Source organism: Rahnella sp. PD12R (genome assembly GCF_019200965.1).
GTDB lineage: Bacteria > Pseudomonadota > Gammaproteobacteria > Enterobacterales > Enterobacteriaceae > Rahnella > Rahnella laticis.
In genome coordinates, this window is sequence record NZ_JAHTMS010000002.1 from 114,628 (window position 1) to 172,298 (window position 57,671).

The 57,671-nt window shown below is 54.8% G+C and carries 42 protein-coding genes (1 of these 42 running past the window's edge); 5 read left to right on the plus strand and 37 right to left on the minus strand.

The annotated features are described in order from the left end of the window. Positions 1-331, plus strand: partial view of an iron-containing alcohol dehydrogenase family protein gene (locus KWG64_RS04540; protein ID WP_218521072.1) — the 3' portion only. 767 nt of this gene lie to the left of the window's left edge; only the last 331 of its 1,098 coding nucleotides appear in the window; the start codon falls outside the window, past its left edge; the stop codon is at positions 329-331. Between the two features lie 599 nt (positions 332-930). Here the strand turns inward: KWG64_RS04540 and KWG64_RS04545 are convergent. The 12 genes from KWG64_RS04545 to KWG64_RS04600 all read right to left on the minus strand — a co-directional run bounded on the left by KWG64_RS04545 (position 931) and on the right by KWG64_RS04600 (position 16,771). Further along, a complete protein-coding gene (locus KWG64_RS04545; RefSeq protein WP_218521073.1) occupies positions 931-1,836 on the minus strand; it encodes a LysR family transcriptional regulator in 906 nt (301 codons plus the stop codon). Then, complete coding sequence (locus tag KWG64_RS04550) at positions 1,837-2,658, minus strand: M55 family metallopeptidase (RefSeq protein WP_218521074.1); 822 nt, start codon at positions 2,656-2,658, stop codon at positions 1,837-1,839. Continuing rightward, positions 2,655-3,737, minus strand: coding sequence for a P1 family peptidase (locus tag KWG64_RS04555; protein WP_218521075.1), 1,083 nt, complete (start codon positions 3,735-3,737; stop codon positions 2,655-2,657). Before KWG64_RS04555 ends, KWG64_RS04550 begins: the two co-directional genes overlap by 4 nt. 36 nt (positions 3,738-3,773) lie before the next feature. Then, the gene (locus tag KWG64_RS04560) at positions 3,774-4,685 is read right to left on the minus strand and encodes an ABC transporter permease subunit (protein ID WP_218521076.1); all 912 of its coding nucleotides are present in this window, start codon (positions 4,683-4,685) and stop codon (positions 3,774-3,776) included. Positions 4,686-4,694: 9 nt separating this feature from the next. Further along, positions 4,695-5,615, minus strand: coding sequence for an ABC transporter permease subunit (locus KWG64_RS04565; protein ID WP_218521077.1), 921 nt, complete (start codon positions 5,613-5,615; stop codon positions 4,695-4,697). A gap of 68 nt (positions 5,616-5,683) precedes the next feature. Next, entirely contained in the window at positions 5,684-7,228 is a 1,545-nt protein-coding gene (locus KWG64_RS04570; protein WP_218521078.1) for a glutathione ABC transporter substrate-binding protein, read from the minus strand. Between the two features lie 40 nt (positions 7,229-7,268). Then, a complete protein-coding gene (locus KWG64_RS04575) occupies positions 7,269-9,146 on the minus strand; it encodes an ABC transporter ATP-binding protein (RefSeq protein ID WP_195815810.1) in 1,878 nt (625 codons plus the stop codon). Between the two features lie 30 nt (positions 9,147-9,176). After that, entirely contained in the window at positions 9,177-10,142 is a 966-nt protein-coding gene (gene dgcA / locus KWG64_RS04580) for an N-acetyl-D-Glu racemase DgcA (protein ID WP_218521079.1), read from the minus strand. After that, positions 10,142-11,152, minus strand: a complete 1,011-nt coding sequence (gene dgcN / locus KWG64_RS04585; RefSeq protein ID WP_218521080.1) for an N-acetyltransferase DgcN — start codon at positions 11,150-11,152, stop codon at positions 10,142-10,144. The genes dgcA and dgcN overlap by 1 nt, the downstream gene beginning before the upstream one ends. Positions 11,153-11,447: 295 nt before the next feature. Continuing rightward, on the minus strand, positions 11,448-12,530 hold the full coding sequence (locus KWG64_RS04590) for a porin (RefSeq protein ID WP_305080192.1): 1,083 nt from the start codon (positions 12,528-12,530) through the stop codon (positions 11,448-11,450). 703 nt (positions 12,531-13,233) lie between these two features. Further along, a complete protein-coding gene (locus tag KWG64_RS04595) occupies positions 13,234-14,898 on the minus strand; it encodes a methyl-accepting chemotaxis protein (protein WP_218521081.1) in 1,665 nt (554 codons plus the stop codon). A gap of 160 nt (positions 14,899-15,058) precedes the next feature. Next, positions 15,059-16,771: an ABC transporter ATP-binding protein gene (locus tag KWG64_RS04600; RefSeq protein WP_218521082.1), complete on the minus strand. Its 1,713-nt coding sequence runs from the start codon at positions 16,769-16,771 to the stop codon at positions 15,059-15,061. A 205-nt stretch (positions 16,772-16,976) separates the two neighbouring features. Between KWG64_RS04600 and KWG64_RS04605 the strand changes: the two genes are divergently transcribed. After that, positions 16,977-17,681, plus strand: coding sequence for a DUF2461 domain-containing protein (locus KWG64_RS04605; protein ID WP_218521083.1), 705 nt, complete (start codon positions 16,977-16,979; stop codon positions 17,679-17,681). Positions 17,682-18,394: 713 nt separating this feature from the next. On the opposite strand, the gene KWG64_RS04610 is transcribed toward KWG64_RS04605, so the two are convergent. From KWG64_RS04610 to KWG64_RS04635, 6 genes are all read right to left on the minus strand, one after another. Beyond that, on the minus strand, positions 18,395-19,255 hold the full coding sequence (locus KWG64_RS04610; RefSeq protein WP_218521084.1) for a D-amino-acid transaminase: 861 nt from the start codon (positions 19,253-19,255) through the stop codon (positions 18,395-18,397). A gap of 169 nt (positions 19,256-19,424) precedes the next feature. Continuing rightward, positions 19,425-19,664, minus strand: coding sequence for a hypothetical protein (locus KWG64_RS04615; protein ID WP_152327018.1), 240 nt, complete (start codon positions 19,662-19,664; stop codon positions 19,425-19,427). 95 nt (positions 19,665-19,759) lie between these two features. Next, on the minus strand, positions 19,760-20,440 hold the full coding sequence (gene narI, locus KWG64_RS04620; protein WP_101076684.1) for a respiratory nitrate reductase subunit gamma: 681 nt from the start codon (positions 20,438-20,440) through the stop codon (positions 19,760-19,762). Then, entirely contained in the window at positions 20,437-21,159 is a 723-nt protein-coding gene (gene narJ / locus KWG64_RS04625; protein ID WP_195815802.1) for a nitrate reductase molybdenum cofactor assembly chaperone, read from the minus strand. The genes narI and narJ overlap by 4 nt, the downstream gene beginning before the upstream one ends. Beyond that, a complete protein-coding gene (gene narH, locus KWG64_RS04630; RefSeq protein WP_101076686.1) occupies positions 21,159-22,694 on the minus strand; it encodes a nitrate reductase subunit beta in 1,536 nt (511 codons plus the stop codon). The genes narJ and narH overlap by 1 nt, the downstream gene beginning before the upstream one ends. Further along, complete coding sequence (locus tag KWG64_RS04635; RefSeq protein WP_218521085.1) at positions 22,691-26,467, minus strand: nitrate reductase subunit alpha; 3,777 nt, start codon at positions 26,465-26,467, stop codon at positions 22,691-22,693. The genes narH and KWG64_RS04635 overlap by 4 nt, the downstream gene beginning before the upstream one ends. 385 nt (positions 26,468-26,852) lie before the next feature. Here KWG64_RS04635 and KWG64_RS04640 point away from each other — a divergent pair, with 385 nt between their 5' ends. Then, the gene (locus KWG64_RS04640) at positions 26,853-27,872 is read left to right on the plus strand and encodes a transporter (protein ID WP_195815800.1); all 1,020 of its coding nucleotides are present in this window, start codon (positions 26,853-26,855) and stop codon (positions 27,870-27,872) included. Between the two features lie 12 nt (positions 27,873-27,884). On the opposite strand, the gene KWG64_RS04645 is transcribed toward KWG64_RS04640, so the two are convergent. The 10 genes from KWG64_RS04645 to KWG64_RS04690 all read right to left on the minus strand — a co-directional run bounded on the left by KWG64_RS04645 (position 27,885) and on the right by KWG64_RS04690 (position 41,090). Beyond that, positions 27,885-29,588: a chloride channel protein gene (locus KWG64_RS04645; RefSeq protein WP_218521086.1), complete on the minus strand. Its 1,704-nt coding sequence runs from the start codon at positions 29,586-29,588 to the stop codon at positions 27,885-27,887. 72 nt (positions 29,589-29,660) lie between these two features. Next, positions 29,661-30,308 (minus strand): DUF998 domain-containing protein, encoded by a 648-nt coding sequence (locus tag KWG64_RS04650; protein ID WP_218521087.1) that lies wholly within the window; start codon positions 30,306-30,308, stop codon positions 29,661-29,663. Between the two features lie 354 nt (positions 30,309-30,662). After that, a complete protein-coding gene (locus KWG64_RS04655) occupies positions 30,663-32,240 on the minus strand; it encodes an ABC transporter substrate-binding protein (protein ID WP_195815797.1) in 1,578 nt (525 codons plus the stop codon). Between the two features lie 353 nt (positions 32,241-32,593). Continuing rightward, complete coding sequence (locus KWG64_RS04660; protein WP_218521088.1) at positions 32,594-33,271, minus strand: ABC transporter ATP-binding protein; 678 nt, start codon at positions 33,269-33,271, stop codon at positions 32,594-32,596. Next, the gene (locus tag KWG64_RS04665) at positions 33,264-34,169 is read right to left on the minus strand and encodes an ABC transporter ATP-binding protein (RefSeq protein WP_255562084.1); all 906 of its coding nucleotides are present in this window, start codon (positions 34,167-34,169) and stop codon (positions 33,264-33,266) included. Before KWG64_RS04665 ends, KWG64_RS04660 begins: the two co-directional genes overlap by 8 nt. Beyond that, a complete protein-coding gene (locus KWG64_RS04670; RefSeq protein ID WP_370628608.1) occupies positions 34,159-35,022 on the minus strand; it encodes an ABC transporter permease in 864 nt (287 codons plus the stop codon). Before KWG64_RS04670 ends, KWG64_RS04665 begins: the two co-directional genes overlap by 11 nt. Positions 35,023-35,043: 21 nt before the next feature. Beyond that, positions 35,044-36,096, minus strand: a complete 1,053-nt coding sequence (locus KWG64_RS04675) for an ABC transporter permease (protein WP_195824642.1) — start codon at positions 36,094-36,096, stop codon at positions 35,044-35,046. After that, a complete protein-coding gene (locus KWG64_RS04680) occupies positions 36,096-37,664 on the minus strand; it encodes an ABC transporter substrate-binding protein (RefSeq protein WP_195815794.1) in 1,569 nt (522 codons plus the stop codon). The genes KWG64_RS04675 and KWG64_RS04680 overlap by 1 nt, the downstream gene beginning before the upstream one ends. 222 nt (positions 37,665-37,886) lie before the next feature. Next, the gene (locus KWG64_RS04685) at positions 37,887-40,133 is read right to left on the minus strand and encodes a TonB-dependent siderophore receptor (protein ID WP_218521090.1); all 2,247 of its coding nucleotides are present in this window, start codon (positions 40,131-40,133) and stop codon (positions 37,887-37,889) included. Positions 40,134-40,400: 267 nt separating this feature from the next. Further along, the gene (locus KWG64_RS04690; protein WP_152327004.1) at positions 40,401-41,090 is read right to left on the minus strand and encodes a gamma-glutamylcyclotransferase; all 690 of its coding nucleotides are present in this window, start codon (positions 41,088-41,090) and stop codon (positions 40,401-40,403) included. 771 nt (positions 41,091-41,861) lie between these two features. Here KWG64_RS04690 and chaA point away from each other — a divergent pair. Then, on the plus strand, positions 41,862-42,962 hold the full coding sequence (gene chaA / locus KWG64_RS04695; protein ID WP_152327002.1) for a sodium-potassium/proton antiporter ChaA: 1,101 nt from the start codon (positions 41,862-41,864) through the stop codon (positions 42,960-42,962). A 112-nt stretch (positions 42,963-43,074) separates the two neighbouring features. Here the strand turns inward: chaA and phoH are convergent, their stop codons facing one another. The 8 genes from phoH to putP form a co-directional block, all read right to left on the minus strand. Beyond that, on the minus strand, positions 43,075-43,863 hold the full coding sequence (phoH, locus tag KWG64_RS04700) for a phosphate starvation-inducible protein PhoH (protein WP_152327001.1): 789 nt from the start codon (positions 43,861-43,863) through the stop codon (positions 43,075-43,077). 63 nt (positions 43,864-43,926) lie between these two features. After that, on the minus strand, positions 43,927-44,373 hold the full coding sequence (locus KWG64_RS04705; RefSeq protein ID WP_218521091.1) for a hypothetical protein: 447 nt from the start codon (positions 44,371-44,373) through the stop codon (positions 43,927-43,929). A 192-nt stretch (positions 44,374-44,565) separates the two neighbouring features. Continuing rightward, entirely contained in the window at positions 44,566-45,828 is a 1,263-nt protein-coding gene (locus KWG64_RS04710; RefSeq protein ID WP_255562085.1) for a chloride channel protein, read from the minus strand. 73 nt (positions 45,829-45,901) lie between these two features. Next, positions 45,902-47,062 carry an N-acetylmuramoyl-L-alanine amidase gene (locus KWG64_RS04715; protein ID WP_218521092.1) on the minus strand — a complete coding sequence of 387 codons (1,161 nt, stop codon included), beginning with the start codon at positions 47,060-47,062 and terminating at the stop codon, positions 45,902-45,904. Positions 47,063-47,234: 172 nt separating this feature from the next. Beyond that, positions 47,235-48,542 (minus strand): iron uptake transporter deferrochelatase/peroxidase subunit, encoded by a 1,308-nt coding sequence (gene efeB / locus KWG64_RS04720; protein ID WP_218521093.1) that lies wholly within the window; start codon positions 48,540-48,542, stop codon positions 47,235-47,237. Positions 48,543-48,746: 204 nt separating this feature from the next. Then, positions 48,747-49,886: an iron uptake system protein EfeO gene (gene efeO / locus KWG64_RS04725; RefSeq protein ID WP_218521094.1), complete on the minus strand. Its 1,140-nt coding sequence runs from the start codon at positions 49,884-49,886 to the stop codon at positions 48,747-48,749. A gap of 60 nt (positions 49,887-49,946) precedes the next feature. Then, a complete protein-coding gene (gene efeU / locus KWG64_RS04730; RefSeq protein WP_152326996.1) occupies positions 49,947-50,792 on the minus strand; it encodes an iron uptake transporter permease EfeU in 846 nt (281 codons plus the stop codon). 214 nt (positions 50,793-51,006) lie between these two features. Next, positions 51,007-52,491, minus strand: a complete 1,485-nt coding sequence (gene putP / locus KWG64_RS04735) for a sodium/proline symporter PutP (RefSeq protein ID WP_195815787.1) — start codon at positions 52,489-52,491, stop codon at positions 51,007-51,009. 527 nt (positions 52,492-53,018) lie between these two features. Between putP and putA the strand changes: the two genes are divergently transcribed. After that, entirely contained in the window at positions 53,019-56,993 is a 3,975-nt protein-coding gene (gene putA, locus KWG64_RS04740; protein WP_218521095.1) for a trifunctional transcriptional regulator/proline dehydrogenase/L-glutamate gamma-semialdehyde dehydrogenase, read from the plus strand. 408 nt (positions 56,994-57,401) lie between these two features. On the opposite strand, the gene KWG64_RS04745 is transcribed toward putA, so the two are convergent. Then, the gene (locus KWG64_RS04745; protein ID WP_218521096.1) at positions 57,402-57,584 is read right to left on the minus strand and encodes a hypothetical protein; all 183 of its coding nucleotides are present in this window, start codon (positions 57,582-57,584) and stop codon (positions 57,402-57,404) included. Positions 57,585-57,671: the final 87 nt, after the last annotated feature.

The following is a 57,671-nucleotide window of genomic DNA, read 5'->3' on the forward strand; positions in this document are numbered from 1 at the left end:
GTTATACGAAGGCTTCACCGCCTGCGCCAAAACCCGCCACGTCGCCCACGGTTTGCTGGTCGGCTACGGGAATCTGTGCCTGCTGGCACTCGAAGGCCGCAGCGATGAAGAGCTGCACATAGCGTTAGCTCTTGCGCGTGCCAGCGCAATCCCGACGCAGCTTTCGCACATCGCTGAAGGCCTGACAGAGCAGGATCTGGCAGTGATTATCGACCGCAGCCTAAGTACGCCGGATATGGCCAACATGCCGGGGGATGTCTGTTTCGCAGATGTGAGAAGTGCAATTGAGAGAGTGGAAGGGCTCGCCGCCCAAACGGGACTTCGTTTTTGACGGGATCGAGTAAATTTTGGTTTCTCACTCGCCGTGAGGGCTGGATCGAGAATATTTCGGTTTTTCAATAACAGCTATCACTCAGCGGCTGGCGCCGAAACCGACCAGAGAGGGCCAGGACGGGCCCTCTCTGGACTCTCCGCGTCTTTTTACAACACGCGCTGTCGCTGGCTGGCTATGTTTCAGCAGCCGCAACTATTGCCGCGAAAACTTGCCGCTGCGCGGTACCTTCATTTCGGTCTTCGAGCCTTTCGGTCTCGAAACACTCATTCAGCAAGCTTTCTGAAAGCGGCCGGAGGATTATCTAAATTCAACTGCATTTTGGATAACAATAAGCAGTGAGGTTGTGAACTAGAAAGTCTGTGGCCGCTTTCAAAACGGCGTTGAGTGAGCGGTGAGAAACGGCGAGAGTCTTTTTTCGAGCAGGTTCGAACCCGAAGCGAAAGTACCGCGCAGCGGCGCCGTTTGCGGCACTAGCCGGAGTTGCTGAAACATAGCCAGCGAGCGGCAGCGCGCAGTTAAAGAGCCCGGGATTCTCAAGGGGCGCGGCGACAGGCGCTCCTTGAGGCCGGTTTGGGTGGCAACCCAAGGTTTTGAATTCAGGGATTCAAAAGCCCCCTTTTGTCCTCCCCCAACTCCCACAATTTCCGCCGAATCAGCTGTTTAAGCTTTAACGCCGCCTGCGAAGCAGGCTGATCCTTCCTGCTCAGCAGGATCACCTCAAACGGCAATGCCTCCATGACAGGCACAATCTTCAGCTGATCGACGTACCGCCGGGCGGTGAACGTATCAACAACACCAACACCGCCGCCTGCCAGCACCATGTCGGCAATCACAGAATAGGTTTTGATGAACAACGCGGAATGCGGCATCAGGCCATTCTCGCGCAGGACGCGGTTGAGCACCTGCCCGAGCGGATCCTGTTGCTGGAGCATCAGCAAATCGTTTTCACACAGCCACGCCAGAGACACCGGGCCTTCGACTTCGGCATTCTTCGGTAATAACGCCACCATGTTGGCCTGATAAATCGACTCGGCGACCAGTTCCTGCGTGGCCTGTTCGCCGAACGCCAGCGCGAAATCCATTTTGTATTGCAGCAGATCCTGACTCAGCGTGTTGAAATGCCCGGTCACCAGTTCGACGCTGCCGCCGGGCGTCTGGCGGCGAAAATCTACCAGCACCGGAGCCATGACGCTGTGCCCCAGCGCGTGCGCTGAACCGATACGCACGTGCTGGCCTTCGCCCTGACGCAACTGCTCAGCCAGTTCGCCAATCGCCTGAATATGGCTGAACAACGCCTCGACTTCCGGCATCAGGCGGCGACCTTCGGGCGTGACGATCAGCCCCTGCGGCGTGCGGTCAAACAGCGTGAAACCCAGTTGTTGCTCGGCGTGGTTCAGTACGCGGCTGACGTTGGGCTGCGAAACGTTGAGCAGACGTGCCGCGCCACTGACGCTGCCCGCCTGTAAGACCGCCTGAAAGACTTCAATGTGGCGTAAGCGCATTTATTTCTGCGTCGTCGCAAGATAAGAAAACGCGCTTAACAGGCTGATAATATTGGCGACGTTCGGGCTGTGATAGCCCACGGTGACGGCGTCGATGCGCTCAACCCCCGGGAGCAGGCTGAACAAGTCGGCCAGAACCGGTCTGGCGGCCATCAGCTCCAGATGGTACGGCCCGCTGAATCTTCCGGCGGTGAGTGGCGCGGGTTTGCTGACGGCAATCGTCGCCTGTTTGCGGATTTTGGCGCAGGCAATTGACGGACTGTCGGATTCGGCGGCATTGGCGGAAATCGCACGTTTTACGCAGACGTACTGTGATTCCGGGTAATGACGGCGGATCCAGGTTTCGAGATGATCGTCGCCGGTCACCAGCCAGAGCGGAACGTTCAGTTCGGCCCCGGCGGCGGCGTACAAATCACTTTCGCCAACCACGTTGCCGTTGAGTTTGACGCGGTAAAAGGCGCGGCCATTAATGGTGTGCGCCAGTACGCCGTTTTCTCCGGCGGCAGTGTGATAACCGACAAACATCAGGCCGTCGTACTGCTGCTGTTGCAGGCCTTCAACCATCGATAATCCGCGAGGTTTGCCCTGCACCAGACGGGCGCGAGGGTCGATTTTGTCTGCACGCAGGTTCTGCATCATCGCGTGGCTGTCAGCGACCGTGACTTCGGTTGCGCCACCGGCAAATGCACCGTCGATGGCCGCATTCACTTCGCCTTCCATCAGCGCCCGCGCGGCGTCGTAATCCGCATTGCCCGGGCTGCATTGCTCGGGGCGCATCACGCCCGCAATACCTTCGATGTCAGCAGAGATAAAGATTTTCATAATGGGTTCCCTTTTAAATTTGCGAGGTTGTCCAGAATTTCAGTCAGCCCCAGCCGGTAATGTCCGTCGAATCCACAGACGGTTTCTGCACTCAGTAAGGCATCAATAATAGCGTGTTCTGTAGCATCTGCTGCGAGCGCCAGCAGCGGTTCTGATTTTGCATCCGCTAACGTGACACCGTCACGCTGAGTGGAAAATGCCAGCGCGATATCACCGGAACCATGACCCCAGTAGCTGCCCAGGCGCCCTAACCCGGCGCCGGCGCGTTTGGCGATCCGTCCGAGCTGGCGGCTGTCGAGATAACGGTCGCAGGCCATGATGATAATGACAGAACCGGCGTCCACCTGCGGAGCAAGTTGTGGCTGGATTTGCGCGATGGCGTCCCCGACGCGCACGCCGTCGAGCGTCAGTTCAGACAACTTGCCGAAATTCGCCAGCACCAGCACGCCGAGCGTTGCATTCAGTTCTTCACACCAGCGCGACGCCGTGCCGACCCCACCTTTAAGGCCGAAACTGCTCATGCCACGCCCGGCTCCCACGCTGCCACGGGAGAACGTTGTGGTCGCGCCGTCGAGTGCGGTCAGCGCGTCGTCTTCACTGACCGCCATCGCCTGAATATCGTTAAGATAGAAGTCATTACATTCGAGGATCACCGGATTAATGGTCGCGTCCGGTCGGCCAATTTGCGGGAACTGTGCGCAACTGCGTTTCACCAGCGCGTTGAACAAGGTGCCGGTGGCGAAGGTGTTGCTGAGCAGAATGGGCGTTTGCAGTTCGCCCAGTTCCATTATCTGGGTAAGCCCCATCGGTTTAGCAAAACCATTCAGCACCGCCGCGCCGCACGGCAACGGGGTTTCATAAAGGTTATCGCCCGGCGGCACAATCGCGGTGACGCCGGTCTGGATATCCCCCGCCGCCAGCGTGCTGTGGCCGACAGTCACGCCTGCAACGTCGGTGATGGAATTGGCCGGCCCGCAGGGAAAACGCGGGTGAAAGATCTGACGCGTTTTGCGCCAGCGTTGCAGTAAGGCCGCCAGCGCCTGCTGCGTGAATTCGTCTTGATTATATTGCGGGTGCATCAGTCTTCCGTTTCATGTCATGAGTTCAGTCAGAACTTACTTCTTCAGTTTAGGATCGAGCGTGTCACGCAGCGCGTCGCCCAGCAAATTAAACGCCAGAACCGTGAGGAATATCGCCAGACCCGGGAAAACGCTGACGTTCCATTTACCCGCCATCATCATGTTACGGCTCATCGCCAGAATATTGCCCCACTCCGGCACGTCCGGTTCCGGGCCAAGGCCGATAAAACTCAGGCTGGCAGCGGTGAGAATGCTGGTGCCGATGCGCATGGTGAAATAGACAATCACGTTCGAAAGCGTGCCCGGCAGAATGTGGCGCAAAATCACCACGCGGTCAGGCGCACCGACGCAGCGCACCGCTTCTACGTAGGCACTTTGTTTGATGGATAACGTTGCCGCGCGCACGATGCGGGCGAAAACCGGTACGCTGAACACCGCCACGGCGATAATCACGTTATTCAGGCCGGGGCCGAGAATGGCGACAACGGCTATCGCCAGTAACATACCGGGAAACGCAAACAGAACGTCGGATCCGCGCATGATCAGCATGTCCGCCCAGCGGCCATAATAGCCCGCCAGTAACCCGAGCAAAACACCGGCAATCATGCCCAGCGTGACCGAGAAAATGCCGACGTAGAGCGAAATCCGCGCGCCATAAATAATGCGGCTGAGCACGTCGCGGCCTAAATCATCGGTGCCGAACCAGTGTTCCGGCGTCGGACCGACGCCCAGCGCCATCCAGTCCGGCGTCATCGGATCATAAGGCGCGAGCCACGGTGCAAAAATGGCCACCAGGATCAGCAACAGAATAAATCCGCCGGACACCAGCGCCATCGGATGACGGATAAACGTCTGGAAAAAGTCGTACCACGGCGAGCGGATATCATCGCTGTGCGGGGCAACCGCTGCCGGTGGATTTTCTCCGGTCACTGAGACAGGATCGGTCATATGCAGCTCCTAGCGCAGACGAATCGCCGGATTAACCACCGCATAAAGCAGGTCAACCAGCAGATTAATCAGAATAAATTCAAAGACGAACAGCATCACCAGCGCCTGAATCACCGGCTGATCCTGCGTTTTGATAGATTCGATCAGTAACCAGCCCAGCCCCGGCCAGCTGAAGACGCTTTCGACAATAATCGAACCGCCCAGCAGGAAACCAAACTGCAAGCCGAGCATGGTAAGTATCGGGATCAGCGCGTTGCGCATGATGTGTTTCCAGGTCACCAGCCGCGCACGTAAGCCTTTGGCGTTGGCCGTGCGTACGTAATCTTCCTGCGCGACATCGAGAAACGCCGAACGGGTGAAACGCGCCATCACCGCCGCCACCGAAGAACCGAGCGTAATTGCCGGTAAAATGATGTCGGTCGGCTGGTTAAATCCGCTGACAGCAAATAGCCCAAACGGCATGGCAACAAACTGAATCAGCAGCAACCCGAGCCAGAACGGTGGCATGGAAATCCCACCGACCGCCATACTCATCAGCGTCCAGTCCTGCCACTTGCCGCGTTTAAGCGCCGAGACCACGCCAATCACCAGCCCCAGAACCACCGACCAGGCGAAACCGGCCAGCGCCAGCAGCAACGTGGGCATAAATCCGCTTTCAATCACGCTTAACACCGGCTGACGCGTGCGGTATGTCGTGCCCAGATCGCCATGCACCATGCCGTTGAGCCAGTGCCAGTACTGCGCCGGAAGCGGATCGTTCATACCAAGCAGTTGCCGCGCTGACTCAACCGCCTCAATCGGCGCATCCTGACCGGCGTAAATACGCGCAGGGTCACCCGGCAGCAGCTTGATAAATCCAAATACCAGTAAGGACACCACCAGTAAAACCGGGATCATTTCCAGTATCCGGCGGAGAAAATAGGTCAGCATAAATGTGTTTCCCTGAATTCAGTAAACTCCCTCCCCGATAAAAAGGAGGGAGTAAAACAGCACCTCTGTTACTTAAACTGTGCCTGATTGAAAATCAGAGAACCGTCGGCCAGCATGTAGACGCCGGACAATGCTTTGCTCTTACCGACCAGATTATCCGGTACGCCCAGATACGCCATCGGCGCATCGGCCCACAGCAGTTTCTGCGCATCGGCATAGGCCGCTTTACGCTTTTCAACGTCGGCGGTTTGCAGCCCGGCGGTGATCGCCGCATCGACCTGTTTGTTGCTGTAGTACGACACGTTGTACGCCGACGGGATCCACGATTCGGTCGCGAACAGCGGACGCAGTGCCCAGTCAGCATCACCGGTCGAGGCAGACCATGCGCCGTAATACATTTCAACTTTCGCATCTGCCGGTTTCGGCGTGCTCCACAGACGCTGCGTCAGAGTTCCGGCGTCCATCGGCACCAGCTTCACGCGCACACCTATCAGCGAGAGTTGCTGTTTCAGGAATTGCGCGCTGCGAATGCGGTCGGTTTTATTCGAACTCCACATTTCCACGTCGAAGCCCTTTTCATATCCGGCTTCTTTCATCAGCTCTTTCGCTTTGGCGATGTTGTAGCTGTAATCCGGCGTGGTTTGTTTCTGATAGAACTGGACGTTTTTCGGCAGCGGCGACGTGGACGGCGAACCTAAACCGGCGAAGCCCACTTTCAGCCAGAGATTGCGGTCGATGGCGTAGTTAATCGCCTGACGGACGCGTACGTCGGAGAACTCTTTTTTCTGCGTGTTGAAGGCGATGTAGTACAGGTAGATACCCGGATCCTGCGCGATATCGAGTTTCGGATCGCTTTTCACGGTTTCCACCAGATCAGACGGCAGCGGATACACCGCATCCACGCCGCCGGATTTCAGTTTTGCCACCTGCGTGGAATCTTCCGGCGTCGGGTAAAGCGTTACGGAATCGACTTTCGGCCAGCCTTTCTGCCAGTAGTTGTCGTATTTCACCAGCTTCACGTCTTTGCCCTGCTGCCATTCGACAAATTTAAACGGACCGGTTCCGACCGGATGCACGCTCAGATCCTGCTCATTCGGATACTGTTTCAGCGACGCCGGGCTGTGCATCACCGCAGACGGGTGCGCCAGCGTGTTGATCATCGCGCCGAACGGTTTATTCAGCGTGATTTTGACCTGATATGGACTGACCACGTCTACCGATTTAATCATGCTGAACAGTGAGTTACGTTTAAGGTGATTCGCCGGATCCGCCAGGCGATCGAGGTTTGCTTTCACCGCATCGGCGTTAAACGGCGTGCCATCCTGGAAAGTTACGTCGTGACGCAGGTTAATAGTGAATTCTGTGGCGTCGCTGTTACTGGTGTAATCGGTCGCCAGCACCGGCACGACGGCCATTTTGTTATCGAACTGGAACAGACGTTCAAAAATGCCGCTCTGAATGGAATAACTCAGCGTATCCGTGGTGTCGTGCGGATCAAAACCGGTCACGTCGGCATACATGGAAATGCGCAGATCTTTCGCCTGTGCGGAGGCGGCAAAACACAGCGCCAGCCCTGCGGCCAGCAGGCTTTTACGTAGGAACGTTGAGTGCATGAACTTCTCCTGTGTATTCCAAAAAAGAAAAAAATTAACGTTATGCCTGTTGTTCAGCCACCCAGTGGTGCGGCGAAACCTGGCTGTACCTGAGTTTTTCTATCTGTACACCGGCCGGATGCACCGGCGATTTCACTTCCACATCATCAAAATTGCGCAATGCACGCTGCGTCGGATCCGCCACCGGCACAGAACTGAGCAGGCGACGGGTGTAAGAATGTTGAGGATTGCTAAACACAGAGTCTCGCGGGCCAATCTCCACAATCTGCCCGCTGTACATCACCGCAACCCGGTTGGCGATGCGTTCCACCACCGCCATATCGTGCGAGATAAACAGCCACGCCACGCCGGTGTCGCGCTGTAAATCCATCATCAGATTCACCACCTGCGCCTGAATAGAAACATCCAGCGCCGACACCGCTTCGTCGGCAATAATCACCTGCGGCTGCAACGCCATGGCGCGCGCGATGGCAATACGCTGCCGCTGGCCGCCGGAGAATTCATGTGGATAGCGGCGCGCAAAAGAGGGATCCAGCCCGACGCTTTTCAGCAGCTGATTCACCACCGGCGTGGCATCTGCCAGTGATTTTTTCAGGCCGTGCAGTAATAAAGGTTCAGCAATAGAAAAACCGACGGTCAGACGCGGGTTCAGCGACGCATACGGATCCTGAAACACCATCTGGATCTGACGGCGGACGGCCTGAAACGGCGTGTCGCGCATCAGCGTGATTTCTTTGCCTTCCAGATGAATGCTTTCAGATTCGCTGCCGACCAGACGCAAAATCGCGCGCCCGGTGGTGGATTTCCCGCAGCCACTTTCCCCGACCAGCGCCAGCGTTTCGCCCGGCCAAATTGAAAAATCAATCTGCTCAACGGCGTGAACTTCTTTGGTCACACGCGACAGCACGCCGGAACGGATCGGATAACAGACCCGCAGCCCGCGCACATCCAGCAGCGGCGGTGCGTCGTAATTCGCGGTTTTCTGATCGCCGTCCGCGGCTGAAATGTGAGCCTCATCACCTGCAATCGATTGCTTATTTGCGCCATTTTTAGCCGCGCCGAGCAGCGGAAAACGGCGAGGCCATTTGAGCCCGCGCATGTCGCCCAGTTTCGGCACGGCGGCCAGCAGCGCGCGGGTATAAGGATGCTGCGCATGAGCAAAAATTTCGGTCACGCTGCCCTGTTCCACCACGTTGCCCTGATACATCACCACCACGCGGTCGGCAATTTCAGCGACCACGCCCATGTCATGCGTAATAAAGAGAACAGACATGTCGGTGCCCTGTTGCAGGTCACGCAGGATTTGCAGAATTCGCGCCTGCACGGTGACATCCAGTGCCGTGGTGGGTTCGTCGGCAATCAGTAATGCCGGATCACAGGCCAGCGCCTGCGCAATCATCACGCGCTGACGCATACCGCCGGAAAGTTCGTGGGGATAACATTTGAGAATGCGTTCAACGTCGGGGATACGCACCTGTTTAAGCAGTTCGCGGGCTTTGTTCAGTGCATTGGCTTTTGTAGCCATCCCGTGGTCAATCAGCCCTTCCGTAAGCTGATCGCCGACCCGTAAGACCGGGTTCAGCGACGTCATAGGTTCCTGAAAAATCATCGACATTTCGCGGCCACGCAGTTTGCGCCGCGATTCTGCCGAAAGGGAATTGAGCGCGTGGCGTGTGCCGTCGCGCCCGAAAAAATTTACGCTGCCGCCGTTGATATGGGCGGAATCCGGCAGCAGGCCCATCACGCTGAGCGACGTGACGGATTTACCGGAGCCGCTTTCGCCGACCACGGCGACGACTTCACCTTTGTTAATAGAAAAGGAAACGCCCTTCAGCGCCTGAGTTTTGCCCTGACGGCCGGAAAACGTGACCGACAAATCGTTAATCTGCAAGATTGGCGATGGCTGTTCATTAATCAAAAAACGTCTCCTTTATATAGCAGTTAAAAATCAGAGCCAGACTTCGCCATTCTCGTAGCGCAATGCCGGTTCGGCGTCCTGCGCCAGCCAGATCGGGCCATCCAGATCGACACGTTCGGCCTGAACCGCCACCGGCAGCGCGGCCTCCATTGCAATGGAAGAACCGAGCATGCACCCGACCATAATCCGCAACCCCAGACGGCGGGCTTCTTCGGTCATCGCCAGCGCTTCGGTCAGCCCCCCGCACTTATCGAGTTTGATGTTGATCATCTCGTAACGGTCGCGCAGACCGGCGATATCCGAACGTTCGTGACAGCTTTCGTCGGCGCAGACAGGAATGGGATGCAAACAACGCACCAGATCTTTGTCATTGCCTGCCGGAAGCGGTTGTTCAATCATCGCCACGTTAAATTCGTGCAGCGCCTGAAACAGACTGCCGAGATCTAAACCCTGCCAGGCTTCGTTGGCATCCACGACCAGCGTCGCCAGCGGTGCCGCCGCGCGGATAGCCGCCACTTTCTCAATAATCTGCTCGCGATCGAGTTTGATTTTCAGCAACTGCGCGCCACCGGCCACGGCAATTCCGGCCGCTTTCGCCATGTTTTCCAGAGAGTCCAGGCTCAGCGTTTCAGCCGTAATCACCGAAACAGGTTTCGGCATATCAAGCAGTTGCCACAAGGTTTTGCCCTGTTTTGCCGCATCGAGACGCCACATTGCACAGTCGAGGGCATTGCGCGCCGAACCGATCGGCATCACTTCCTGCAACGCTTCACGGGTCAGCCCCTCTTCAACCAGCGGACGGATTAAATCCAGCTGTTCGCAGACGCTTTGCGGGGATTCCTGATAATGCGCAGTGGGCGTGCATTCGCCGGTTGCGGTAAATTCACCGTCCGTCAGGGTCACACGCACCACCGTCACCGCGGTGCGCGTCCCGCGTGAAATCGCAAAAGGCTTAGCCAGCGGCAACTCGGCTGACACGAAAGTCATCTGAGTCATCAGCCGTTATCCCTGATCCATTGCGCGATGTTTTTGATGCCGAAACGCACCGGATCGGTCGCCGGAACGCCGAATTCTTCACTGATTTCGGCCAGCGCGATTTTGGCTTCTTCTTCGCTCACGGCAGAGGTGTTCAGCGAGAAACCGGCAATTCTGACGTCCGGGCTGGTGAGGCTGGCCGCCGCCAGATTGGTGTCCAGGCACTGGCGCAGCGTCGGCATAAACTGATGCGGCAGATGGCGCATGTGCGGGCGGCCAAGTTCATGACACATCACCAGCAAATGCGCCTGCGCACCGTGGATCAGGCCCATGCTGACGCCTGCAAATGACGGATGATAAAGCGAACCCTGCCCTTCAATGATGTCCCAGTGATCGTCGTCATTGGCAGGTGCCAGCGCTTCAACCGCACCGGAAATAAAGTCAGCGATCACGGCATCAATCGCAATACCCGCACCGGCCACCAGCACGCCGGTCTGACCGGTTGCGCGGAAATCGGCGTTCAAATCCAGTTCACGCATGGCAGATTCCAGCGCCAGCGAGGTATACATTTTGCCGACGGAACAGTCCGTGCCGACGGTCAGAATACGTTTGCCGCTGCGCTTCTTACCGGTGCCGGTATCCAGCTCAGGCTGCATATGGCGAACATCGAACAGCTGCACGTTATGCTCAGCGGCCAGTTCCACCAGCTCAGGAATATCGTTCAGCCCCTGATGCAAACCGTTCGCCACGTTCAGCCCGGCGCGGATGGCCGTTTTAATGGAATCAAGCCAGTGTTTAGGTAATTTTCCGCCTGAATTCGCCGTACCCAGCACCATGGTTTTTGCGCCCTGCGCGACCGCTGTGCCAATATCCAGATCCGGCAGCCCGAGGGAGACAGAGTCCGTCGCCAGACGAATTTGCCCGACGCACGCTTCAGGGCGCCAGACGTGTATGCCGCGCGCCGTTTTCGCCGCCAGCGGATCCATCACATCGCCCAGGAATAACAGGTAAGGCTTGGGTATTTGCTGCATGTCAGTTTCTCCGGAAATGAATTTTAGAATGTGTTTTAAGTCAGGCCGGAGGTCACTATTCCACGGGCGACACAACCCGGCGAATACTTGTTTAGCGCTGGGGTATAACCTCAGGCTATAGGTTTCAGTTTATTGAATTTATGGGGTTATTTATGACGTACAGGGAGAGAGGAACAGTGAACCAAGAGCGGAAATTCACGGAAAAACAGCAATAAAAAAAGGCAGAGCCAATGAACTCTGCCTTTGCGATTACCTTTTTCAGACACAGAATGGGGTAATAATTTTGTTCACTAACTTAGAAGCGGTAAGTCAGTGCAACAGCAACGATGTCGTCAGAGCTTACGCCCAGTTTGTTGTTGTCATCGATCTGGTTGATCATGTAGTCAACATAGGTGTACATGTTTTTGTTGAAGTAGTAAGTCGCACCGATTTCGAAGTATTTGACCAGGTCAGCATCGCCCACGCCGCCTTCAACATCTTTCGCTTTAGACTGCACGTAACCGATTGACGGACGCAGACCGTTTTCGAACTGGTACTGTGCAACTAACTCATAACCCTGGGTTTTGTTTGCATAGCCAGCAGTGCCGTTAACAGTGATCGGCGCCTGGTTACGGGTTTCGTTATACATTGCTGCCAGGTAAACCTGGTTTGCATCGTATTTCAGGCCAGTCGCCCATGCAGAAGCTTTATCGCCGCCACCGATTTGAGAGTTGGTCTGGCCGTTGGTGCGGTCAGAAGAAGAACCTGCGATTACAGCACCGATGCCGGAACCTGCGATATCTTCATAATCGATAGATGCGCCGTAACCGTCGCCGTTGCCTTTGTTGTTAGCACGGCCATCGTTTTCGTTCTTCGCCTGATATTGCAGAGCCACGTTCAGGCCAGTCACCAGACCGAAGAAGTCCTGGTTACGGTAAGTAGCCAGGCTGTTAGCACGGCCAACCATGAAGTTGTCGGAGTTAGCGGTATCACCACCAAACTCTGGCAGCATATCGGTGAAGCCCAGTGCGTCATAAACCACACCGTAGTTACGGCCGAAGTCGATAGAACCGAAATCTTTAACTTTCAGACCTGCAAAGCCCAGACGGGTTTTAGTACCTGTCGTGCCCTGGCTTTCAGCGTGGTTAGCCTGAACGTTATATTCCCACTGGCCATAACCGGTCAGTGTGTCATTAATTTGTGTTTCGCCTTTAAAGCCCAGACGAACATAAGTCATGTCGCCATCAGAACCAGCGTCATCAGAGAAATAATGCTTAGCGGTTACGCGACCGTAAAGGTCCAGTTTATTACCATCTTTGTTATAGATTTCGGTTGCGTTTGCGGTAGTTCCCACTGCAATTAAAGAGACCGCTAAGGCCAGCACACTGCGCTTCATCATTATTTAAGTTTCCTTGATTTTTTTATAAAGGATTTCTCATGCCCGCTTTATTTAAATATCTGATTATCGGGCTGTGAGTATTTGTACATGTTTTTAAATGCGTCTGTCTGTAAAACGATTTGAACCTTAACACTGAGCACAAAAAGTTAAAATGGAAAAGTTCGCCACACTAAGTCTTTTTTGAGTAAAGAGATGTAACAAAATATTTCCATTATAAGTCTCTAACCCCCTGATTATATGCGGTTTTCGCATAACGTTTTGCACCATTATGGTGCCACGCATTATCTTGGTGCATTTGAAGTTTACTTTTGTAAAGCAGTTGCAAGCGGGATCACCTTTCTCAAAAGGTTTTTTACTGTTAACAATCGTTAATGAATTCACAATAGGAAAATGAGTAGTGCATTTAAATAGTGCATAGCAGGGTAATTATTTTACTGATAAGTTCATTAGCGAATAAATAGAAAATGCGACCATAAGATTTTTGTACTACGCAATTTCATCCGTATTCGGACTTTTAATAAAAGACCTGAGTGAAATAAAGCCAAATTGAATCTGAAAATAATTTCGCGGGTGATTGAATTGAACAAAGCGGGGAATTTATTGCTACCCGTTTTGAGTTTTTTTTATTCAAAACGGGCGTGTGATTAATTATCAGACAATTTTATTTTGCGGCGAAAGCACATTTATCATGCTTCTGTGCTGATCAAAAGGTCTCCCAGGTTTCCTCTGTTCCCGCAAAACTGTTTTTTTGCGGCAGGATTTTCTGCTCAGGACGTTTTCCACTCACCTTTTTGTCTTCATGCGTGACCGGCAGCGTCTGCGGGTTGATTTGAAACACGGAGACAGCCTGCGTCAGATGACTGGCCTGTTCTTCCAGCGCGATCGCTGCCGTAGCCGATTCCTGCACCAGCAAGGCATTCTGCTGCGTAACGCGGTCCATCTCTGTAACAGCGGTGCCCACCTGCTCAATCCCACGGCTTTGCTCATCTGATGCCGAGGCAATTTCAGCCATGATATCCGTTACCCGGGTGACAGCATTGACGATTTCACTCATGGTTTCACCGGCGCTTTCCACCAGCTCAGAACCTGTTCCAACCTTTTCAACAGAATCGTCAATCAGCATTTTGATCTGCTTTGCCGCTTCTGCACTGCGTTGCGCCAGATTACGAACTTCCCCGGCGACCACGGCAAACCCTCGCCCTTCTTCTCCGGCCCGCGCGGCTTCAACCGCCGCATTGAGTGCAAGAATGTTGGTCTGGAACGCAATGCTGTCGATGACATTGGTGATGTCGGCAATTTTCTGCGAACTGTCGGTAATTTCGACCATGGTATGCACAACGTTATCCACGACCTTGCCGCCCCGGCGGGCAATTTCTGACGCATTGAGTGCCAGGCTGCTTGCCTGAGAGGCATTTTCGGCATTCTGTTTCACTGTCGCTGTCAGCTCAACCATGCTGGCCGCCGTTTCTTCCAGTGCGACGGCCTGCTGCTCGGTGCGGGAAGAGAGATCTTTATTGCCTGTCGAAATCTCAACGGCGCCAGTGAGGATAACGTCAGCACTCAATCGCACTTTGCCGACGGTATTCGAAAGCTCATCCTGCATATGCCGCAATGTATCGGCAAGCTGGCCGATTTCATTGGTGCCCTGCACATCAATTTTGGTGTTCAGTTTCCCTGCTGCAATCTGGCGAATCGCTTCGATACTTTTATTAAGAGGCGTAATGAGGGAGATGCGGATGCCTTTCCAGACGATAACGAACATGATCAGTACGACCAGCAGCATACTCACCGTGATCCAGATTGCGGTACGGTAAGAACGGGCGCTGTCCTCCCTGGCCGTGTGGTAACGGTCGTCAATCTGCTTCAGATAGCGATCGTATTCAGCACTAAAACCATTCTGGTAACTTCCCGTCGGCTGGCTGTTAGCGGCAGCAATATTCCCCTCACGCATATAACCAATCAGCTCGACGAGTGCCCCGTGAAATATGTCGTACTGACGCTGAATTTCTGCTGAGTCATTTCCCACTTGTTTCGACTGCGACAAATAGGAATTCCAGTTTGTCTCTGCCTGCTTAAGCGACTGGCTGGCCTGATTGAGGACATCATTCACATCAATGTTCACATCCCCTTTCTCACCTTCAACCAGAAATTGGATCGCTGCCACACTGATGGTGGCGCGCGCTTCCAGAAGCGCTACCCAGGTGTTGTTAAGGGCCGATTGTTGCTGCCGGATTATCTGAAAAGTCATGATATTTTCGTTTTCATGCTTGAGAGATTTAAAGAACAACACGCCGGAGCTGAGTTGCAGAAATCCAAATAAGCACAGAATAATTACAAAACTAGTCACTACTTTTAATCTATTTAACATATTCTTTTACATACCTTTTTTCAGAAAACCATAAAGATATTTATCGGTGTTTCCTGAAAAAACTGTTGTAAAAAAGTACGTCTTTCTTCCGAGGAATGAACATTAAAGCAAGAATGCAGCCCCTTCCGGTTACTGAAAAGGGGCTAAGAAGGCGGGATAATTAACGAAACTGTGCGGCGTGAAGTTGTGCGTAACGTCCCTGAAGGGACAGCAGGGATTCGTGCGTTCCCTGCTCGACGATGCCTTCTTTGTCGACCACGATAATGCGGTCGGCATTCTGGATCGTCGCCAGGCGGTGCGCGATGACCAGCGTGGTTCGCCCTTCGGAAAGCTCAGCCAGCGATTGCTGAATGGCCTGTTCGGTTGCGGTATCCAGCGCGGAGGTCGCTTCATCGAGGATCAGGATCGGCGGATTCTTGAGGAAGATACGAGCAATGGAAAGCCGCTGCTTCTGGCCGCCGGACAGTTTAACGCCCCGCTCACCGATCACCGTGTCCATTCCCAGTGGCAGCGCGTCAATCACATCATCAAGACGCGCACGGCTGGCGGCAAGACGGATTTCTTCTTCGCTGGCATTCAGTTTGCCATAAGCAATGTTCTCGCGGATTGTGCCGCCAAACAGGAAGACGTCCTGCTGCACAATGCCGATGTTGCGGCGCAGCGACGTTTGCGTCATATCACGGATATCAATGCCATCGATGGTGATACTGCCGCTGTCGATTTCATAGAAACGGGGCAGCAGCGAGCACAGCGTGGTTTTCCCCGCACCGGACGGCCCGACAAACGCCAGCGTTTCACCGGCATTAATCGACAGCGTGATCCCGTTCAGAATTTTGCTGGCAGGCGTATAGCCAAACACCACATTCTCATAATGAATGTCGCCGCGCAGATGGCTGACGGCCTGCGCGTCCGGGCGATCAACGATATCCGGCGCCGTGTCGATCAGTTGTGTAAAGCGTTTAAAACCGGCAATGCCTTTCGGATAGCTTTCCAGAACCGAGCTGATTTTCGCCACCGGGCGGAAAAACACTTCCACCAGCAGCAGGAAACCGACGAAGCCGCCGTAAGTCAGCTGGTCATTAATCACATACCAGGTGCCCGCGACCATCACGATCAGCTGGACCAGACGCGTGCTCAGATAACTCAGCGTCAGGCTGGCGGTCATGATCTGATAGGCTTTCAGCTTCGTCGTCCGGTATTTATCGTTGTCATGCGCGAACAGTTTTTGCTCATGTTCTTCGTTGGCAAAGGCTTTCACCACGCGGATACCGCCGATGCTTTCTTCTATACGGGCGTTGAAATTCCCCACCTGCCCGAACAGCCGCCGCCAGGTTTCCGTCATTTGCGCGCCGTAACGGCTGACCATCCAGGTCATCGCGGGCACAATAATGATGGTCATCAGCGCCAGTTGCATATGCACGGTTGCCATCAGAATAAAGGCCCCAATGAAGGTCATCACCGCAATAAACACATCTTCCGGCCCGTGGTGCGCGACTTCCCCGACCTCTTCCAGATCTTTGGTCACATGCGTAATGATATGGCCGGTTTTGGTATTGTCGTAATAACGGAAAGAGAGTTTCTGTAAATGGCTGAAAGCCTGACGGCGCATGTCGGTTTCAATCCCGACGCCCAGCGCGTGACCCCAGTAGTTCACAATCGCCATCAGCGCGGTGTTAAACAGATAGATCAGCAGCAAGCCGACCGTTGCACCGATGATCAGCACCCAGTCGTGGGCAGGCAGAAGCTTATCAATGAACGTTTTGATCGCCATCGGAAAACCCAGTTCCAGCAATCCGGCGAGGATCGCGCATCCGAAGTCGAGGAAGAACAGTTTTTTATAAGGCGCGTAATAAGAGAAAAAACGGCGGAGCATCATGCATCCTCTAATTAAGAATACCAGCCTGTAAAGGCGAAGCGACCAGTCTAGATGAAAATTGTTATCAATCAGAGAATTTTATGTGCCTGCGTGTGAGACGCGTTCCAGGCAAACCGGCATTCTCTTTTGATCTGGTTAAAAAAATCGGAGATACTGTTTAAATACACAGTAAACAATCATAGCGAAAGAATAAGGGCACGTCATGGGAGAATTTACCGGTTTCACGCAGTCAGGCCTGAACTTCCTGCAGGCGCTGCGCCAGAACAACAATAAAGAGTGGTTCGACGAAAATCGTGATATTTATCAGGATCATCTTCTCACGCCGATGCGCAATCTGGTCGAAGATTTGAGTCAGGATATGGTCATCATTGATGATTTGTTCGAAACGCGTCCGGCGATTGGCAAAACCATTTCCAGAATGCATCGCGATACACGCTTCTCTCACGACAAATCTATTTATCGTTGCAATCTGTGGCTGACCTTCAAACGGTCACGTAAAAACTGGACCGATGCGCCGGTATACTTCTTTGAATTCGGTCAGGACTGGTGGCGTTACGGGCTGGGTTATTACAGCGCGTCAAAAACCACGATGGATCTTTTCCGGCAGCAGCTTCTGAAAAAGCCCGCAGAATTTCTGAAAATGGCGAAATGCATCGAGCCGAACTTCACCATCGAAGGCGACAGTTATAAACGCCCGCTGATTAAAGATCAGGATCCGGCGCTGGCGGCCTGGTACAACAAAAAATCCTTTGCGCTGATGAGTTCCCATATGGATATGGAGCCGGTTTTGAGCAGTGAACTGGTGGGGATTTTAAGGGCTAATTTTCTGCGCATAGCGCCGTTGTATCAGATGCTCATTGGGATCGAGGGAATGAAGAGGAACCAACTGCCGTTGGGGGAAGAGTGATGTTCATGGGCTCGCCGCCCAAACGGGCCCAACGTGCCGAGAACGTTTCAGTTTTTCACTCGCCGTGAGGGCCATGACCGAGAACGTTTCGGTTTCTCACTAACGGTGATCACATGGCTTTTCGCGCCGAAACCGACCAGAGAGGGCCAGGACGGGCCCTCTCTGGACTCTCCACGTCTTTTTTACTGCGCGCTGCCGCTCGTAGGCTATGTTTCAGCGGCTGTAGTTATTGCCGCAAACGCCGCCGCTTCGCGGTGCTCTCGTTTCGGATTCGAACCAGCTCAAAAAAGACTCTCGCCGTTTCTCATCACTCACTCAACGTCGTTTTGAAAGCGGCTAGTTGCTATGTGATTCGAAAGATTGATGCTAGCTGATTTACATAGCCATTGGCCGCTTTCAGAAAGCTTGCTGAATGAGTGTTTCGAGACCGAAAGGCTCGAAGACCGAAATGAAGGTACCGCGCAGCGGCAAGTTTTCGCGGCAATAGTTGCGGCTTCTGAAACATAGCCAGCGAGCGATAGCGCGGGTTGTAAAAAGCGGGGAGGAATCCAAAGGAGGGAAAGCACTTTCCTCCTTTGGTCGGTTTCGGCGTAACCCGTTAAGTGATCACCGCTCGTGAGAAACCGAAATATTCTCGGTCTTTGTTAAAACCGCCGGTGCAGCGGCTTCTGCACATGCATTTTTGGTTTCGCCCGGGCGGCGAGCCCAAAGGCTTAGCTTGTTGCCTCAACCGCCTTCGCCACATATATCTCCCGCAATTTCCCGGTAATCTCCCCCGGTTTCCCATCTCCGATCGCCTTCCCGTTCAGGCTCACCACCGGCCAGATAAAGGTTGTGGCGGAACTGATGAAAATTTCACGCGCAGACTGCGCCTCTTCCAGCGTGAACGGACGTTCTTCGAATCGCAAATCGTTTTGTTTCGCCAGTTCGAGCAACGCCTGACGCGTGATCCCGTGCAAAATGTGCGTGCTAAGCGGACGGGTGATGAGCGTGCCGTCGGCATCGACGATCCAGGCATTGCTGGAACTGGCTTCAGTGATCAGGCCGTTTTCGACCAGCAGCGCGTCGTCCGCATCATGTTTATGCGCGTACTCTTTGGCGAGGCACGGCGCTAACAGCCCGACGGTTTTGATATCGCGACGCTGCCAGCGGATATCATCCACGGAAACCATGCGGATGCCGGTTTTGGATTTCGGATGATCAATCAGCGGACGGGCCTGCGTGAACATCAGGAAAGTCGGGCTGACAGTTTCGCCGGGAAAATCAAAGTCACGGTCGCCGCTGTTTCCACGGCTGATTTGCAGATAAACCGCCCCTTCGCGCAAATTGTTTTCGGCGATGAGCCGGTTTTGCAGGATTTCGATTTCCCCCGGCGCGCAAGGTAACCGCAGATCCAGCGCCTGACACGAACGGACCAGCCGGGCCAGATGGGCGGCGTTATCCAGCAACCGGCCATTCAGGACGGCGCTCACTTCGTACACCGCATCCGCAAATAAGAAACCGCGGTCAAAGACAGACACCTTCGCATCCTGCTCGGCAACAAACTCCCCGTTGAGGTATACCGTTCTGGTCATGTTATTTTTCCTGGCCAAATTGAAATAGGATTTTTATTAGCTTACCTGAGTCACAGGAATAAACTGCGTGAAAACTGAACGGGCGATGTTGACGTAACGCAGGTTTCTGGTCTCCGGCGCATAAAAAAAGCGCTCCGTTGAGCGCTTTTCGGAAAGTCACCCGAAGGTGTCACATTTCGCCTTTCTTCTTTTTATTGCGGATCACCAGCCAGCTGATCAGCGCCATCACCACACCAATAAAGATGAACCAGATGCCGAGCATCAGCTGCGGCGCCATTTCACCCGGCGGGGTTTCAGGGCTGCCCACAATCAGGCCGTGAAGCGTGGCGACAACGCCGATTACCAGTAAAATCAGGCTGTTGCGTAATAAACGACGGGCGACAGTCATAGGTTGTCTTGGAGTGGCCATCAGTGCGTCCTTGAGCAAAAAAATAATGATAAGGGCGCATAATAGCGCCCCTGATTTTTATGTCAAAACAGACTGCTCACAACTTCAGCCGGTTTTCAGCGGCGGTTGCGCACCAGCTGGTAGCGACGGGTGAGATATTCCACCGGCGCACTCCAGATATGCACCAGACGGCAGAACGGGAACAGCAGGAATAACGTCATCCCGAGCACCAGATGCACGCGGAAAATAAACGCTACGCCGTCCAGATGCGCGGCCGCACCGCCGTGGAAAGTCACCACGGACTGCGCCCAGCCGACCAGTTTCATCATTTCGCTGCCGTCCATATGCTGGGCGGAGAACGGAATGGTGCCAAGGCCCAGCGCGCACTGGATCACCAGTAATGCGATGATCATGATGTCACCGAAGCTGGATGCTGCACGCACGCGCTCATTGCTCAGGCGACGCCAGAGCAGCATGCCGCCGCCGACTAAGGTCATCACGCCACACGCGCCACCGGCAAACATCGCCATTTGCTGTTTCACCGGCACCGGCAGGAAGGATTCGTACATCCAGTGCGGCGTCAGCATCCCGAAGGCGTGACCGGCGATAATGCCGAGAATGCCGACGTGGAAGAGCGGTGAAGCGATGCGTAAGGTTTTTTTCTCCAGCAACTGGCTGGAGCCCGCGCGCCAGCTGTACTGACCATAGTCATAGCGCAGCCAGCTGCCGACGAGAAAGACCGTGCCGCAAAGGTACGGGTAAATATTGAAGAAAAAGTTGTTGAGGAAGTCAGTCATTTGCGTGGTTCCCCCGCATTCGTGTCATCAAGGTTCAGATACTGCGGCGCAACCGCACCGGCGAAATGTTTCTGGCGCGCAGCTTCTTCACCGCCCGCACAGCTTTGCTCGCCGAGGAATTTGATTTGCTCTTCTTCCCAGACCGCGTCCAGCGCAGCCGGGGTGTCATCACGCGCTTCCTGTTTAATCCCTTCGCGCACGTTTTCCGTGGCGATGTCGCTGCCGGAAAGCGCCAGCAGCAGATCAAACAGCTCCGCATAATGGCTGTCGCGTTCCTGCAAACGGGCGCTCAGCAGCGCCAGAATCGGTGCGATATCACGCAGGCCGCCACGGGCTTCCTGTTCATCACGCGTGGTCAGATATTCCAGATAAAGCGGAAGGTAATCCGGCAGCTCGCGGCTGTCGATTTCCAGACCGGCTTCGCGGTACTGCCCCATCAGATCGACCATCGCCTGCCCGCGGTCACGGGATTCGCCGTGAACGTGTTCAAACAACAGCAGCGAGGTGGCGCGGCCACGGTCAAATAAACCGGTGTACGCCGACTGTGCGTCGAGTAAATCTTTCTGGCAGAAATCCGTGATGTACAGCGCCAGATCCAGGCGCTGTTCAGGGTTAAGTTCCGGCGACGTGGTCACGGCTTCAAGCAGTTCCATCTTGTGCGTCCAGAGATCTTCCGACGGATAATCCAGCAATAAACCAATCAGTCGTAAACTGTTCATTAGCCTTTCCTTTCGGTTTTCGCGCCAATGTCGATGGCATCGATGCGTTTGCTGTTAAACAGGTTGAATTTGGTATCGCTGCCGTGGCAACCGTCGCCAAAGCTGAAACCACAGCCTTTCGCTTCCGGGAACGCTTCGCGCGCCTGTTCGCGGTGGCTTGATGGCACAACGAAACGGTCTTCATAGTTAGCAATCGCCAGATAGCGGTACATTTCTTCCGCCTGGGCAGCCGTCAGCCCGACCTGCTCCAGCGCGCTGGTATCCACCACGCCTTCCACGCTTTCTGCACGTTTGAAATGGCGCATGGCCAGCATACGTTTCAGGGCGCGCAGCACCGGCGCGGTATCGCCTGCGGTCAGCAGATTCGCCAGATATTCCACCGGAATACGCAGGCTTTCGACGTCCGGCAACACACCGCTGTGCGGCAATGCGCCCGCGTCGGCGGCGGACTGAATCGGTGACAGTGGCGGCACATACCAGACCATCGGCAGTGTGCGGTATTCCGGGTGCAGTGGCAGCGCCAGCTTCCACTCAATCGCCATTTTGTAAACCGGTGACTGACGCGCGGCGTCCATCACGGAGAGCGGAATGCCGTCGATCTCAGCCTGCGCAATCACTTCCGGATCGTTCGGATCCAGGAAAATGCTCATCTGGCTTTCGTACAGGTCTTTTTCGTTTTCTACCGATGCGGCTTCTGCAATACGGTCGGCGTCATACAACACCACGCCGAGGTAGCGGATGCGGCCTACGCAGGTTTCGGAACAGACCGTTGGCTGGCCAGCTTCGATGCGCGGATAACAGAAAATACATTTTTCTGATTTGCCGCTTTTCCAGTTGAAGTAGATTTTTTTGTACGGGCAGCCGGTCAGGCACATACGCCAGCCGCGGCATTTGTCCTGATCAATCAGCACGATGCCGTCTTCGCCGCGTTTATAAATCGCACCGCTCGGACAGGTCGCCACACACGCCGGGTTCAGGCAGTGTTCGCACAAACGTGGCAGGTACGCCATGAAGGTGTTTTCGAACTCGCCGTACATTTCTTTCTGCATATTGGCAAAGTTCTGGTCGGCAGAGCGCTTGCTGAACTCGGTGCCTAAATCGTCTTCCCAGTTCGGGCCGCCGACGATTTTCTTCATGCGTTTGCCGGTCAGCAGGGAGCGTGGACGCGCCACCGGCTGATGTTTACCGTCTTTCGCGGTGTGCAGATGCTGATAATCGAAATCAAACGGTTCGTAATAATCGTCAATTTCCGGCATATGCGGGTTGGCGAAAATCTTATGCAGCAGGTTGGCTTTGTTGCCCATACGCGGCTGCAATTTGCCGTTGATTTTACGGATCCAGCCGCCCTTCCATTTTTCCTGATTTTCCCAGTCGTGCGGATAACCCAGGCCCGGTTTGGTTTCGACGTTATTGAACCACGCGTATTCCATCCCTTCGCGGCTGGTCCAGACGTTTTTACAGGTCACGGAACAGGTGTGGCAGCCAATGCATTTGTCGAGGTTCAGCACCATGCCGACTTGCGAACGAATTTTCATTTGGCTTTCTCCTGACCTTTTTTAGGGAGCACTGCGGCCTGCACGTAATCGTTGCCTTCATCGTCTAACCAGTCGATGCGGTTCATTTTGCGGACAATCACGAACTCATCGCGGTTAGAACCGACGGTGCCGTAATAGTTGAAACCGTAAGACAGCTGCGCGTAACCGCCGATCATGTGCGTCGGTTTCGGACAAACGCGGGTCACGGAGTTGTGAATACCGCCGCGCTGCTGGCTGATTTCGGAGCCCGGAATGTTCACGATACGTTCCTGCGCGTGATACATCATGGTCATCCCCGCCGGTACGCGCTGGCTGACCACCGCACGGGCGCTCAGTGAGCCGTTGGCGTTAAAAGCTTCAATCCAGTCGTTGTCTTCGATACCCAGTTTTGTCGCATCGTCTTCACTGAGCCAGACAATCGGGCCACCGCGACCTAAGGTCAGCATCAGCAGGTTGTCGCTGTAGGTGGAGTGAATGCCCCATTTCTGGTGCGGCGTCAGGAAGTTCAGCGCCATTTCCGGGTTACCGTTCGGTTTCGCATTCAGCAACGGCTGCGCCGCGCGGGTGTCGATTGGCGGACGGTAAACCAGCAGGCTTTCACCGAAAGCACGCATCCATTCGTGATCCTGATAAATCTGCTGACGGCCTGACAGCGTGCGCCATGGGATCAGCTCATGCACGTTGGTGTAACAGGCGTTGTAAGAAACGTGTTCGTCTTCCAGACCAGACCAGGTCGGGCTGGAGATGATTTTGCGCGGCTGAGCCTGAATATCGCGGAAGCGGATTTTCTCGTCTTCTTTATTGAGCGCCAGATGCGTGTGGTCGCGGCCGGTGTTGGCACTCAGCGCCGCCCAGGCTTTCACGGCAACCTGACCGTTGGTTTCCGGTGCCAGCGTCAGGATCACTTCGGCAGCGTCGATGGCCGTTTCGATGCACGGACGCCCTTTCGCTGCGCCATCGGCCTTGGTGTAGTTCAGCTTTTTCAGCAGCTCAACTTCACTGTCGGTGTTCCAGCTGATGCCTTTACCGCCATTACCGAGTTTTTCCAGCAAGGGTCCGACTGAGGTGAAACGTTCGTACGTATTCGGATAATCGCGTTCAACGGTCATCAGATGCGGCGCGGTGCGTCCAGGGATCAGGTCGCATTCGCCTTTTTTCCAGTCTTCCACGCCCAGCGGCTGCGCCAGTTCGGCGGCAGAATCGTGCTGGATTGGCAGCGTAACCACGTCGGTTTCCACGCCCAGATGCCCGACGCAAACCCGTGAGAACTCTTTGGCGATGCCTTTGTAGATTTCCCAGTCACTTTTGGAATCCCACGCCGGATCCACCGCTGCAGACAGCGGATGAATAAACGGATGCATATCCGAGGTATTCATGTCGTCTTTTTCATACCAGGTTGCGGTCGGCAGAACGATGTCGGAATACAGACAGGTGCTGGACATACGGAAATCGAGTGTCACCACCAGATCCAGTTTGCCTTCACCGCCCTGCGCCTGCCATTCGACTTCTTCCGGCATCACGCCGCCCTGAATGCCCAAATCTTCTCCCTGAATACCGTGTTCGGTGCCCAGCAGATATTTCAGCATGTACTCGTGGCCTTTACCGGAAGAACCCAGCAGGTTGGAGCGCCAGACGAACAGGTTACGCGGGAAGTTTTGCGGATTGTCCGGCTGTTCCGCGGCGAAACGCACGCTGCCATCTTTCAGGGCTGCGACGGTGAAATCTGCCGGAGACTGACCGGCGGCTTTCGCCTGTTCCGCGATGTGCAGCGGATTAACGTTGAGCTGAGGCGCAGACGGCAACCAGCCCATACGTTCGGCGCGCACGTTGAAATCAATCATGCTGCCGGTGAATTTGGATTTATCCGCCAGCGGGGACAACAGTTCCTGCGGCGCGACGGTTTCATAACGCCACTGGCTGGAGTGGTTATAGAAGAACGAGGTGCTGTTCATGTGGCGTGGCGGACGCTGCCAGTCAAGGCCAAACGCCAGCGGCTGCCAGCCGGTTTGCGGACGCAGTTTTTCCTGACCGACGTAGTGGGCCCAGCCGCCGCCGCTCTGACCGACACAACCGCAGAAAATCAGCATGTTGATCAGGCCACGGTAGTTCATGTCGAGGTGATACCAGTGGTTCATCCCGGCACCCACGATGATCATCGAACGACCGTGAGTTTTGTTGGCGTTATCGGCAAATTCGTTAGCGATACGCACGATGTTTTGCTGCGAAACGCCGGTGATTTTTTCTGCCCAGGCTGGCGTGTAGGCTTTGATTTCGTCAAAGCTTTGCGCGCAGTTTTCATCATTCAGGCCACGTTCGATGCCGTAGTTCGCCAGCGTCAGGTCATAAACGCTCGCCACCAGACCGGTGGTGCCGTCCGCCAGTTGCAGGCGTTTCACCGGCAATTTGTGCATCAGAATTTCATCCAGCGCCACGCTGTTGAAATGTTCGCTGACTTCGCCGCCGAAGTACGGATAACCGACGTTCACGACTTCATCATGATTATCCAGCAGGCTCAGTTGCAGGCTGACGTCTTTATGGTCTTTGCCTTCGCGTGATTCCAGATTCCACTGGCCTTTTTCGCCCCAGCGGTAACCGATGGAACCCAGCGGAGAAACCAGTTCACCGGTATTTTCATCAAAGGCGATGGTTTTCCACTGCGGGTTGTTTTCCTGCCCGAGGTTGTCCACCAGATCGGACGCACGCAGCATACGGCCTGCGGCATAAGAGCCGTCTTCGCGCGGTTCGAGCATCACCAGCATCGGCATGTCGGTGTAACGGCGCACATAGTCGGTGAAATACTGGCTTGGCGCGTCCACGTGGAAGGATTTGAGGATCACATGGCCCATTGCCAGCGCCAGCGCGCTGTCGGTGCCTTGTTTTGGTGCCAGCCACTGGTCGCACAGTTTGGCGATTTCAGCGTAGTCCGGGGTGATCGCCACCGTTTTGGTGCCTTTGTAGCGCACTTCGGTGAAGAAGTGGGCGTCCGGCGTACGGGTCTGCGGAACGTTGGAACCCCAGGCAATAATATAAGAAGAGTTGTACCAGTCAGCGGATTCCGGCACGTCGGTCTGCTCGCCCCAGGTCATCGGCGAAGCCGGTGGCAAATCGCAATACCAGTCGTAGAAGCTCAGACACACGCCGCCAATCAGCGACAGATAACGCGCGCCGGACGCGTAAGACACCATCGACATCGCCGGAATTGGCGAGAAACCGATAATGCGGTCAGGGCCGAAGGTTTTGGCGGTATAAACGTTGGACGCCGCAATCAGCTCATTCACTTCCTGCCAGCTCGAACGGACAAAACCGCCGCGTCCGCGCGCTGCTTTGTATTCTTTGGCTTTTTCAGGCTGATTAATGATCGAACCCCAGGCATCCACCGGATCGCTGTAGGTGAGTTTGGCTTCGCGCCACAGCTGGATCAGCTTTTTGCGCATCAGCGGATATTTCAGGCGGTTGGCGCTGTAGAGATACCAGGAATAGCTGGCACCGCGCGGGCAGCCACGGGGTTCGTGGTTAGGGAGGTCCGGACGGGTTCGCGGATAATCGGTCTGCTGGGTTTCCCAGGTGACCAAGCCGTTTTTGACGTAAATCTTCCAGCTGCATGAACCGGTGCAGTTAACACCGTGCGTGGAACGGACCACTTTGTCGTGCTGCCAGCGGCTGCGGTAGCCGTCTTCCCAGTCACGATTGGTATTCAGCGTCTGGCCGTGGCCGTCAGCGAAAGGTTCAGCTAACTGTTTGAAATAGCGAAACCGGTCAAGAAACTTGCTCATCCGGGACTCTCCTGTGCAAAGGCCTGAGGCGCTTTGTCATTATGTGAATGGCGGGGAATACAACTTCATTGCTCAAAGTAGCCTCAGGGTATTCACGCGCGGGAGTGCGCTACTTGATTGCGATCAACGCCCCGCCGTCATGTAAAAATTTATACAGCGAGAAATACCCCCAAAGAGGTATTCTTCGGTTTTTGTATAATTCATTGATTATTAATAAATAAAAGTAATAACTTTGGGAAATCAGTCAACTTTGAGGCCGGACTGGAAAATTGGGGGTAAGGCGCGGGGAATATGACAGAATTGTGAAATTAGCAGTCCGGTTATTGTATTTATCCGGATTGCTGGCGTAATGGGGACACCTGTTTTTAGCCACCAGAACCTCTTCATGCAGACAGAAAAACCCGCCGTACTTAATTTCAACGATGAAGTGACCGGTATGATTTACGGCTTCGTTTTTCGCCCCGACAGGCAACCCGAACGCGTTTCTTCCAAACAGGTGCAGGAGGCCTATCAGGAAATCTGTCACGACAAAGGATTTGTCTGGATCCACGTCAATCTCAACCACGCCATGTCAGAAAAATGGCTGAAAAAACACTTCGCCGTCGGCGAGGTTTTCTTTGAAGAAATCCGCGAAGGGTCGCGCAGTACGCGCATTGAGCGGCTTGATGACACCTTGCTGGCCGTACTCAACGACGTCATTTTTCACCCCAACGAAACCAGCGATGAATCCTCGACGCTGTGGCTCAGTTGCCATCAGCAACTGGTGGTGACGGCGCGGCACAAACCGGTCAGGCTCATCGAGCGTTTGTTTAAACGGCTGGAAACGCTGAACATCGGTTCGCCGACCGCGCTGCTGGTGCATCTGCTGGAAGAACAGGAAGATTTGCTGGAACAGATCGTCCGCCGCGCCAATCAGTACGTGGACACCATCGAAGAGCGCCTGCTGAGCCATCACGTCAAAAAGAACCGCGCCAATCTGGGGCGTTTACGGCGGATGCTTTTGCGTTTCCAGCGTTTACTCGCCCCGGAACCGACGGCGCTTTTCCGCCTGCTCAACCGCCCTCCGGCCTGGATTGCGCCTGGCGTGGTGCAGGATTTACGTCAGTTTGCCGAAGAGTTTTCCGTTGTACTCAATGACCTGATTGCGCTGACCGAACGTATCCGCCTGCTTCAGGAAGAGATCACTTCGCGCCAGATGGAACAAAGCAACCGGACGCTGTACGTGCTGACTGTCATTACCGTGCTGGCGTTGCCCATCAACATTGTGGCGGGCTTTTTCGGCATGAACGTGGGAGGAATTCCGCTCGCCGGCAATCACCACGGTTTTATCCTGCTGGTGGTGATTGTCGGGTTATTCACCCTGCTGGCGGGCTGGTACGCGTTTAAACGCCGCGACGACGGTTAGCGGATGGCGCGATTACAGGAAGTCTTTGGCTTTATTAAGCAATGCGGCTTTGGTGATCACGCCCAGCAAACGGCGTGATTCGGCGTTTTCCAGCACCGGCAGGCGTTCGAGCGGTGAATTGCTGAACATCGCCCAGGCCTGTTCGTAACTGGCGTGCTGAAAGAGCGTGGTAAATTCCTGTTCGATAAACGGATCAATCGCGCTGCCGGCTTTCAGGCTGCCGTCAATAATCCCGCTGGCGACCACGTTGGTCGGCACCACGCCGAGAAAACGCTCCTCTCTGTCCACCACGTACACATAGCGCGTGCGCTGTTTCAGCCCTTCACTCACCACTTCCGAAAGCGTGGCGTCAACGTACATTTTTGAGCACGGCGTAATCAGCGAGGCTACCGTGCTGTATTCAAACGCATTTTTGGCGGCAAAGCGCGCGTTGTGCCTCGCCAGTACCGGATAGGTTCCGCCCACTTTCAGCCGCGAGGCGACCACGTAAGAAATCGCCGTCGCCAGCATCAGCGGGAATAACAGCGAACTGTTGAGCGTCATTTCAAACGCCATCATGATCGACATCAGCGGCGCATGGCTGGTCGCCGCCAGCAGTGCGCTCATGCCGATGGCGGCATATAACCCGACCGGACCGGGATCAAACCCCAGCCATTGCAGAAAAGTACACACCAGCGCCCCGCCCGCCGCGCCAATCAGTAATGACGGCGTAAACAAACCGCCGACCGCACCGGAACCGATGGTGATCGCCGTCGCCACGATTTTCAGCACCAGCAACATCAGCAGCGACGTCTGTAAATCGCCGTTATTGAGGATCAAATCAATCACTTCAAAACCGTTTCCCAGCACCAGCGGCGAGATCATCGCCACCAGCCCGACGCCCAGACCACCCAGCCCGAGGCGCAGCGCCGGATGCGAAATGGGTTTCATCCAGTCTCGGACTTTATCGATGGATGAAATGAATAACGGCCCGAGAATGCCCGTCGCCACACCGATAAACAGCACCGTGAAAATCGCGCCAAACGACGGGCTGAACGACACGGAAGAATACAGATAAAGCGGCGCGTAATCGGTCAGGGAACGCACGGTCAGCACCGCCACCGACGCGGAAATGAACAGCGGGATCAGCCGCTGAACGGCGGTTACGCCAAATGCGATTTCGGCAACAAACAACGCACCGGCAAAAGGCGCGTGATACACCGCCGCCAGCCCGCCCGCGGCGGCCATGGCAATAATGTCAGACTGATGAACGCCCTGAAAACGCGAGAACCGCCCGAGCAGACTGCCGCTCAGCGCGGAAAGCTGCACCATCGCGCCTTCACGCCCGATAGAACCGCCGCTGGCAATACTCGCCAGCGACGAGAACCCGCGCAGCAGCGTGCTGACCACCGGGATCCCCGGCAAACGCCGGTCAATCACATCGAGATAATCCGGCATCTTGCCGTGCTTGCTCTCGTAACGCAGCGCCCACAGCAAAATGAATCCGGCAATCACGCCGCCCGCAGTGGTGATCACCGGCCAGACTATTCGCGGGTATTCGCTGAACGCTTTGGTGATATCGCTGCCGTCGGTAAACATCAGACCGTTGATGCCTGAAATCGCCCCACGAAACGCAATAGTGACCAGCGCGGCGACAATCCCGGCGGGAATGGCAATCAGCAAATTAATCAGGTCGCTCTTTTGCAGGGATTCAAGATTGAGGGCTTTCAGGCTCATAGGGTCTCAGTGGTCTGAACATTGGCGGGGTAAGAGTATCAATTTACAACGAAACGGTGAAATTTTTGGTTTTCACGCGCTTTGCTTTCTGAACGTCAGGATCCACAATCCGGTGAATATCTGCCAGAACGTGATGGGATAAACGGACATCCGCTCGATAAGCCCGGTGGGCAGAATGTCGAACGAGATTGTCACCATACTGACCAGCCCGGTACAGCCCAGCGCCAGGCTGAAAAGTGAAAATGCCCGCCATCCTGTACTGTGCAATTTCATCCAGCCCGCCGACAGCAAACACACATTGCCGCACGCAATCGCCATCACCGCGCCCGCCTGATGAACCGTCACGCCGCCCGTGCTGCCACCGCTGTGGAACAACGCAATCAGCACGCCGCCGATGGCATGCAGCAAGCCAGAGAGGAGAAATACGTTGCGACCCGGGGCGCTGAATAACGGGCGTAGCAGCCAGCAAGCTATAAAGAACAGAATGCCTTCTGCCGCGAAACCGGCGTTCATCACGTTATGCAGCGGTGAGCAAATGTCGCGCCCGTCGGGCGTCATGCCACACGAGGCAATACCCAAATCGCTGATGTAATTATGCAGATAAGAATAGGAAGGATCCCGCCAGCCCGTGGAACTGATTTTTTCCGCCAGTAAATACAGAATACCGCCGAGGGCGAAGCACACTGCACCGGTTTTTTGCCATTGAGATTGAGTCTGCATGGAGGTCTTAGTGATGGGATGTGTGGTAATAGTAGGACAAAACAACTTCAGGCTGAGCATTTTTAACGCTTAATGGCGCGCTCAAAATCCTGCTGAACGGAGCGGCCCCGAGACTTCAGGCTTGGGGACCGAGAGAAGGCAGCGCGGAGCGCCAGGATTTGCGCCACTCACAAATGCAAAGGAACATGTCCGTCGTGATGGTGGTAACGCGGAGTAAAAAAGCGTGGAGGAATCCAAAGGAGGAAAAGCACTTTCCTCCTTTGGTCGGTTTCGACCATTGTTGCCGAGTAATCACCGTTCGTGCGAAACCGAAATTTTCACAATACTCAGGAACACGGGATCATAAGGCCCCTCTTATTCCTTCGTCACTGTATCCAGATACAACTGGCTGCCCGCCACGTTCTGGCTTGCGCCTTTTACGTTATCGCGGATGGCCACCAGCAATTTGCTTTGCAGCGCCACCACAAACGGCGAGTTCTTTTGCAGTTCGCGTTGTAAACCGGCGTACAACGCTTTGCGTTTGGTCGGATCAGATTCCGCCGCTGCGGCACGCGTTTGTTTGCTGATTTCCGGGATCACCCACTGAATACGTTGCGCCAGCGTTTTCGGGCCGTTTGGCACGTTATAAGCGAAGGTGCTGGCGTTGGTGTTCGGGTCGAGGTAATCCGCGCCCCAGTAAGTGAAGATCGATTGGAATTTATGCGCACGCATGCGAGTCAGCACGTCGCTTTCCACCAGCGGATGCACCACTAAATTGACATCCGCTTTGGCAAAACTGGCCTGCAATGCCTGCGCAATATCAGAATACGGCGGCTGGTTGATCACGATTAAATCGATTTTGGTGCCCGGCGCAATCCCGCCTTTGCTCAGAATCGCTTTGGCCTTGGCGACATCGTATTTAAACGGCTGATCGTCAATCGCGCCCGCCAGACCGTCCGGCAGGAAAGTCTGATGAATACCGTACTGGCCTTTAAGCAGGTCGGTTGAAATCCCCTGATAATCGACCAGCCAGCGTGCCGCTTCCCACAGCGCAGGGTTTGCCAGCGCGGGTTGTGTGGTATCGCCAACGTTAAACGCCAGATAGAACACTTTGGCCGCCGGGAATTGCGCCACATGAACGCCCTTCTCTTTTTGCAGCGAGCTGAACTGGTCTGCGCCCAAATCGTAAGCCACGTCCGCATCGCCATTCAGTACCAGCAGACGACGCGTTGACGGATCACCCACATTTTTAAACAGCACATTCTCAATCTTCGCGAGCGGTTTGGCATTCGGGTTACGTTTGAAAATCAGCGCTTCGTGCGGCACATAGTTACGCACTTCAAACGCGCCGCTGCCCGCAGAGCGTGAACGCAGCCAGCTGTTGCCGAAATCATTCTGATCGACATGCTCCTTGAGCAGTTTGCTATCCACAATTCCGGCGACCGGCGCGGACAGAATGCTCAGCACCAGCCCGCTGCCGATATCGGCCGGCCAGCTAAGCTGCACTTTATCGTCCGCGATTTTTTTCAGATTGCCGTCCACGTTATCCGGCGTCCAGCCCAGTTCACCGAGAATAAACGACGGGCTTTTATTGAGTTTCACCACGCGGGTAAACGAGTAAATTACATCGTCAGCCGTCACCGGATTCCCGCTGGAAAATTTCTGGCCAGGCTTGAGGGTGAAGATCAGACTGTGCGCGTCCGGCCCCGGCTGCCAGCTGGCAGCGGCGTCTGGGTCGAGCTTATCGGGATGCTGCCGGTCGGACTGCACCAGTTGCTGATAAAGGTTAACCAGATTGCCGGAGCTGACGGTTTCAAAACTTTCCGCCGGATCGAGGCTGATAATGCCTTCAAGCGAACCCGCAACGACCAGCGTATCTTTTGGCGTCGCCGCATCCACGCGGGTCACGGCCATCATCAGCAGGAATAACAGGGAAGGAACACGTACTTTCATTGAGGTCGATCTCCACAGGTGAAAAGACAGTTTTTTCGAGTGTAGAGGGGCAACGTCAAGGCAAGAACCATGAAATAAAGCTATGTATTTTAATAAAATAGATTAAGAAGACTTAAACAGACTTGATGAGAAAAAACAGCAGGACGGATTTTGCTCCTTCCCCTCTCACGAGGGGAAGGCCAGGATGGGGTGTTGGTTTTAGCGGCTCATTTGCCTGCTAACCCCCCTCCCGACCTCCCCCTTCTCAGGGGGAGGAGCACGGCGGCTCAGTGTTGATCTGAATAATGACCTTATGCCGACGCCCACGGTTTTGAATCTGACCTTGAATTTAAACAAGCAAGGCGGCTCAAGCTTCAGCTCAACACATACCCCTTCGCCATATGCACCGCGCGATCACACATATGATCAATCACATCCGCATCGTGGCTCACCAGAATCATGGTCAGATCGCTGTTCGCTTTCAGGTCATTGAGAAGATTGAGGATTTCCGCCTGTACCGACATATCCAGCGCGGAGGTCGGTTCATCGAGCAGCAGCAGTTTGGGTTTGAGCAACAGCGCACGCACAATCGCCACGCGCTGACGCTGGCCGCCGGAAAGCTGGTGCGGATAGCGGTTCATCAGCGCCGGATCCAGCCCGACCTGACGGAAACCTTCGGCAATTTTCTGTTCGATATCCTGCTCTTTGAGGATTTTCAGCGGCTCCGCCAGCGTGCGCAGCAGCTTGTGTTTCGGGTGCAGCGAGGCATACGGATCCTGAAATACCATCTGCACATCGCGGCGCAGGCTGCCGGTAAAGGGTTTGCCCGGTTTCACTTTGTGATCCAGCAGCGTCAGGCCGCCATCCCAGTTGCCGTTCAGCCCGGCGAGCACCCACAGTAAAGAGGATTTACCGCAGCCGGACGGCCCGACCAGACCGAAACATTCGCCTTTGTTAATCGTCAGGCTGACGTTATGCACCACGGTACGCACTTCGTAACCCTGACGGTGCGAAACGCTCAGCTTGTCCAGTTCCGCAACGATTTCAGTCATGGCGAGGTTCCTTTTTCAGTGACGCCAGAAGTGCGCGATCCAGCACCGGCAGGCGTTCTCCGTGCGTAAATTTGCTCGGACGGCATGACCACAGCGTATGCGTATACGGATGCGTGGCCTGCGCCAGCTGATCTGCCGGCAGTTCATCCAGCAACTCGCCTTTGTACATCACCAGTACACGCTCGCAGTGGTGCGCCACCTGTTGCAGGTCGTGGCTGATAAGAATCAGTCCCATATTGCGCTGTTCCACCAGCCGTTCAATCAGCCCGAGAACCTGTTCGCGCATGTCGAAATCCAGCGCAGACGTGGGTTCATCGGCAATCAGCCACTGCGGATCGTTGATCAGCGCAATTGCCAGCATCACGCGCTGGCCCATCCCGCCGGAAAGCTGATGCGGATATTGTTGTTGCAGGAAGGCCGGATTTGGCAGGCCGACAGCGTTCAGCATATCGGCGACTTTTTCCTGCCGCTCTTTGCGGCCAAGGCGCGTATGCAGGCGCAGCGGTTCTTCCACCTGTTTGCCGATTTTCTGCGTCGGATTCAGCGCGTGTTTCGGATCCTGCATGACCATCGACACACGGTTCCCGCGAAGACGGCTCCACTCGCGTTCTTTCAGCGTGGTCAGATCATGGTCACCGAGCGTCAGCTCAGAAGCGCGCAGCTTGCACGGGTGCGGCAGTAATCCCATCAGGGCGCGCGCGGTCAGGGATTTACCGGAACCCGATTCCCCCACCAGCGCCAAACGTTCCTGCCCGACGCTGAAAGAGAGCGATTTTACCAGTTCCAGCGGGCGTTCACCCGGCAGATAAATGGTGAGATCTTTCGCCGTCAGCCGGTCAGTATGTTGCGTCTTCTGATGATTGTGTTGCTGATGAAGCGTTTGAGCATCAGTTGCCATGTCGTGGATCCATTTTGTCACGCAGGCCGTCGCCCAGCAGGTTGAAAGCCAGACTGGCAAACAGAATTGCGCCACCCGGCGCAGCCGCTACCCACCACTGGTCGAAAATCACTTTACTGCCTTCGGCAACCATCGAGCCCCATTCGGCGGTCGGTGGCTGAATGCCCATACCGAGGAAACCCAGACCGGCAGACGCCAGAATGATGCCGCCGAGGCTGAGCGCCGCACGCACGACCGCGCTGGGCAGACACAGCGGCAGAATATGGCCGAACATCAGACGCAAACCGCCGATGCCCTGCATTCTCACCGCCGCCAGATAATCACTGCGACGTAGCGCCAGCGTTTCCGCCCGCGCCTGACGCGCAAACGGCGGCCAGCTGGTAAAGGCCAGCGCCAGCGCGCCGTTCATCAGCCCCGGCCCCATAATAGCGACAAGTGCCAGTGCCATGACCAGACTCGGCAATGACATCACGATGTCAGTCAGTCGCATCAAAATGCGTTCGTACCAGCCGCCGATGTAACCGGCGCTGATGCCGATGAGCAGCCCGACCGGAATGGTCAGGATCAGGATAAGCGACACCAGCAGCAGCGTCGGACGCGCGCCGTAAATCACGCGGGAAAGCAGGTCGCGGCCAAAGCCGTCCGTGCCCAGCCAGTGCGCGCCGGACGGCGGCAGCAGGCGTATTTCGATGTGCTGAATATTGGGATCAAAAGGCGCAAGCAGCGGTGCGAGCAGCGCGGTCAGCACCAGAATCGCCACCAGTACCAGTCCGACCGAGAGCGCAGTGATGCGGCGCGCGGGCTTCCAGACGTTAGCCCCGGCGTCAACCTGCGCCGGTTGTTCAGGGATCATTTGTTGAGTCATAAGCGAAAACTACCGGGTCCGCGGATCGAGCAAATAAGTAAGGGCGTCAGCCAGCGCATTGAGCAGCACGAAACAGGTGCCAATCAGCAATGTTGCGCCGAGAATGGCCGGAGTATCCGCCGCAAACAGCGCAGTGGTCAGGTAACGTCCGACGCCCGGCCAGGCAAACACCGTTTCCGTCAGTACCGCCCCTTCCAGCAGGCTGGCGTAAGACAAGGTGAGCACGGTAATCAACGTGCCCAGCACGTTCGGGAAGACATGGCACAGCAACACGCGCACCCTGCCCGCGCCTTTTGAGCGCGCCAGAATCACGTATTCTTTGTTCATTTCGCCCAGCATGGACGCACGCAAAAGGCGCGTAATCCCGGCCATCGACAGCATCGCCAGCACCGTCACCGGTAACCATAAATGGCTGATCGCGTTGTAGAACATGTCCCGGTCGCCGGAAAGCCAGGTATCAATCAGCACAAAACCGGTGCGCGGCGTCATGGTGTACATGTACAAATCGTCGAGCCGTCCGGGGCCGCCCGCCCAGTGCAGCACGGCGTAAAACAGCAGCAGGCCGAGCAAACTTAACCAGAAAATCGGCACGGAATAACCGAGCAGCGAAACAAACCGCGCGATGTTATCCAGCCAGCTTCCGGGTTTCCACACGGCCAGCAGCGCCAGCAAAATTCCCAGTGTTCCCCCCAGCAAGATGGAACAGGTTGCCAGTTCTACCGTCGCCGGAAAGGTACGCATCAGATCGCTGGCGACCGGCTGCGCGGTGATACGGGAAATCCCCATATCGCCATGCGCGAGGTGATCCAGATATCTGGCGAACTGCACGGGAACCGACTGATCCAGACCCAGATCGCGACGAACCTGCGCGTAGGTGGCTTCACTGGCGTGATCGCCCGCGACCTGCAACGTCGGGTCAATCGGGGCGAGATGGGAAAGCGTAAAGGTGAACGCCAGCAAACCGAGCAACGTCAGCGCCAGCGAAATCACGCCGGTCAGCAAACGGCCTGACCAGCGCCAACCCTGCCGGACGAATCCGGCGGGCGTTGAACTGTCTGTCATTACTTAGTGACCTTGCTGTAGAAGACCATGTCCGGGTTGATGCCCTGAACATATCCTTTAATGTTGTCACGCACGGCAATCAGGCTTTTGGCCTGCAAACCGACGACAAACGGTGAGTTTTTCTGCACTTCGAGTTGCAGCTGACGGTAATCCGCCACGCGTTTTGCCTGATCGGGCTCTGCAATGGCGGCTAGCGTCAGTTTGTTCAGCGCAGGAATTGACCAGTTAGCACGCCATGCCAGCGTTTTGCTGCCATCTTCCGGGTTGAATGCAAACGCAGAGGCATTGGTGTTCGGGTCAAAGTAATCCGGGCCCCACGAAGACATGTAGGCGTCGTAATCGTGTGCTTTCACTTTGGTAGAAATCTGCTGGCTTAAACCCGGATCCAGTTTCACGGTCACGCCGCCCTGCGCAAAGCTGGCCTGCAAGGCCTGCGCGATGTCCAGATACGGTGGCTGGTTGGACGTGGAGAGCGTGAAGCTCACATTCGTCAGACCCGCTTTAGCCAGAATCGCTTTGGCTTTGGCCGGATCATAGGTGTACGGCGTGTCATTTACCGCACCGAGATAACCTTCCGGCAGGAATGCCTGATGCACCTGGAACTGATTTTTCATCAGATCATGTGCGATGTGGTTGTAGTCAAACAGGTAACGCGCCGCTTCCCAGAAAGCCGGATTGCCCAGCGCCGGAGAGGCTTTGGCGTTAAATTGCAGGAAATACAGGGAAGCATAAGGGATCGCCAGCGGCTTCACGCCCTTCTTGCCTTCGAGCGCAGCCATCTGGTCGGAACCGAGGTTACGCGCAATATCGGCATCGCCCTGTTCAATCAGCAGGCGACGTGCAGCCGGATCCGGCACGTTTTTAATCAGAATGGTTTTCAGCTTCGGCGCGCCTTCCGGTGAGGTCGGGTTCGCGGAAAGAATCACCACTTCATGCGGAATATAGTTACGGATCTGGTACGGGCCGGAACCGGCGGAATGGTTGCTCAGCCACTGGTGACCGAGATCGTCAGCGGCCGCATTGGTTTTCACCAGTTTGCTGTCAACGATGGAAGACACCGGCGCAGACAGCAGGCTCAGCACGAATGACGGGCTGACATCGGCGGTCCAGCTGATTTTGACGTGATGATCGTCGATTTTAGTCAGGAAGGTATCGACGTTTTTGTCGGTCCAGCCCAGCTGCGTCAGGATGAATGAAGGCTCAAGGTTCAGCTTCACCACGCGCGACAGCGAGAAAATAACGTCATCGGCTGTCAGCGGATTACCACTGGCGAACACTGCTTTTGGCGACAGTGTAAACGTCAGGCTGCGGTTGTCTTTCGCCGCTTCCCACGAGGTCGCCAGCGTCGGTTTTAAATCGATAGGATTATTCGGGTCTGACTGCACCAGACGCTGATAAATACTGTTGAAAGCCTGAATCGTCGTCAGCTCAAAACCCTGAGCCGGGTCAAAACTGGAGGTGTCATCAATGGATTGCGCAATAACCAGGGTGTCCGGCGGCGTGGCAGCCTGCACAGAGAAAGTAGCCGCAATAGCCGTAAACAGGACGGACGGTAATAAAGCTTTCATCAAGAAACACTCTCCAATGTAGCGAAATTGCTAACGTCTTATTAGTGTAAAGTTTCTTCAACCTACCAGAAAGTCTGATAAATACTATCGTTATGCATATTTTGCATAACGTTATCTGATTGGTTATTAATGAGTCAGGACGGGCGTTGACCGGGGATTGTTACTGTACAAAATACGGGAAAAAACTCCCTTCCCCGCCACAGGGAAGGAAGTGAGTCAAAATCAGAAGTCGTAGGTCGCGGAAAGCTTAAATTCACGCGGGTCGCCCTGCGTCAGATAACCGCCCGTCGCGGATGCCCAGTATTTCTCGTTGGTGACGTTTTCCAGATTGGCACGCCATGTCAGCGTGTTCTGGCCGACCGGCATCACGTAACGTAAACCGAGGTCCAGACGCGTCCAGCCGTCCACTTTCAGGCTGTTTTCTTCATCAGCATATTGCGAACCGGAGCGGATCACTTTGCCGAGCGCCGTCACACCGCTGCCGCCGGGAATATCCCATTCGCCGCCAAGCACCCACTGGTAACGCGGAATACCCACCGCATCTTTGCCGTTGTAAGCGCCGTCCTGCGTTTGGGTCATTTCCGGGTTCATCCAGGTCACGCTGCCGTTCAGACGCACGCCCAGCACCGGTTCGCCAAATACGTTCAGCTCTACGCCACGGTTACGGACTTCACCGTAGGTGCCGTATTCATAGGTGTCGCCGGTGGCGCGGTACATGCCGACCGGTTTCTTAATCTGATAAAGAGATAATGTGCCCGCGATGCGGCCAAAGTCGGTTTTTACGCCAACTTCATCCTGTTTGGAGGTTTCAATGCCGGAAGCCTGACCGCCGTTGGTGACGACTTTGCCGTTGTACGTGGTGCCTGACACTTCACCGGCCTGCAAGGCTTCGATGTGATTCGCGTAGAAGGAAACGTGTTCCCACGGTTTCACCACAAGGCCAAAAGCTGGCGTGACTCTCATCTGCTCAAAGGAGTCAGTTTCGGTGCCGGTGTAGCTGTAATCCTTCACGATGACGTTCTGGCGGCGCAGACCGGCAATCAGTTGCAGACGGTCGTCGAGCATCGATAAGGTATCGGAAACCGACACGCCGACGTTCTGGACACGGTTACGCAGTGCCGGATCGCCCATGCTGCCGCCCGCATACAAAGTAGCCGGAGAGCTGGCGTCAACCGGATCATAAATATTGGTATTAATCGACGATGCCGACATGGTGTACGCGGTTTTGTATTTGCGGTACACGCTCGACATGCCCAGATTCACGCTGTGGCTGATAAAGCCGGTGTCGAATTTGCCGCGAACGCCCGCCTGCGTGGCAACGCTGTCAGAGACGTACGGCACGGTGAGGCGCCCCATGGTTGCGTTGCCGTTGTCATCTTTCAGAGTCGGAGAGCTGTAGTTACCGTATTCACGGTCATGGTTCATACCGACCGCGCCGTAAACGGTCCAGTCGTCTGCCACGTCGTACTCGGCTTTCAGCATACCGAATTCATTTTCCAAATTACTGGAAGCAAAATCCTGCCCGTAGTTTTTGGTCGCTGAAGGCGCATCCGGCACCTTGGTCGCATTGCCCAGATAGACAACCGGACGGCCGCCGTGAACAGTCTGTTTAGTCACGCCGAAATCAAAGGAAGAGCGGAAACGATCGCCGCGATAATCGAGGCCAATCGAGCCCATGGTCAGGCGGCGATGTTCGTCATTAACAGCCGTTTCGCCTTCACGGTTCACTGCGTTGACGCGCACGCCCCACTGATTGTTATCACCAAAACGACGACCAACATCCACCGCCCCGCCCACCTGAGAAGATGAGGTGTAATCAACAGTCACGCGGTTGATTGGCGTATCCGTGGCGCGTTTGGGTTCAATGTTGACGTTACCGCCCACGCCCGTGCCGCCCGGCGGAACGCCGTTAAGAAAGGCGCTGGAGCCTTTAAGCAGCTCCACTCGCTCGGCCAGTTCCATCGGCACCAGCTGGCGCGGCAATACGCCGTACAGGCCGCCGTAGGAAATGTCCTCGCCGTCTAACGCAAACCCGCGGATGTTGAAGGTTTCCGCGTAGTTTCCGTAGCCGTAACCGGTCTGAACGCTGGCGTCGTTATTAAGCACATCACCAAGCGTGCGGCTTTGCTGATCCTGAATCAGTTTGTTGGTGAAACTGATGACGTTGAACGGCACATTCATGGCGTCCTGCTGGCCCAGAACGCCGAGACGCCCGCCGTTGGCGACGTCGCCGTCAAGATAGGCCGGCACCGGTGTCTCGCCGCCCGCTTTAAAATCGGTCTGTGCGGCAGTGACGGTAATGGTGTCGCCGGTTTTAGACGACGCCGTATTAACAGCGTCAGCCGCAAGTGTTGTTGTTGTGGCCGCATGTGCAGGCAGCGTAACCGCCGCCAGTGCGGCAGAGATCACCACTGGCAGCAACTTACGGGCGAAAACAGGCGTGTGAAAAATTTCACGTTGAGCGCGCATTGAGGATTCCCTGAAAAGTTCAATCGATAATGAGAATAATTATTAAAACCATTCGGATTATGCTCAGGCGTTCTGCAAATGCAACCGACTTTTCGTTAAAAAATCATAGTAAACAGGATGTTAATGGGGGTTTTAAGTATCACAGGGAAATCATAACGGCAGGAAACTAAGGCTAATCGTTTGAATTCAGGAAGATAAAAATAACGGCGGAGAAAGGAAACGCTGCGCAGGGAGCCTGCGCAGCGGAAAAACGTGTTTCAGGAAAAATCAGCTCAGGCCAGGAACATCAAAGCCGGGTGAAACCGACAGCAACATTCTCACCTGTTTAACCAGCTCGCTCATGCAGTCATCGCGCATGCCGTAATTATTCAGCTCTTTTTCCAGCGCAAACAGATATTGCGCGTTGGTGCCCAGCGGTCCGCTGGCCTGTGCAATCAGCGGCGCGATAACCTGATAGTCAGTGTCAGCTTCGTACTGCGGGTGCGACGGATCCATAATAAACACCAGCGCGGTGACTTTGCGTCCATCGTCGAGCTCAAGCTCACACCACGTCGGACGGTAGCAGCCGGTCACCATTTCGCGTTTCCACAGCAGCTCAAGCTCTTCATGCAGTTTGTCTTCCGGCAGACGGAACGCCAGACCGGTGGTTTTTCCGCCGTCGCGCAGCGCCAGCATACGGCCCGGCTGGGCATGGGTTCCGCGCCCGGAAGTCAGACGTAAACAGAATGCACGGTGATAACCATGCAGGGTGGCAGGACGCGCCTCTTCGGAATCAAAGACCGGGTTCCACATCAGTGAACCGTAGCCAAAAATCCACACCGGGCTGTTGTCGGGGCGACGCGCCAGGGCACAACCTAATGAGGCGGCGCGTTGTTCAGGGGTCAGTAGCATCGATTCATCGATATTACCGAATGCTGTTTTACAATCTGCGTTACGCAGGAAATCTCGAGTTAACATTCATTCCCCCTTCTGTACCACTTACTTTTGAACATGCCATGCTGTTAACGCTGTGTTCTCCGCTGTCGTGGGTGCGAGTTATACCTGTTATCGGACAAGCCCGGCATTTTGCTGAGGCCGCCGTTTAAATTTTTAGGAAATTTAGTATTCCCGTGTTTGTTGAAACCTTATTCGTTTCTGTCGTTGCAATCAAGGTTGCGGGGGATCACAAAACGAAAATAAAGTGATTATTTTATGAACATTGTAAGAATGTTGACTTTTTGAGGTGTCATTTATCGTGATCGACCTTTTTTATACGCTTCATCTTCGCCACTGAATTGTTTGTTACTGTCATTACGTGCGCAGCCGGTGCGCAATAATCACCCCGGCTGCTACCCTCTGGGTATCGCGCCGGAGGAAGCTGTTTTTTAATTTCTTCAGGGCAAAAAATGTGAAAATTCACATCATAACCCTGTGGGTATGGCGATGATTTACATAAACTGACGCATTCGTGTCATTAAAAACATAACAATACATAACTCACTGTAATTTATAAATTTAAAATATTAACAATCAAAGTTAAGTAAAGAAAAAACCACAGTTAATGCAAATTATTTACCTGTAAACACTGATTAAGTGATTTTTTTATGACTAACATCAATTATTTTCTGTTAACAGATTAATTTATCTACTATACTTAATGAGTTACATCTTTATGCTGCTATGCATTTTACTGACAACCGGGGACAGGCGGTTGTTACTTCGTGAGTGTTTATAAGGAGAATAATCATCATGGTGTCGTCACAGGAACATCCAAAAATCAAAACCCGCCATCAGGAATACTCCCTGATTTTCCCTATTGCCGCCCTGATTGTTCTCGTCCTCTGGGGCAACAGCAGTAACTTCGCCTCCGTCGTTGGCATCAATTTAATTGCGCTGGTCGGTATTCTCGCCAGCGCATTCAGCGTTGTGCGTCACGCCGACGTCCTGGCTCACCGCTTAGGTGAACCCTACGGCTCGCTCATCCTCAGCCTTTCAGTGGTCATCCTCGAAGTCAGTCTGATTTCGGCCCTGATGGCAACCGGTGACGCCGCGCCCGCGCTGATGCGTGACACATTATTCTCTATCATCATGATCGTGACCGCCGGTCTGGTGGGCGTCGCGCTGCTGCTGGGTGGCCGTAAATTTGCCACGCAATACGTCAATCTGGGCGGCATTAAACAGTATCTGATGGCGATTTTCCCGCTGGCGGTGATCGTGCTGGTTCTGCCCGCCGCCTTGCCGGGCGGTAATTTCAGCACGCCGCAGGCGCTGTTTGTCGCGGTGATTTCCGCCGCCATGTACGGCGTATTCCTGCTGATTCAGACCAAAACGCACCAGAGCCTGTTTATCTATGAACATGAAGATGAAGGCGAAGAAGACGGCCACGGAAAGCCTTCTTCAAAGAGCAATCTGACGCACACACTGTGGTTGCTGGTGCATCTGGTGCTGGTCATTGCCGTCACCAAATTCAACGCCAATCCGCTGGAAAGCCTGCTGACTGAACTTAACGCGCCTGCGCAGTTCACCGGTTTCCTGGTGGCACTGCTGATTCTTTCCCCTGAAGGTTTGGGTGCGTTAAAAGCGGTGCTGAAAAATCAGGTTCAGCGCGCCATGAATCTGTTCTTCGGTTCGGTGCTGGCGACCATCTCCCTGACCGTACCTGCAGTGACCGTTATCGCCACCCTGACCGGCCAGAACTTAATTTTCGGGCTGGATCCGGCGAACATCGTGGTCATGCTGTCGGTGCTGATTTTGTGCCAGATTTCCTTCTCGACCGGCCGTACTAATGTCCTGAACGGCACGGCGCATCTGGCATTATTCTGCGCTTATATGATGATTATTATGTTGTAGTCTGATTATTGTGTTGTAGAAAGTTATGACCGCAGGCAACACCCATAAGAAAGGCCGCTCACAGGAGCGGCCTTTTTCATTATGTGATGCATTGTGATGGGAATGAGGTTAATTACGAATAGGCATTCAGCGTTCTCTGGCACAATTCAGAGCGGACGCAGTCCTGTTTATCAAACTTAATGATGCCGACCATCTCGTCTTCTTCGAAGCGGGACAGTGCATCGCTGAGCCCCGATACAACTCCACGTGGTAAATCACACTGAGTAATATCACCGTTAACTATAACCGTCACGTTTTCACCGAGACGCGTCAGGAACATTTTCATCTGACTGGCCGTGACATTCTGGGCTTCATCCAGAATAACCACCGCATTTTCGAAAGTACGCCCGCGCATATAAGCGAATGGCGCAATTTCAACCTTCCCTATTTCCGGCCGCAAACAATATTGCAGGAAGGAAGACCCCAGACGACGTAACAGAATGTCGTAGACCGGACGGAAATAAGGTGCAAATTTCTCTGATATATCGCCGGGCAGGAAACCGAGATCTTCATCGGCCTGGAGAACCGGACGGGTAACAATAATCCTGTCAATTTCTTTGTGAATTAATGCCTCTGCCGCTTTCGCAGCGCTGATAAATGTTTTGCCGCAGCCTGCTTCGCCGGTAGCAAAAATTAACTGCTTATTCTCTATGGCTGATAAGTAATGACCCTGAGCTTCAGTACGCGCTTCGATGACGGACGTGTCGCGAGTGTCGCGAGCCATTCCAATCGATTCCAAACCGCCCATCTGTACTAATGACGTCACAGATTCTTCCTCGCGCTGGCGGTGACTGCGTGAATCATTACGAATTACACGTTTTGCTTCACGACGAGCTTTGATCACTGCTTTCTGTCTTCCCATAGTGGCACCTTACAGTTTGATTCACTTAACGCTAAGGCATAATGCCCGCACGGTTATGTTTCACTAACAAATGAGGTTTTGGTCTCCTTTTAGACCAAGTACAGCCATTGAATATCGTGAAGAGGAAAATAGACCAAAGCGATTAAGAGATAATCTTTTGGCTGCTTTCTGTTCACAAGGAGGCATTGTCATATCCACCGATAATAAAACTCTCAATGAAAGTAAAATCCTCGATAATGACAAACCGCTGACCCGCACAGTGAAATTGCCAGAATAAAAGCCAATGCGTTTCGCAGTTGTTTTAAAAGGGATGAAAGAGTCAGTTAAAGAACAGGGTTGGTGGTGCGTGGATGATAACTTCTCTAAAAAGCGGTAGGAATATACTGAAAGTGTTTTGGTTAATATTGGAGAGTCGGAAGCCTTGCCCTCGTTTGCTTTTACGCGACAACAACGAGTCAGTGGGTGAAGCATGTTATTTTCAATCAACAGCCCAAACATGGACTTTACCATTCGCGCTCCCCGCAGTGTTATTAACGGCAGTTGCCGTACACCTCGTGAAAACTTATCCCGTACATCTTAAAAACTACCGCGATATAATTTCAGTATAATGACAGCTGAAACATTTGCGTTACCAAAATGTAAAAAAATTTGTGGTCACCGTCAATAGGATCATGAGGATCTTTTTTCAGATCCTCGCACTGGTTATTTTTTATCCGTGATTTTACTGCATAAAGTGAAGCAGGCGACCGACCCGCTGACGGCGAAAAGGATCGGAATTAAGAAGTCATGATCCACCCGCGTGAACTCCATTATCAGCACAATGGCGGTTACTGGCATTTTCATTGAGGACGCCAGAAATGCCGCCGCGCCAATAATGGCAAATGCGCCCAGCGATGTTCCCGGCCAGAAAATATTCCACAGCGCGCCCAAAATACAGGCCAGCAATGCGCCATTGGATAATCCCGGCGTCAGTAATCCGCCCTGCGCCCCGGCGCGTAATGTGCTCCAGGTAATCACCAGCTTCCCCATCAGCACGGTTGCCGCCAGCGCCACGGTAATCTGATTATCAAAACTCAGCTGCGCCGGGCCTTTGCCGTTACCCAGTAATTGCGGAAGCCAGCCCGCCAGAATGCCGATAAACGCAAAATTAAGCAGGTTATAAATAATCAGACGCGCATCGCGCGGAGCCTGCGCTTTCGCCCGGTTGGTCATCCGCGTAAACCCGTAAGCCGCAACGCCAAATACCGGCCCCATGACAGCTGACCAGACCAGCAAGGCGGGCGTGGTGTTCAGCTGCATCAGGTGATATTGCGATTCGTTGCCCAGCCCGATCCAGGCTACCAGCGCGGCAACAGAGGATGTCGCTATTGCAGGTAGCAACAGCGGCCAGCGGAACGCGCCGAGCAACACTTCCAGCACAAACACCGCGCCACCAAGCGGAACGTTATACACCGCCGCCAGCCCCGCACCTGCGCCGCAGGCAATCATGATTTGCGTTTCGCGCGCCGTCAGCCTGAAGCGCAACGACAGCCAGTTTGCGCTGACCGCACCGATTTCGCGCGGCGCGACCTCACGTCCGAGCGGCGAACCGAGCGCGACGGTGATGATTTGCAGCAACGCATGAATCGTCGTGCTGACAAACGGCATACGCGGATTTTCAGCTTTCACCGCCGCGGCAATGCTCACCAGCGGTTTTCCCCAGCGATACAACGCCCACCAGCCTGCGCCGGCAACCGCACCACAGATAATCAGCACGATCAGCCGCCGGCTGCGCGTGGCTTCGCTGACGCCCTGCAAAAAGCTCTCGCTGCTGATGATGAAATCCGGGCTGTAGCCGAAGGCCAGATGCTGGATGTAGTGCAGGATCAGCGCCAGCATCATGCCACCGAGACCGGCCAGCACGCCGGTACACAATGTCGCTGCCGTCAGCCGCCATAACGGGCTGGAAATTTCGGAATTATTCAACGCAGGCACTCCACATTTATATCTGATGTTTGGGTTCTCTAAACAGCTTACAAAACATCAGTTAAACCGCACGTCAGCTCAGCAAGTTATTTTTCTTTTCGTTGAGAAAATAGCTGTTAATGCCCTCCGCCAGCGCCCTCGCCATCTTCTCCTGAAAGACCGGTTCGCCGAGCAGTTTTTCTTCCTGCTTGTTGGTGATGAAGGACGTTTCCACCAGCACAGACGGAATGCGCGGGGATTTCAGCACCGCGAAGCCCGCCTGCTCCGGGTGCGGGCTGTGCATGTGATGCACTTTGACAATGTTCGCCGCCAGATGGCTGCCGAAATCCATGCTGCGGTGAATGGTTTCGTGCTGATCGAGGTCGAAAAGCGTTTCCCTCAGATACTCATCGTCGGTTTTAAAATCATTGTCATACAGCACGTCGACGCTGTTCTCGCTCTGCGAAAGATACCGCGCCATCGCGCTGCCTGCGCCGTGTTCTGACAGCGCAAAAACGGATGCGCCGGAGACCTGATCGTTGGTAAATCCGTCAGCGTGAATAGAAATAAACAGGTCGGCTTCGTGCTGATGCGCCAGGCTGACGCGGTGATAAAGCGGAATAAAAACATCATCCTGCCGGGTCAGCACCGCGTGAATGCCGTGCTGCTGATCCAGCAAGGTTTGCAGCCGTTTGGCGATGTGCAGAACCACGTGTTTTTCGTATGTGCCTTCGTTGCCAATCGCACCGGGGTCTTTTCCGCCGTGGCCGGGATCAATCATCACCAGCAGGGGTTTTTCCGCCCGTGGTGCCTGGGTGGTTGGTGGCAAAGCCTGCGCTGCCGTTTGTGCAGCGAGACCTTCCCCGGTAATAACAACCTGCATCACGCCGTTTTCTGTGGTGCGCGTGATCACTGGTTTACCCTTCACCGTCAGCACAATACGCGCCACCTCCGGACTGAAATGGGCGATGCGGCCTTGCGCAATCCACGGGAATTTCTGGCGGACCACCGTCAGCGCATGTTCCAGTTCAGGCGGAAATGACGCAACCGGCATGTCGATCACCACCCGTTCAGGCGCGCCGAGCATAAATACGCGGCTGCGCTTATCGGCAGCGGGCAAGGATACGGTAATCTGGCGCGCATCTGACGTCATTGAAACGCGTACGGCCTTTTGTGCGGCGTACAGGCGCGGTGTCGCCAGCGACAGGCCAATGCCGAAAATCAGCAGTTTTCTGCGGGAATGGTTGATGGTCATAACAGTCTCAGGGCAGGCATCGTGATAAAGCCGATAACGATTTATCATCATGACATTACTGACGTTTTCAGGAGTGCGCGGGAGTATTAACAGGGCGTGAATTCGGTAACGAACGGTAAAAAAGATGACCGGTAATATTCCTCCTCCGCGGGGAACGGAGGAGGAAAACAAATCAGGCTTCGATCAGGGTTTGCCCCAGATAGTGATTTTCGTCTCTGATACCCGGCAGCGTGAAGAAGAAACCGCCGCCAACTGGCCGGATATATTCCTCAAGCGGTTCACCGTTCAGGCGTTTTTGCACCGTCAGAAAACCTTTCTCAAGATCGTGCTGATAGCAGACAAACAGCAGCCCCATTTCCAGTTGCCCTGAATTGGTGACGCCCAGCGAATAGCTGTAGCCGCGACGCAGCATCAGGTTATCGTCGGTTTCTTTGGTGCGCGGATTGGCCAGACGAATGTGCGCATCCAGCGGGATCACCTTCCCTTCCGGATCTTTGCTGTAATCCGGCACATCATGCTCTTTTTCCATGCCCAGCGGCGCACCGGTTGCCTTGTGACGGCCAAAAATCGTCTGCTGTTCCTGAAGTGGCGTGCGGTCCCAGAACTCAACGTGGAACGGGATCAGACGCGCCGCCTGATAACTGCCGCCGGTCGTCCAGCCCGGTTCACCCTGATCAGCAGTCACCCAGATGGCTTTGTCCATCAGCGGTTTATCTTTAGCATCCGGGTTCGCCGTGCCGTCCTTAAAGCCCAGCAGGTTAATCGGCGTTTCTTTGCCCTGACTGCGCGCGGCGTGGGAAGAAATAAACCCGTCACGACGCCAGCGCACGCTGAGTAAATCCGGCGTGTACTTGATGATGTCGCGCAGCGCGTGAACCACGGTGTCGCTGTTATTGGCGCAAATCTGCAACAGCAAATCGCCGTGGCAGAGTTTGGCATCAAGGGAATCATTCGGGAAACGCGCCATGCGCTGCAATTTAAGCGGTTTGTGGGCGGCCAGCCCGAAGCGTTCGTCAAACAGCGAATCGCCCACGGAAAGCGTCATGGTCAGGTTATCCGGGTAGATTTCCGCGCCCATTACGCCCGAATCCATCGGCGGGAATTTCGGATCTACCGAAGGCGCCGTGCCGCCGGTGGTCAGAAACACAAAACGGGTGTCGAGCAGACGGAAAAGACGCTCGAGATCGGCTTTGGTGGTCGCGAGAACATCAAACGCCACCAGCATCATCGACGCCTGCTGCGGCGTTAAAATCCCCGCCTGATGTTCGCCGTAATAAGGCTGCTTGCCCCAGCGTTCATCGGGAGAAACGGTTCCTGGTGTGTACTCTTTTTTGGCACCCGGTGTTTTTTCTGCCTGCGCACCGGCCGCGCCGCCGAGGGCAAATGCCCCGCCTAACAATCCCACGCCTTTGAGTAAACGGCGGCGAGAAGAAGAAGTCGCGTCCTGTTGTACGGACTTATTATCGTTTTTATTGCTCATTGCTATGCCTCAACTTCATGACACTTTGCACTATGCAAGAGAGCGCCTGAGCGCTCTCTGCTTATTCCCACTCCGGGAATACCCTAAATAATTCACGTTGCAGGAAGGCGGCAAGCTCATGAATCCCCGGGAGCAGGGAAGTACCCTGTGACCGGGGTGAATGAGCGCAGCCAACGCATCTGCGGCGCGAAGTATGACGGGTATTTAATCTAAACCGAGAACGCCACGCAGCTTGGCTAAATCTTCTGCCAGCGTCGTGATCGGCCCTTTCATCGCATTACGGTCAGCGTCGGAGAGTTTCTCGTAGTTCTCGTAACCGTCTTTGGTTTTGTATTTATCCAGCAGGGTATCCACGGTTTTAAAGTTCGCGTCGATTTTATCCAGCAGCGGCTTGTCGGCTTTTTCCAGCAGCGGACGCAGCAGGTTCACGATTTTCTGCGCGCCATCGAGGTTTGCGCGGAAATCCCACAGGTCGGTGCGGCTGTAACGGTCTTCTTCACCGCTGATTTTGCTCGATGCGACTTCCTCGATAAGGCCTGCCGCGCCGCCTACCACTTTGCTTGGCGGGAAGGTCAGCTCAGAAATACGTTTTTGCAGATCGACAGTGTCGGCATACAACTTGTCAGCAAACGGCCCGGTGCCTTTGGTGGTTTTGTCGGCGAACAGGATTTTTTCCAGACGGTGGAAACCGGTGAAATTCGGGTCTTCGGCTTTCTTCTCGAAGTCATCTTCACGGGCATCAATGCTGCCGTCGAGATCAGAGAACAGCTCGGCGATCGGTTCGATACGTTCGTAGTAAACGCGGGTAGAGGCGTACAGCGCCTGCGCTTTCGCCAGATCGCCCTTCTTAATCGCATCCGTGAACGCTTTGGTGTGGGAAACCAGTTCAGCAACCTGTTGCGTCACATACACTTTGTATTCCGCAATCGGGCCAACCAGCGCCATGGCGTCAGGTTTTGCGGAGGTCGCCGCGCCTTCCGCCGTGACGGTCAGCTTGCCTTTCGGATTGCTCAGCAGGCCGCAGGTCATGTCGTATTCGCCCGGCTCCAGATTGGCGGTCATTTTCTGCGTGAAGCCCGGTGCCACGTTTTCACGCTCTTCCACCACCATCACGCCTTTCAGAATTTCCCATTCCAGGTTTTTCTGGCTGTTGTTATGGATAACAAACTGCGTTTTGCCGGCCGGCACGGTCAGCGCCATCGGTTCACATTGTTTGTCGTTAACAGCAATTTTGACCTGACGGACATCAGCCGCCAGCACGTTAGCGCTCAGCGCAAAAGCGGGCAGTGACAGCAGCGCGACCTGTAAAGCTTTACGGCGAAACAGCGGGGATGAATATGACATGTACCACTCCGTGACAAACTGTGTGAATAGAGAATGTATGAACAACAATATTGTTAAAAATCAGCGTTGTGTTTTTTGTCCGGCCGGAGCCGTGACGGCTGATTTTCCCTGAGGCATAAAGAACAGGAACAGCGCCGGGATCAGGTACAGGAAATACACCGCGACTTCACTGACGGTCGGCGCTTCCTGATAACCAAACATCCCTTCCAGCAAGGTACCGAACAGGGAATGCGTGGACAGCGTGCCGCTGAAATCAAACGCGATATCCTGCATGCTGTTCCACAAACCGGCTTCGTGGAAAGCGCGGATAGCGCCGGCCGCCAGACCTGCCGCGACGAACAGAATAAACAGGCTGGTCCACTTGAAGAACTTCGCCAGATGCAGCTTTACGCCGCCGTAGTAAATCAGGAAACCCAGCACGATGGCCGCGCCCAGACCGAGCAACGCGCCGATGGGCGCTTCAATGCCAACATCCTGCTGGAACGCCGCCAGCAGGAAAAATACCGATTCCAGCCCTTCACGCGCGACGGCGAAAAACACCATCGCTACCAGCGCCCAGCCCTGACCGCGACCGGAGTTGAGCGCGTTATCAATCGCGCCTTCCAGATGCACTTTGATGGAACGCGACACCTTGCGCATCCAGAACACCATGTAGGTCAGAATGCACACCGCAATGACGGCCACGATGCCTTCAAACAATTCCTGCTGCTTTTGCGGAAACTCACCGGTGGTGGCGTTGATGAACAGCCCCAGCGCCAGACACAGTGCCGCAGCAATGAACACGCCAATCCAGACCACACCGAGCCACTGCCCGCGCTGCGTCCGTTTAAGGTAACTGGCGATCAGGCTGACAATCAGCGCCGCCTCCAGCCCTTCGCGAAACATAATGAGAAACGGAACGAACATAGCGGAAACTCCCGAACCCTGAATTCTGAAGACTTACAGATGTGTAAGGACTCTGTAAAGAAAGGTAAAAAGAAACGATATTGATTATCATTCCTGGAAAAAGAAATACAAGAGGTGACGGGCTCTTTTTTGAAACCTGTCGGGGAAATGCGCACAAAAAAACAGAAAACCGGGATCAGGACGATCCCGGTTTATCACGATAACGCGGTGAAAATCAGATGGTGTTGTATTCCGCTTCGGCAGCGTTGAAGCGCTCTTCAACTGCCACGGAAGGTTTACGCCCCATCAGGCTGACCACCCAGATGGCGATCGAAGCAAAGATAAAGCCGGGAATGATTTCGTACAATTCTGCCCAGCCGTAGCTTTTCCACAGAATCACCGTCGCGGCGCCGATGACCATTCCGGCCAGCGCGCCGTTGCGGGTCATGCGTTTCCACATCACGGAAATCAGGATCACCGGCCCGAATGCCGCACCAAAACCTGCCCAGGCGTAGCTGACTAAACCGAGCACGCGGTTTTCAGGGTTGGCGGCCAGTGCAATCGCCACCAGCGCGACAACCAGCACCATCGCACGACCAATCCACACCAGCTCGCGCTGGCTTGCGCCTTTGCGCAGGAACGCTTTGTACAAATCTTCAGTAATCGCGCTCGAACAGACCAGCAACTGGCAGCTCAGGGTGCTCATCACCGCCGCCAGAATGGCCGACAGCAAAATCCCGGCAATCCACGGGTTGAACAGGATTTTCGCCAGCTCGATGAACACGCGCTCACCGTTTTGCGTCACATTGCCCGCCACTGCCGGGTTATTGCTGAAATATGCAATCCCGAAGAAGCCCACGGCGATGGTGCCTGCCAGACACAAAATCATCCACGTCATGCTGATACGGCGTGCGCTGCGGATAGTGTGATGCGAATCGGCGGCCATAAAACGCGCCAGAATATGCGGCTGACCGAAATACCCCAAACCCCAGCCGAGCAGGGACAAAATCGCCACCAGATTCATATTCTTGAACATGTCGGTGTATTCGGGGTTTTTCGCCTGAATCACCATCATTGAGCTGTCAATGCCGCCGACCGCGAGGATGACAATCACCGGCGTCAGGATCAGCGCAAAAATCATCAGGCTGGCCTGCACGGTGTCAGTCCAGCTGACTGCCAGAAAACCGCCGATAAAGGTATAAATGATGGTCGCCGCAGCACCCGCCCACAGCGCAGTCTGGTAAGACATCCCGAAGGTGCTTTCAAACAAACGCGCACCGGCCACAATGCCGGAAGCACAGTAAATGGTGAAAAACACCAGGATCACAATCGCCGAGATAATACGCAGCAATTTGCTGGAATCTTCAAAGCGGTGCGTGAAGTAATCCGGCAGCGTCAGCGCATTATTGTTGGCCTCGGTGTGAACGCGTAAGCGCCCCGCCACCAGCTTCCAGTTCAGATACGCGCCAATCGTGAGGCCGATGGCAATCCAGCTTTCGGAGATACCGGAAAGAAAAATCGCGCCCGGTAAACCCATTAACAACCAGCCGCTCATGTCAGAGGCTCCGGCGGAAAGTGCCGTCACCACGCTGCCTAAACTGCGTCCACCCAGAATATAATCATCAAAGTTTTTGGTCCGTAAATACGCGATGAGCCCTATCAAAATCATCCCGAAAATATAAACACAAAACGTCACCACCATCGGTGTGTTCATTGTCATGTCCTTCTCCACTTTCTTATTTTTTGCGATACGTGTTTGCAATGCAGGCCGGCATCTGTCTGTCCTGACACGCCTTTTTCAAAAAGGCGGCCAAAATCATGCCGGGGCGAGATGATGGCTGAAACCCGCGAAGGATGCAGCATGACTCTCCATTTTTTTTCTTTTTCAGCGTACTTAATGTGGTTTTTATTCAAATTAACTGTCGGTCGCGATACTGGTTGAGTGATCGCCACATTTCAAATGTTTTAACATTTTGGATACGTAAAATTTACGACACATCACACTTATGATGAGAGCGGGTTGCACGTTACATTTTCAAAAGTTGCACCTTTAACATTGAGGTTATTAAGGCGATCATTGGGGAAAATCCGCCTTTCCCGCGTTGATTCAATGTTAAAAATGCCAAATAAATCACATCAGGCATACTTCGTGCATTAACAGGGTTGCACAAGGTTGCAACATAGAAGATATTGCTTGCCATAAAGATAATGAATTCACCTGAACCTTTTCATATGGAGTGGTTGCGCATGGGTATGACGACGATGGGCGTGAAGCTGGACGAAGGCACACGCGACAGGCTAAAAATTGCGGCACAGCAAATTGACCGTACGCCGCACTGGCTGATCAAACAGGCGATTTTTTCCTATCTGGAACGTCTGGAAAATGGCGATTCACTGCCGGAGATCCCGGCGCTCAACGGCGCAGCGGCTGGCGACGCGGAAGATCCCGCCGGTCAGCCGGTACAGGAAATGCATCAGCCATTCCTTGATTTCGCCGAGCAGATTTTGCCGCAGTCGGTCAGTCGCTCAGCCATTACCGCCGCCTATCGCCGCCCGGAGCCGGAAGCCGTTTCCATGCTGCTCGAACAGGCCCGTCTGCCTGCCCCACTCAACGACGCGGCGCTGAAACTGGCCGCTGACATCGCCACCAAACTGCGTAACCAGAAAAGTGCAAACGGCCGCGCCGGTATGGTGCAAAGCCTGTTGCAGGAATTCTCCCTTTCCTCGCAGGAAGGCGTGGCGCTGATGTGTCTGGCCGAAGCGTTGCTGCGTATTCCCGATAAGCCAACCCGCGATGCGTTAATCCGCGACAAAATCAGCAACGGCAACTGGCATTCACATCTTGGCCGCAGCCCGTCACTGTTCGTCAACGCCGCGACCTGGGGTTTGCTGTTTACCGGCAAACTGGTGGCGACACACAATGAAGCCAGCCTGTCGAAATCCCTGAACCGGATTATCGGCAAAAGCGGCGAACCGCTGATCCGCAAAGGCGTGGACATGGCGATGCGCCTGATGGGCGAACAGTTCGTGACCGGCGAAACCATCGCGGAAGCGCTGGCTAACGCGCGCAAACATGAAGAAAAAGGTTTCCGTTACTCCTACGACATGCTGGGTGAAGCGGCGCTGACCGAAAAAGACGCGCAGGCGTATTTGCAGTCTTATCAGCAGGCGATTAACGCGATTGGTAAAGCTTCAAACGGGCGTGGCATTTATGAAGGGCCGGGGATTTCCATCAAACTTTCCGCCCTGCATCCGCGCTACAGCCGTGCGCAGTACGAACGCGTGATGGACGAACTTTATCCGCGCCTGCTTTCCCTGACACTGCTGGCGCGCAGTTATGACATCGGCATCAACATTGACGCCGAAGAAGCCGACCGTCTGGAAATCTCCCTCGATTTGCTGGAAAAACTCTGCTTTGAGCCGGAACTGGCGGGCTGGAACGGCATCGGCTTCGTTATTCAGGCTTACCAGAAACGCTGCCCGATGGTCATCGATTATCTGACTAATCTGGCGCAGCGCAGCCGTCGCCGCCTGATGATCCGCCTGGTGAAAGGCGCGTACTGGGACAGCGAGATTAAACGCGCCCAGATGGACGGGCTGGAAGATTATCCGGTTTATACCCGCAAGGTTTACACCGACGTTTCCTATCTGGCCTGCGCCCGCAAACTGCTGGCGGTGCCCAACCTGATTTATCCGCAGTTCGCGACGCACAACGCGCACACCGTGGCGGCAATTTATCAGCTGGCCGGTAACAACTACTATCCCGGCCAGTACGAATTCCAGTGCCTGCACGGCATGGGCGAACCGCTGTACGAACAGGTTGTCGGCAAAATCAGCGAGGGCAAACTGAACCGCCCTTGCCGCATTTATGCCCCGGTCGGCACGCATGAAACGCTGCTGGCGTATCTGGTGCGCCGCCTGCTGGAAAACGGCGCAAACACCTCCTTTGTTAACCGTATCGCTGACGCCACCTTGCCGATTGACGAACTGGTTGCCGATCCGGTTCTGGCCGTCGAAGCGCTGGCCGCCAGCGAAGGTCAGGTCGGATTGCCGCATCCGCGTATCGCGCTGCCGCGCAATTTGTACGGTGACAAACGCGTGAACTCAGCCGGGCTGGATATGTCGAGCGAACACCGTCTGGCGTCGCTTTCCAGCGCCCTGCTGCAAAGCGCCAGCCATCCGGTGAAAGCCCAGCCGATGATTGATGCGCAGACCGATGAAGGCGAATTCCTGCCGGTCATTAACCCGGCTGAAAACGGCGATATCGTCGGTTACGTGCGTGAAGCCACGCAGGACGAAATCAGCCGTGCGCTGGATGCGTCCACCGCCGCCGGTGCCATCTGGTTTGCGACGCCTCCCGAAGAGCGCGCCGCAATCTTGCAACGCGCCGCAGAATTGATGGAAGCGCAGTTGCAAAGCTTGCTTGGCGTGCTGGTGCGTGAGGCCGGAAAGACCTTTAATAACGCCATCGCTGAAGTGCGTGAAGCGGTGGATTTCCTGCACTATTACGCAGGCCAGATCCGCGAAGATTTTGCCAATGACTCGCACCGTCCGCTCGGGCCGGTTGTGTGTATCAGCCCGTGGAACTTCCCGCTGGCGATTTTCACCGGCCAGATTGCCGCCGCGCTCGCCGCAGGCAACAGCGTGCTGGCAAAACCGGCTGAGCAGACGCCGCTGATTGCCGCGCTGGCCGTGGGCATTTTGCATGAAGCCGGTGTTCCGGCGGGTGTGCTGCAACTGTTGCCGGGCCAGGGTGAAACCGTGGGCTCACAGCTGGTGAATGACGAGCGCGTCCGCGGCGTGCTGTTTACCGGTTCCACCGACGTGGCGGGAATTTTGCAACGCAACATCGCCGGTCGTCTGGATCCGCAGGGGCGTCCAACGCCGCTTATCGCCGAAACCGGCGGCCTGAACGCGATGATTGTGGATTCCTCTGCGCTCACCGAACAGGTGGTGACGGATGTCGTGGCGTCAGCTTTCGACAGCGCCGGTCAGCGCTGTTCCGCCCTGCGCGTGCTGTGTATTCAGGACGACGTCGCCGACCATACGCTGCAAATGCTGCGCGGCGCGATGGCCGAATGCCGCATGGGCAACCCTGAGCGGTTGTGTACCGACATCGGGCCGGTGATCGACGCAGAAGCTAAAGCCGGTATCGAGAAACACATCGATGCCATGCGCGCCAAAGGCCGCACGGTGTATCAGGCCACGCAGGAATTTACTGCCGATCAGCAGGAATGGATGCGCGGAACCTTCATCAAACCGACGCTGATCGAGCTTGAAAGCTTCGATGAAATGAAGAAAGAAATCTTCGGCCCGGTACTGCATGTGGTGCGTTATGCCCGTCAGGATCTGGATAAGCTGATCGGTCAGATTAATGCCGCGGGTTACGGCCTGACGCTGGGTATCCACACCCGCATCGACGAAACCATCCACCGCGTGACGCAACAGGCGCACGTCGGCAACATGTACGTGAACCGCAATATGGTCGGCGCTGTCGTGGGTGTGCAGCCGTTCGGTGGTGAAGGCTTATCAGGTACCGGTCCGAAAGCCGGTGGCCCGCTGTACCTGTACCGTCTGCTGAGCAGCCGCCCGCAGGACGCCGTGCAGCAAACGTTATTGCGTCAGGATCGCGAACTGCCGCTCGACACGTCTGTACGCGAAGCGTTACTGGCACCGCACCGCGCGTTGCAACAATGGGCGGCGGAGCAGAAACATCGCGAAGACCTGATTGCCGTGTGCGAGCGCTTCGCACAAACCAGTCAGGGCGGCACTTTGCGTACCCTGCCGGGGCCAACCGGGGAACGTAACACTTACGCATTGTTGCCGCGTGAGCGTGTTCTGGCGTTGTCAGACAATCATGACGATGCCCTGACCCAGCTTGCCGCCGTCACCGCGACCGGTTGCCGTATTCTCTGGCCGGATGCGCCGTTACAGCGCGAACTGTTCAGCCAGTTACCGAAAGCGGTACAGGAACGTGTCGATTTCGCCAAAGACTGGCAAAACGATGCACCGGTATTTGACGCGGTGATCTACCACGGCGACGCCGATCAGCTGCGTGAACTTTGCCAGCTTATCGCCAAGCGCCCGGGCGCTATTATTTCAGTACAAGGGTTTGCGCGCGGCGAAGATAACATCCTGCTGGAGCGTCTGTTGCATGAGCGTTCGCTGAGTGTGAATACCGCAGCAGCGGGTGGGAATGCGAGTCTGATGACAATCGGGTGAGTGTTTGTGCGGGAAGCGCCGCACTGGCGCTTTTTGAGCCGAAGCTTGATCGAGAAGGTTTCGGTTTTCACTTGTAGTGAGGGGCTGAGACTATGACCGAGAAAGTTTCGGTTTTTCAATAAATGTGTTCACTTAACCCGCTGCGCCGAAACCGACAAAAGAGGGGCAAGACGGCCCCTCTTTTGAATCTCCACGTCTTTTTTACTGCGCGCTACCGCTTGCTGGCTATGTTTCAGCAACAGCAGTTATTGCCGCGAAAACTTGCCGCTGCGCGGTTCCCTTACTCGGTTTCGAGCCACAGGTCTCGAAACACTTCGCTCGGCAAGCTTTCCGAAAGCGGCTGGAGGCTTTTTCAATTCAACAATCAGCCTGCATCTATCTTCCGAATTACATAGCCATTGGCCGCTTTCAAAACGGCGTTGAGCGAGCGGAGAGAAACAGCGAGAGTCTTTTTTCGAGCAGGTTCGAACCCGAAGCGAAAGTACCGCGCAGCGGCGGCGTTTGCGGCACTAGCCGGAGTTGCTGAAACATAGCCAGCCAGCGGTAGCGCGCAGTAAAAAAGACGTGGAGATTCCAAAGAGGGCTCGTCATAGCCCTCTTTGGTCGGTTTCGGCGCGAGCCGCTGAGTGATAGCTGTTATTGAAAAACCGAAATATTCTCGGTCATAGTTCCAGCCCT

What these genes read in the sequence shown, in the direction of transcription:
- KWG64_RS04675 (WP_195824642.1), bottom strand. Translation starts at nt 36,096, where the DNA reads ATGACAGACAGTTCAACGCCCGCCGGATTCGTCCGGCAGGGTTGGCGC.
- KWG64_RS04660 (WP_218521088.1), bottom strand. Translation starts at nt 33,271, where the DNA reads ATGACTGAAATCGTTGCGGAACTGGACAAGCTGAGCGTTTCGCACCGT.
- KWG64_RS04640 (WP_195815800.1), top strand. Translation starts at nt 26,853, where the DNA reads ATGCAGACAGAAAAACCCGCCGTACTTAATTTCAACGATGAAGTGACC.
- KWG64_RS04665 (WP_255562084.1), bottom strand. Translation starts at nt 34,169, where the DNA reads ATGGCAACTGATGCTCAAACGCTTCATCAGCAACACAATCATCAGAAG.
- narJ (WP_195815802.1), bottom strand. Translation starts at nt 21,159, where the DNA reads ATGAACAGTTTACGACTGATTGGTTTATTGCTGGATTATCCGTCGGAA.
- KWG64_RS04715 (WP_218521092.1), bottom strand. Translation starts at nt 47,062, where the DNA reads ATGACCATCAACCATTCCCGCAGAAAACTGCTGATTTTCGGCATTGGC.
- KWG64_RS04650 (WP_218521087.1), bottom strand. Translation starts at nt 30,308, where the DNA reads ATGCAGACTCAATCTCAATGGCAAAAAACCGGTGCAGTGTGCTTCGCC.
- putA (WP_218521095.1), top strand. Translation starts at nt 53,019, where the DNA reads ATGGGTATGACGACGATGGGCGTGAAGCTGGACGAAGGCACACGCGAC.
- efeB (WP_218521093.1), bottom strand. Translation starts at nt 48,542, where the DNA reads ATGAGCAATAAAAACGATAATAAGTCCGTACAACAGGACGCGACTTCT.
- putP (WP_195815787.1), bottom strand. Translation starts at nt 52,491, where the DNA reads ATGACAATGAACACACCGATGGTGGTGACGTTTTGTGTTTATATTTTC.
- KWG64_RS04595 (WP_218521081.1), bottom strand. Translation starts at nt 14,898, where the DNA reads ATGTTAAATAGATTAAAAGTAGTGACTAGTTTTGTAATTATTCTGTGC.
- KWG64_RS04705 (WP_218521091.1), bottom strand. Translation starts at nt 44,373, where the DNA reads ATGGTAAAGTCCATGTTTGGGCTGTTGATTGAAAATAACATGCTTCAC.
- KWG64_RS04745 (WP_218521096.1), bottom strand. Translation starts at nt 57,584, where the DNA reads ATGACGAGCCCTCTTTGGAATCTCCACGTCTTTTTTACTGCGCGCTAC.
- KWG64_RS04555 (WP_218521075.1), bottom strand. Translation starts at nt 3,737, where the DNA reads ATGCACCCGCAATATAATCAAGACGAATTCACGCAGCAGGCGCTGGCG.
- dgcA (WP_218521079.1), bottom strand. Translation starts at nt 10,142, where the DNA reads ATGACTCAGATGACTTTCGTGTCAGCCGAGTTGCCGCTGGCTAAGCCT.
- KWG64_RS04645 (WP_218521086.1), bottom strand. Translation starts at nt 29,588, where the DNA reads ATGAGCCTGAAAGCCCTCAATCTTGAATCCCTGCAAAAGAGCGACCTG.
- dgcN (WP_218521080.1), bottom strand. Translation starts at nt 11,152, where the DNA reads ATGCAGCAAATACCCAAGCCTTACCTGTTATTCCTGGGCGATGTGATG.
- KWG64_RS04590 (WP_305080192.1), bottom strand. Translation starts at nt 12,530, where the DNA reads ATGATGAAGCGCAGTGTGCTGGCCTTAGCGGTCTCTTTAATTGCAGTG.
- KWG64_RS04670 (WP_370628608.1), bottom strand. Translation starts at nt 35,022, where the DNA reads ATGATCCCTGAACAACCGGCGCAGGTTGACGCCGGGGCTAACGTCTGG.
- efeU (WP_152326996.1), bottom strand. Translation starts at nt 50,792, where the DNA reads ATGTTCGTTCCGTTTCTCATTATGTTTCGCGAAGGGCTGGAGGCGGCG.
- KWG64_RS04565 (WP_218521077.1), bottom strand. Translation starts at nt 5,615, where the DNA reads ATGCTGACCTATTTTCTCCGCCGGATACTGGAAATGATCCCGGTTTTA.
- KWG64_RS04635 (WP_218521085.1), bottom strand. Translation starts at nt 26,467, where the DNA reads ATGAGCAAGTTTCTTGACCGGTTTCGCTATTTCAAACAGTTAGCTGAA.
- KWG64_RS04545 (WP_218521073.1), bottom strand. Translation starts at nt 1,836, where the DNA reads ATGCGCTTACGCCACATTGAAGTCTTTCAGGCGGTCTTACAGGCGGGC.
- KWG64_RS04655 (WP_195815797.1), bottom strand. Translation starts at nt 32,240, where the DNA reads ATGAAAGTACGTGTTCCTTCCCTGTTATTCCTGCTGATGATGGCCGTG.
- KWG64_RS04570 (WP_218521078.1), bottom strand. Translation starts at nt 7,228, where the DNA reads ATGCACTCAACGTTCCTACGTAAAAGCCTGCTGGCCGCAGGGCTGGCG.
- KWG64_RS04560 (WP_218521076.1), bottom strand. Translation starts at nt 4,685, where the DNA reads ATGACCGATCCTGTCTCAGTGACCGGAGAAAATCCACCGGCAGCGGTT.
- chaA (WP_152327002.1), top strand. Translation starts at nt 41,862, where the DNA reads ATGGTGTCGTCACAGGAACATCCAAAAATCAAAACCCGCCATCAGGAA.
- KWG64_RS04550 (WP_218521074.1), bottom strand. Translation starts at nt 2,658, where the DNA reads ATGAAAATCTTTATCTCTGCTGACATCGAAGGTATTGCGGGCGTGATG.
- KWG64_RS04690 (WP_152327004.1), bottom strand. Translation starts at nt 41,090, where the DNA reads ATGTTAACTCGAGATTTCCTGCGTAACGCAGATTGTAAAACAGCATTC.
- narI (WP_101076684.1), bottom strand. Translation starts at nt 20,440, where the DNA reads ATGACTGACTTCCTCAACAACTTTTTCTTCAATATTTACCCGTACCTT.
- efeO (WP_218521094.1), bottom strand. Translation starts at nt 49,886, where the DNA reads ATGTCATATTCATCCCCGCTGTTTCGCCGTAAAGCTTTACAGGTCGCG.
- KWG64_RS04610 (WP_218521084.1), bottom strand. Translation starts at nt 19,255, where the DNA reads ATGACCAGAACGGTATACCTCAACGGGGAGTTTGTTGCCGAGCAGGAT.
- KWG64_RS04605 (WP_218521083.1), top strand. Translation starts at nt 16,977, where the DNA reads ATGGGAGAATTTACCGGTTTCACGCAGTCAGGCCTGAACTTCCTGCAG.
- KWG64_RS04600 (WP_218521082.1), bottom strand. Translation starts at nt 16,771, where the DNA reads ATGCTCCGCCGTTTTTTCTCTTATTACGCGCCTTATAAAAAACTGTTC.
- KWG64_RS04680 (WP_195815794.1), bottom strand. Translation starts at nt 37,664, where the DNA reads ATGAAAGCTTTATTACCGTCCGTCCTGTTTACGGCTATTGCGGCTACT.
- KWG64_RS04615 (WP_152327018.1), bottom strand. Translation starts at nt 19,664, where the DNA reads ATGGCCACTCCAAGACAACCTATGACTGTCGCCCGTCGTTTATTACGC.
- KWG64_RS04685 (WP_218521090.1), bottom strand. Translation starts at nt 40,133, where the DNA reads ATGCGCGCTCAACGTGAAATTTTTCACACGCCTGTTTTCGCCCGTAAG.
- narH (WP_101076686.1), bottom strand. Translation starts at nt 22,694, where the DNA reads ATGAAAATTCGTTCGCAAGTCGGCATGGTGCTGAACCTCGACAAATGC.
- phoH (WP_152327001.1), bottom strand. Translation starts at nt 43,863, where the DNA reads ATGGGAAGACAGAAAGCAGTGATCAAAGCTCGTCGTGAAGCAAAACGT.